General features: G+C 70.0%; 54 protein-coding genes (1 of these 54 running past the window's edge). 35 read left to right on the top strand and 19 right to left on the bottom strand.

The genetic code is table 11. The features are described 5' to 3' along the window. Positions 1 to 107 precede the first annotated feature (107 nt). Genes B7K26_RS04805 through gatB form a run of 4 tightly spaced genes read left to right on the top strand, consistent with a single transcriptional unit; the run spans position 108 to position 4,046 of the window. Complete coding sequence (locus tag B7K26_RS04805) at positions 108 to 668, top strand: GNAT family N-acetyltransferase (RefSeq protein WP_084077607.1); 561 nt, start codon at positions 108 to 110, stop codon at positions 666 to 668. 56 nt (positions 669 to 724) lie between these two features. Continuing rightward, positions 725 to 1,024: an Asp-tRNA(Asn)/Glu-tRNA(Gln) amidotransferase subunit GatC gene (gene gatC, locus B7K26_RS04810; RefSeq protein WP_084077609.1), complete on the top strand. Its 300-nt coding sequence runs from the start codon at positions 725 to 727 to the stop codon at positions 1,022 to 1,024. After that, the gene (gene gatA, locus B7K26_RS04815) at positions 1,021 to 2,529 is read left to right on the top strand and encodes an Asp-tRNA(Asn)/Glu-tRNA(Gln) amidotransferase subunit GatA (protein ID WP_084077611.1); all 1,509 of its coding nucleotides are present in this window, start codon (positions 1,021 to 1,023) and stop codon (positions 2,527 to 2,529) included. Before gatC ends, gatA begins: the two co-directional genes overlap by 4 nt. Continuing rightward, positions 2,529 to 4,046 carry an Asp-tRNA(Asn)/Glu-tRNA(Gln) amidotransferase subunit GatB gene (gene gatB / locus B7K26_RS04820; protein ID WP_084077613.1) on the top strand — a complete coding sequence of 506 codons (1,518 nt, stop codon included), beginning with the start codon at positions 2,529 to 2,531 and terminating at the stop codon, positions 4,044 to 4,046. The genes gatA and gatB overlap by 1 nt, the downstream gene beginning before the upstream one ends. Before the next feature lie 126 nt (positions 4,047 to 4,172). On the opposite strand, the gene B7K26_RS04825 is transcribed toward gatB, so the two are convergent. From B7K26_RS04825 to B7K26_RS04850, 6 genes are all read right to left on the bottom strand, one after another. Next, positions 4,173 to 5,525 carry a M20/M25/M40 family metallo-hydrolase gene (locus B7K26_RS04825; protein WP_084077615.1) on the bottom strand — a complete coding sequence of 451 codons (1,353 nt, stop codon included), beginning with the start codon at positions 5,523 to 5,525 and terminating at the stop codon, positions 4,173 to 4,175. 48 nt (positions 5,526 to 5,573) lie between these two features. Beyond that, positions 5,574 to 6,974 (bottom strand): anaerobic C4-dicarboxylate transporter family protein, encoded by a 1,401-nt coding sequence (locus B7K26_RS04830; protein WP_084077617.1) that lies wholly within the window; start codon positions 6,972 to 6,974, stop codon positions 5,574 to 5,576. A gap of 76 nt (positions 6,975 to 7,050) precedes the next feature. Next, positions 7,051 to 9,357 (bottom strand): glycoside hydrolase family 3 N-terminal domain-containing protein, encoded by a 2,307-nt coding sequence (locus tag B7K26_RS04835; protein WP_084078541.1) that lies wholly within the window; start codon positions 9,355 to 9,357, stop codon positions 7,051 to 7,053. A 5-nt stretch (positions 9,358 to 9,362) separates the two neighbouring features. Then, complete coding sequence (locus tag B7K26_RS04840) at positions 9,363 to 10,265, bottom strand: carbohydrate ABC transporter permease (protein WP_084077619.1); 903 nt, start codon at positions 10,263 to 10,265, stop codon at positions 9,363 to 9,365. Further along, the gene (locus B7K26_RS04845; protein WP_143340497.1) at positions 10,262 to 11,320 is read right to left on the bottom strand and encodes a carbohydrate ABC transporter permease; all 1,059 of its coding nucleotides are present in this window, start codon (positions 11,318 to 11,320) and stop codon (positions 10,262 to 10,264) included. Before B7K26_RS04845 ends, B7K26_RS04840 begins: the two co-directional genes overlap by 4 nt. Positions 11,321 to 11,358: 38 nt before the next feature. Beyond that, positions 11,359 to 12,720 (bottom strand): ABC transporter substrate-binding protein, encoded by a 1,362-nt coding sequence (locus B7K26_RS04850; RefSeq protein WP_084077621.1) that lies wholly within the window; start codon positions 12,718 to 12,720, stop codon positions 11,359 to 11,361. Positions 12,721 to 12,846: 126 nt separating this feature from the next. Here B7K26_RS04850 and B7K26_RS04855 point away from each other — a divergent pair, with 126 nt between their 5' ends. Both B7K26_RS04855 and B7K26_RS04860 read left to right on the top strand, forming a co-directional pair. Next, a complete protein-coding gene (locus tag B7K26_RS04855) occupies positions 12,847 to 13,836 on the top strand; it encodes a LacI family DNA-binding transcriptional regulator (protein ID WP_084077622.1) in 990 nt (329 codons plus the stop codon). A 166-nt stretch (positions 13,837 to 14,002) separates the two neighbouring features. Beyond that, entirely contained in the window at positions 14,003 to 14,932 is a 930-nt protein-coding gene (locus tag B7K26_RS04860) for a 2-hydroxyacid dehydrogenase (RefSeq protein WP_084077623.1), read from the top strand. Here the strand turns inward: B7K26_RS04860 and B7K26_RS04865 are convergent. The 5 genes from B7K26_RS04865 to B7K26_RS04885 all read right to left on the bottom strand — a co-directional run bounded on the left by B7K26_RS04865 (position 14,916) and on the right by B7K26_RS04885 (position 19,185). Continuing rightward, positions 14,916 to 15,326, bottom strand: a complete 411-nt coding sequence (locus tag B7K26_RS04865; RefSeq protein ID WP_084077625.1) for a DUF1801 domain-containing protein — start codon at positions 15,324 to 15,326, stop codon at positions 14,916 to 14,918. The genes B7K26_RS04860 and B7K26_RS04865 overlap by 17 nt on opposite strands. A gap of 32 nt (positions 15,327 to 15,358) precedes the next feature. Continuing rightward, positions 15,359 to 16,693: a deoxyribodipyrimidine photo-lyase gene (locus tag B7K26_RS04870; protein WP_084077626.1), complete on the bottom strand. Its 1,335-nt coding sequence runs from the start codon at positions 16,691 to 16,693 to the stop codon at positions 15,359 to 15,361. A gap of 224 nt (positions 16,694 to 16,917) precedes the next feature. Continuing rightward, positions 16,918 to 17,478, bottom strand: coding sequence for an NADPH-dependent FMN reductase (locus B7K26_RS04875; protein ID WP_084077628.1), 561 nt, complete (start codon positions 17,476 to 17,478; stop codon positions 16,918 to 16,920). Positions 17,479 to 17,632: 154 nt separating this feature from the next. Next, the gene (locus B7K26_RS04880; protein ID WP_159449610.1) at positions 17,633 to 18,313 is read right to left on the bottom strand and encodes an NADPH-dependent FMN reductase; all 681 of its coding nucleotides are present in this window, start codon (positions 18,311 to 18,313) and stop codon (positions 17,633 to 17,635) included. Between the two features lie 89 nt (positions 18,314 to 18,402). Then, entirely contained in the window at positions 18,403 to 19,185 is a 783-nt protein-coding gene (locus B7K26_RS04885) for a MerR family transcriptional regulator (protein ID WP_084077632.1), read from the bottom strand. 95 nt (positions 19,186 to 19,280) lie between these two features. Here B7K26_RS04885 and ilvD point away from each other — a divergent pair, with 95 nt between their 5' ends. From ilvD to B7K26_RS04960, 15 genes are all read left to right on the top strand, one after another. Then, positions 19,281 to 20,978: a dihydroxy-acid dehydratase gene (gene ilvD / locus B7K26_RS04890; RefSeq protein WP_084077634.1), complete on the top strand. Its 1,698-nt coding sequence runs from the start codon at positions 19,281 to 19,283 to the stop codon at positions 20,976 to 20,978. Positions 20,979 to 21,417: 439 nt separating this feature from the next. Beyond that, entirely contained in the window at positions 21,418 to 23,268 is a 1,851-nt protein-coding gene (locus tag B7K26_RS04895) for an acetolactate synthase large subunit (RefSeq protein WP_084077635.1), read from the top strand. A 2-nt stretch (positions 23,269 to 23,270) separates the two neighbouring features. After that, a complete protein-coding gene (gene ilvN, locus B7K26_RS04900; RefSeq protein ID WP_084077636.1) occupies positions 23,271 to 23,789 on the top strand; it encodes an acetolactate synthase small subunit in 519 nt (172 codons plus the stop codon). 77 nt (positions 23,790 to 23,866) lie between these two features. After that, positions 23,867 to 24,895 carry a ketol-acid reductoisomerase gene (gene ilvC / locus B7K26_RS04905; protein ID WP_084077638.1) on the top strand — a complete coding sequence of 343 codons (1,029 nt, stop codon included), beginning with the start codon at positions 23,867 to 23,869 and terminating at the stop codon, positions 24,893 to 24,895. Further along, a complete protein-coding gene (locus B7K26_RS04910) occupies positions 24,892 to 25,935 on the top strand; it encodes a 3-isopropylmalate dehydrogenase (RefSeq protein ID WP_084077640.1) in 1,044 nt (347 codons plus the stop codon). The genes ilvC and B7K26_RS04910 overlap by 4 nt, the downstream gene beginning before the upstream one ends. A gap of 152 nt (positions 25,936 to 26,087) precedes the next feature. Then, positions 26,088 to 27,194: a branched-chain amino acid aminotransferase gene (locus B7K26_RS04915; RefSeq protein WP_084077642.1), complete on the top strand. Its 1,107-nt coding sequence runs from the start codon at positions 26,088 to 26,090 to the stop codon at positions 27,192 to 27,194. 64 nt (positions 27,195 to 27,258) lie between these two features. Then, a complete protein-coding gene (locus tag B7K26_RS04920; RefSeq protein WP_159449611.1) occupies positions 27,259 to 27,621 on the top strand; it encodes a DUF2568 domain-containing protein in 363 nt (120 codons plus the stop codon). A gap of 85 nt (positions 27,622 to 27,706) precedes the next feature. After that, entirely contained in the window at positions 27,707 to 29,503 is a 1,797-nt protein-coding gene (locus B7K26_RS04925) for a long-chain fatty acid--CoA ligase (protein ID WP_084077645.1), read from the top strand. Positions 29,504 to 29,525: 22 nt separating this feature from the next. Beyond that, the gene (locus B7K26_RS04930; RefSeq protein ID WP_084077647.1) at positions 29,526 to 30,344 is read left to right on the top strand and encodes an SDR family NAD(P)-dependent oxidoreductase; all 819 of its coding nucleotides are present in this window, start codon (positions 29,526 to 29,528) and stop codon (positions 30,342 to 30,344) included. A 363-nt stretch (positions 30,345 to 30,707) separates the two neighbouring features. Then, positions 30,708 to 31,541, top strand: a complete 834-nt coding sequence (locus tag B7K26_RS04935) for an amino acid ABC transporter substrate-binding protein (protein ID WP_084077649.1) — start codon at positions 30,708 to 30,710, stop codon at positions 31,539 to 31,541. Further along, positions 31,541 to 32,212 carry an amino acid ABC transporter permease gene (locus tag B7K26_RS04940; protein ID WP_200810987.1) on the top strand — a complete coding sequence of 224 codons (672 nt, stop codon included), beginning with the start codon at positions 31,541 to 31,543 and terminating at the stop codon, positions 32,210 to 32,212. Before B7K26_RS04935 ends, B7K26_RS04940 begins: the two co-directional genes overlap by 1 nt. Then, positions 32,193 to 32,978, top strand: a complete 786-nt coding sequence (locus B7K26_RS04945) for an amino acid ABC transporter ATP-binding protein (protein ID WP_084077651.1) — start codon at positions 32,193 to 32,195, stop codon at positions 32,976 to 32,978. The genes B7K26_RS04940 and B7K26_RS04945 overlap by 20 nt, the downstream gene beginning before the upstream one ends. A gap of 124 nt (positions 32,979 to 33,102) precedes the next feature. Next, entirely contained in the window at positions 33,103 to 33,546 is a 444-nt protein-coding gene (locus tag B7K26_RS04950; protein WP_234998707.1) for a YbhB/YbcL family Raf kinase inhibitor-like protein, read from the top strand. Positions 33,547 to 33,555: 9 nt separating this feature from the next. After that, on the top strand, positions 33,556 to 34,497 hold the full coding sequence (locus B7K26_RS04955; RefSeq protein ID WP_084077654.1) for an alpha/beta fold hydrolase: 942 nt from the start codon (positions 33,556 to 33,558) through the stop codon (positions 34,495 to 34,497). Positions 34,498 to 34,561: 64 nt separating this feature from the next. Beyond that, entirely contained in the window at positions 34,562 to 35,464 is a 903-nt protein-coding gene (locus B7K26_RS04960; protein WP_159449612.1) for a CPBP family intramembrane glutamic endopeptidase, read from the top strand. Here B7K26_RS04960 and B7K26_RS04965 read toward each other — a convergent pair. Beyond that, a complete protein-coding gene (locus B7K26_RS04965; protein WP_159449613.1) occupies positions 35,449 to 36,012 on the bottom strand; it encodes a dihydrofolate reductase family protein in 564 nt (187 codons plus the stop codon). The two genes, B7K26_RS04960 and B7K26_RS04965, sit on opposite strands and share 16 nt — an antisense overlap. Positions 36,013 to 36,089: 77 nt before the next feature. Between B7K26_RS04965 and B7K26_RS04970 the strand changes: the two genes are divergently transcribed. The 8 genes from B7K26_RS04970 to B7K26_RS05005 all read left to right on the top strand — a co-directional run bounded on the left by B7K26_RS04970 (position 36,090) and on the right by B7K26_RS05005 (position 46,089). Further along, on the top strand, positions 36,090 to 36,302 hold the full coding sequence (locus B7K26_RS04970; protein ID WP_084077659.1) for a hypothetical protein: 213 nt from the start codon (positions 36,090 to 36,092) through the stop codon (positions 36,300 to 36,302). A gap of 48 nt (positions 36,303 to 36,350) precedes the next feature. Continuing rightward, the gene (locus tag B7K26_RS04975; RefSeq protein WP_143340500.1) at positions 36,351 to 37,349 is read left to right on the top strand and encodes an HNH endonuclease signature motif containing protein; all 999 of its coding nucleotides are present in this window, start codon (positions 36,351 to 36,353) and stop codon (positions 37,347 to 37,349) included. Between the two features lie 51 nt (positions 37,350 to 37,400). Then, positions 37,401 to 38,048 (top strand): NADPH-dependent F420 reductase, encoded by a 648-nt coding sequence (locus tag B7K26_RS04980; protein ID WP_084077662.1) that lies wholly within the window; start codon positions 37,401 to 37,403, stop codon positions 38,046 to 38,048. A gap of 299 nt (positions 38,049 to 38,347) precedes the next feature. After that, positions 38,348 to 40,024: a potassium-transporting ATPase subunit KdpA gene (kdpA, locus tag B7K26_RS04985; RefSeq protein ID WP_084077664.1), complete on the top strand. Its 1,677-nt coding sequence runs from the start codon at positions 38,348 to 38,350 to the stop codon at positions 40,022 to 40,024. Then, positions 40,021 to 42,177 carry a potassium-transporting ATPase subunit KdpB gene (kdpB, locus tag B7K26_RS04990; protein WP_084077665.1) on the top strand — a complete coding sequence of 719 codons (2,157 nt, stop codon included), beginning with the start codon at positions 40,021 to 40,023 and terminating at the stop codon, positions 42,175 to 42,177. Before kdpA ends, kdpB begins: the two co-directional genes overlap by 4 nt. Positions 42,178 to 42,200: 23 nt before the next feature. Further along, positions 42,201 to 42,848, top strand: a complete 648-nt coding sequence (kdpC, locus tag B7K26_RS04995; protein WP_084077667.1) for a potassium-transporting ATPase subunit KdpC — start codon at positions 42,201 to 42,203, stop codon at positions 42,846 to 42,848. 2 nt (positions 42,849 to 42,850) lie between these two features. Continuing rightward, positions 42,851 to 45,394 (top strand): ATP-binding protein, encoded by a 2,544-nt coding sequence (locus B7K26_RS05000; protein ID WP_084077669.1) that lies wholly within the window; start codon positions 42,851 to 42,853, stop codon positions 45,392 to 45,394. Beyond that, the gene (locus B7K26_RS05005; RefSeq protein WP_084077671.1) at positions 45,391 to 46,089 is read left to right on the top strand and encodes a response regulator; all 699 of its coding nucleotides are present in this window, start codon (positions 45,391 to 45,393) and stop codon (positions 46,087 to 46,089) included. Before B7K26_RS05000 ends, B7K26_RS05005 begins: the two co-directional genes overlap by 4 nt. Position 46,090: 1 nt before the next feature. On the opposite strand, the gene B7K26_RS05010 is transcribed toward B7K26_RS05005, so the two are convergent. Next, a complete protein-coding gene (locus B7K26_RS05010) occupies positions 46,091 to 46,729 on the bottom strand; it encodes a TetR/AcrR family transcriptional regulator (RefSeq protein WP_084077673.1) in 639 nt (212 codons plus the stop codon). Between the two features lie 102 nt (positions 46,730 to 46,831). Between B7K26_RS05010 and B7K26_RS05015 the strand changes: the two genes are divergently transcribed. Genes B7K26_RS05015 through B7K26_RS05025 form a run of 3 tightly spaced genes read left to right on the top strand, consistent with a single transcriptional unit; the run spans position 46,832 to position 49,244 of the window. Beyond that, positions 46,832 to 47,797 carry an ATP-binding cassette domain-containing protein gene (locus tag B7K26_RS05015; RefSeq protein WP_084077675.1) on the top strand — a complete coding sequence of 322 codons (966 nt, stop codon included), beginning with the start codon at positions 46,832 to 46,834 and terminating at the stop codon, positions 47,795 to 47,797. Further along, positions 47,794 to 48,666, top strand: a complete 873-nt coding sequence (locus tag B7K26_RS05020; RefSeq protein WP_234998708.1) for an ABC transporter permease — start codon at positions 47,794 to 47,796, stop codon at positions 48,664 to 48,666. The genes B7K26_RS05015 and B7K26_RS05020 overlap by 4 nt, the downstream gene beginning before the upstream one ends. A 59-nt stretch (positions 48,667 to 48,725) precedes the next feature. Next, a complete protein-coding gene (locus B7K26_RS05025; RefSeq protein WP_084077676.1) occupies positions 48,726 to 49,244 on the top strand; it encodes a hypothetical protein in 519 nt (172 codons plus the stop codon). A gap of 12 nt (positions 49,245 to 49,256) precedes the next feature. On the opposite strand, the gene B7K26_RS05030 is transcribed toward B7K26_RS05025, so the two are convergent. Both B7K26_RS05030 and B7K26_RS05035 read right to left on the bottom strand, forming a co-directional pair. Beyond that, positions 49,257 to 49,829: a TetR/AcrR family transcriptional regulator gene (locus tag B7K26_RS05030; RefSeq protein WP_084077678.1), complete on the bottom strand. Its 573-nt coding sequence runs from the start codon at positions 49,827 to 49,829 to the stop codon at positions 49,257 to 49,259. A gap of 5 nt (positions 49,830 to 49,834) precedes the next feature. Next, complete coding sequence (locus B7K26_RS05035; protein WP_084077679.1) at positions 49,835 to 50,419, bottom strand: sugar O-acetyltransferase; 585 nt, start codon at positions 50,417 to 50,419, stop codon at positions 49,835 to 49,837. A gap of 111 nt (positions 50,420 to 50,530) precedes the next feature. Here B7K26_RS05035 and B7K26_RS05040 point away from each other — a divergent pair, with 111 nt between their 5' ends. Further along, a complete protein-coding gene (locus B7K26_RS05040) occupies positions 50,531 to 51,748 on the top strand; it encodes a sugar MFS transporter (RefSeq protein WP_084078549.1) in 1,218 nt (405 codons plus the stop codon). Here B7K26_RS05040 and B7K26_RS05045 read toward each other — a convergent pair. Beyond that, on the bottom strand, positions 51,745 to 52,128 hold the full coding sequence (locus tag B7K26_RS05045; protein WP_084077681.1) for a RidA family protein: 384 nt from the start codon (positions 52,126 to 52,128) through the stop codon (positions 51,745 to 51,747). The genes B7K26_RS05040 and B7K26_RS05045 overlap by 4 nt on opposite strands. Before the next feature lie 120 nt (positions 52,129 to 52,248). On the opposite strand from B7K26_RS05045, the gene B7K26_RS05050 reads away from it, so the two are divergent. Next, on the top strand, positions 52,249 to 53,355 hold the full coding sequence (locus tag B7K26_RS05050; protein WP_084077683.1) for a branched-chain amino acid aminotransferase: 1,107 nt from the start codon (positions 52,249 to 52,251) through the stop codon (positions 53,353 to 53,355). A gap of 20 nt (positions 53,356 to 53,375) precedes the next feature. Here B7K26_RS05050 and B7K26_RS05055 read toward each other — a convergent pair whose 3' ends face one another. Together B7K26_RS05055 and B7K26_RS05060 are read right to left on the bottom strand one after the other, a co-directional pair. Continuing rightward, positions 53,376 to 54,380: an endolytic transglycosylase MltG gene (locus tag B7K26_RS05055; protein ID WP_084077684.1), complete on the bottom strand. Its 1,005-nt coding sequence runs from the start codon at positions 54,378 to 54,380 to the stop codon at positions 53,376 to 53,378. Beyond that, on the bottom strand, positions 54,377 to 54,937 hold the full coding sequence (locus B7K26_RS05060) for a SigE family RNA polymerase sigma factor (RefSeq protein ID WP_143340505.1): 561 nt from the start codon (positions 54,935 to 54,937) through the stop codon (positions 54,377 to 54,379). Before B7K26_RS05060 ends, B7K26_RS05055 begins: the two co-directional genes overlap by 4 nt. Before the next feature lie 133 nt (positions 54,938 to 55,070). Here B7K26_RS05060 and B7K26_RS05065 point away from each other — a divergent pair, with 133 nt between their 5' ends. Next, positions 55,071 to 55,610, top strand: coding sequence for a M48 family metallopeptidase (locus B7K26_RS05065; protein ID WP_084077686.1), 540 nt, complete (start codon positions 55,071 to 55,073; stop codon positions 55,608 to 55,610). Between the two features lie 7 nt (positions 55,611 to 55,617). On the opposite strand, the gene B7K26_RS12930 is transcribed toward B7K26_RS05065, so the two are convergent. After that, positions 55,618 to 55,682: the 3' portion of a hypothetical protein gene (locus tag B7K26_RS12930; RefSeq protein WP_159449614.1), read on the bottom strand. The gene runs 868 nt beyond the window's last position; the window shows 65 of its 933 coding nt (coding positions 869-933); the start codon falls outside the window, past its right edge; it ends in the stop codon at positions 55,618 to 55,620.

Genomic DNA, 55,682 nt, shown 5'->3' on the forward strand with positions numbered 1-55,682 from the left:
CATTTAAGCGAAGGCCCCCACCACACGGTGGGGGCCTTCGCGCATTCCCCACCCGTCACACGCCGATGCCCGTGCGGCTCGTGGACGCCCGCACTAGGGTGGTTCGCATGGCTGAACGCATCCGCACAGTGGCGCCAGACGACACCAGCCGGCTCGCCGAGATCGGTCAATTGACGGCTCTGGCATATCTGGCTGATGGCTTGGTGGACCAGGCGCACCCGTACATTCCTCAACTTAGGGACGCCCGGACCCGCGCCCAGGAGGCTGAGCTGCTCGTCATGGCCGACGGGGAGAAGGGCGACGGCACGATCGTGGGCACCATCACGCTCGTGGGCCCCGGGTCGCCCCTTGTCGAGGTCGCCCAGGGGGACGAGTTTGAGTTGCGGATGCTCGCGGTGTCGCCGCTCGAGCGCGGCCGCGGCATCGGCGCGACGCTGACGCGGGCCGCCCTGGACATGGCGGTCGAGCGCGGCGCTGGCCGGGTGGTGCTGTCGACGATGGACTCGATGCACACGGCTCACCGCCTGTACGAGCGCATGGGGTTTCAGCGCCGGGAGGACCTTGACTGGGTGGTGGTCGACAACCGTGACGGCACCACGACGCGGGTCACTGCGGGCGACGCGCCCCCCGGGTCCGTGCGGCTGCTCGGCTACGACTGGACTCCCTAGGCGCGGCGAGAAGACGGACACCTTGCCGCGCTTCATGCGCCACTAGACTCGTGCCCATGTCTTCCCTCGAACGCTCCGACGTGGAGCGCCTCGCGGCGCTCGCACGCATCGATATGTCCGACGGGGATCTGGACCGCTTGTCCGGCCAGCTGGCCGTGATCGTTGACGCGGTCGCCAAGGTGGCCGAGGTCGCCGGCGAGGACGTCCCCGCGACGAGCCACCCGATCCCCCTGTCCAACGTGCACCGTCCCGATGCGGTACGGCCGTCGCTGGCCCAGGACGCCGCTCTCGCAGCCGCGCCCGAGGCCGAGGAGGGCCGCTTCCGCGTGCCCCAGATCCTGGGGGAGGACGCATGACCGACTGGACCCGTGCATCGGCCGCCGACATGGCCGCCGCGATGCAGCGCGGCGAGGTGAGTTCCGTCGAGCTCACCCAGGCGCACCTCGATCGGATTGCGGGAGTGGACGGCGACGTTCACGCCTTCCTTCACATCGACGCCGAGGGAGCCCTGGCGACGGCCCGCGCCGTCGACGAGGCCCGCGCGAACGGGGAAGACCTTCCCGCGCTCGCCGGTGTGCCCATCGCGGTGAAGGACGTCCTCGTCACCGAGGGCCTGCCCACGACGGCCGGCTCGCGCATCCTCGAAGGCTGGATCCCGCCCTACGACGGCACCGTCACGCGCAAGCTGCGCGAGGCTCGCATGCCGATCCTCGGCAAGACCAATATGGACGAGTTCGCCATGGGGTCCTCCACGGAGCACTCCGGCTATGGCGCCACCCACAACCCGTGGGACCTCGACCGCATCCCCGGTGGTTCCGGCGGTGGCTCGGCCGCGGCGCTGGCCGCCTTCGAGGCGCCCCTCGCCATCGGCTCCGACACGGGCGGCTCGATCCGTCAGCCCGCGTCGGTCACCGCGACAGTGGGTGTGAAGCCCACGTACGGCGGCGTCTCGCGCTACGGCGCTATCGCTCTCGCCTCGTCGCTCGACCAGCTCGGCCCGTGCGCCCGCACCGTCCTCGACACCGCCCTGCTTCACGAGGTCATGGGCGGCCACGACGACATGGACGCCACAAGCCTCGACGAGCCCGTCCCCGCGGTGGTCGACGCCGCGCGTGACGGCGCGCGCCGCGACCTCAGCGGGGTGCGCGTCGGCGTCATCAAGGAGCTCTCGGGCGCCGAGGGCGGCTTCCAGGACGGCGTGAAGCAGCGCTTCGACGAGGCGCTCGAGCACCTGCGTGCCATGGGCGCCGAGATCGTCGAGGTGTCCTGCCCGTCCTTCGAGTACGCGCTCGCCGCCTACTACGTGATCCTCCCCTCGGAGGCCTCGAGCAACCTCGCCAAGTTCGACTCCGTGCGTTTCGGCATGCGTGTCGAGAAGGGCAACGTGGAACGCACGATGGCCGCCACCCGCGCCGAGGGCTTCGGCGACGAGGTCAAGCGACGCATCATCCTTGGCACCTACGCCCTGAGCGCCGGCTACTACGACGCGTACTACGGCTCGGCACAGAAGGTGCGCACGCTCGTGCAGCGCGACTTCGACGCGGCCTTCGCCGAGGTCGACGTGTTGGTGAGCCCCACCACGCCCACCACGCCGTTCAAGCTGGGCGAGCGCGTCGACGACCCGATGGCGATGTACCTCAACGACATCGCGACCATCCCCGCCAACCTCGCCGGCATTCCCGGCATGTCGCTGCCCGCGGGCACGGCGCCGGAGGACGGACTGCCCGTGGGCTTCCAGATCCTGGCCCCCGCGCGCGAGGACGCCCGCCTGTACCGGGTGGGTGCGGCGCTCGAGGCTGCGCTGGTGGACGAGTGGGGCGGCGCGCTCACCGCGCAGGCCCCCGAGCTGGAGGTGAAGTGATGGCTGGCCTGACGTACGAGAAGGCTCTCGAGCAGTTCGATCCGGTCTTCGGTATTGAGGTCCACGTCGAGCTCAACACTGCGACCAAGATGTTCTGTGGCTGCGCCAACCAGTTCGGCGCCGAGCCCAACACGCAGGTGTGCCCGGTGTGCCTGGGGCTCCCCGGTTCGATGCCGGTGGTGAACGAGAAGGCCGTCGAGTCGGCGATCCGTCTGGGGCTGTCGCTGGGTTGCTCCATTCGCGACTCGAGCCGCTTCGCGCGCAAGAACTACTTCTACCCGGACGTGTCGAAGAACTACCAGATCTCGCAGTACGACGAGCCGACCTGCTTCGAGGGCTCCCTCGACGTGGTGCTCGACGACGGTGAGGTCGTCACGGTGGGGATCGAGCGCGCGCACATGGAGGAGGACGCCGGCAAGAACACCCACGTGGGTGGCACCGGCGGCATCCAGGGTGCCTCGCACTCGCTGGTCGACTACAACCGTGGCGGCGTGCCGCTCGTGGAGATTGTCACCCACCCCATCCAGGGCACGGGTGAGCGCGTGGCCGAGGTCGCGCGTGCGTACGTGGCGACCATTCGCGACATCGTGAAGGCGCTCGACATCTCGGACGGTCGCATGGAGCAGGGCTCCGTGCGTGCCGACGTGAACCTGTCCCTGCGGCCCAAGGCCGCCGCTGGCGAGGACCAGGCCGCGGTGCCGTTCGGCAAGCGCTCCGAGACGAAGAACGTCAACTCGCTCCGCGCCATCGAGCGTGCGATCCACCACGAGGTGGTGCGCCAGGCCGAGCTGCTGCTCGCGGGCGAGCCCGTGGTGCAGGAGACCCGCCACTGGCACGAGGACACGGGGTCGACCACTCCCGGCCGCTCGAAGGAGCAGGCCGAGGACTACCGGTACTTCCCGGAGCCCGACCTCCTGCCCGTCGAGCCCAGCCGCGACTGGGTGGAGGAGCTGCGGGGCACCATCCCCGAGCACCCCGCCAAGATGCGCGCGCGCCTCAAGGACGCGTGGGGCTTCTCGGACACCGACATGCGCGACGCGATCAACGCCGACGCCCTCGACCTCATCGCCGCGAGCGTTGAGGCCGGTGCCAAGCCGCAGGCGGCGCGTAAGTGGTGGATGGGTGAGCTCGCTCGCACGGCGAACGACCGTGGCGTCACGCTGCGCGACCTCGCTGTCACCCCGGCGCACATCGCCGAGCTCCAGTCGCTCATCGACGAGGGCAAGATCAACGACAAGCTCGCGCGTCAGGCCCTTGAGGGTGTGCTCGCGGGCGAGGGATCGCCGTCCGAGGTGGTGTCGAGCCGTGGGCTCGAGGTCGTCTCCGACGACTCCGCGCTCGAGGCCGCCGTCGACGAGGCGCTTGCCTCCCAGCCCGACGTCCTTGCCAAGATCCAGGATGGCAAGGTGCAGGCCGCCGGCGCGATCGTCGGCGCGGTCATGAAGGCCACCCGTGGCCAGGCCGATGCCGGACGCGTGCGGGAGATCATCCTCCAGCGCGCGGGCGTCGAGGGCTAGGAGCAGTACCGCTCAACACACGGCAGTGACGCACGAGGCCGGTGTGACCGGTGGGACATCCCACCAGTCACACCGGCCTCACGCTTTTCACCCGTGTGTTGAGCGGCACACGGCCGGGCGCTCCCGCTAGCTGCTGGCGCGTGCCGCGAGCTTCTCGAGCAGCAGCGCCTGGGCGACGATCATCCGCTCGATCTCGGCGGGGTCCACGCTCTCGTCGGATGCGTGAATGCGCGACAGCGCCGTGTCCTCCGGACCCCACAGCGCGAACTCGGCCTGCGGCGCGACCGAGTGAAGGGTCTGCAGCAGCGGGATCGACCCGCCCGAGCCGGACTCGCCGGCGGCCGTGCCGAAGGCCTCCGTCATCGCCTCGCGGGCCGCGGCGTACCCGGGGCCGTCCGTCGCTGCCAGGAACGGGGGAGCGGCCTTGATGCGTTGCACCTCCACCTGGGCGCCCCACGGCGCGTGCGTCTCGAGGTGGGTCACGAGCGCGTCGAGCTCCGCCTCGGGGTTCGAGCCGGGCACGATGCGCATGGAGATCTTGGCGCTCGCGGCGGGCAGGATGACGTTCGAGGAGTCGGCGATCGAGGTGGTGTCGATGCCGATCGCGTTGATGGACGGCTTTGCCCAGAGGCGATCGCCGATGCTTCCCGTGCCCAGGAGGGACACTCCCGGCAGGAGCTCGGCGCCCGCGAGGAAGTCCTCCTCGGTCATGTCCTCGCCCTCCCACGGGCCGCCGGTCACGCCCTCGATGGCGACATCGCCGGCCTCATCCACGAGGGAGGAAAGCAGGCGTGCGAGCGCCATCATCGCATCGGGCGTGGGGCCGCCGTAGACACCCGAGTGGAGCGGGTGGTCGATCGTGCGCACCGTCACGGTGCAGGAGACGTCGCCGCGCAGCGCGGTGGTGAGGACGGGCTCGCCCACGCGCAGGTTGCCCATGTCGGCGATGACGAACATGTCGCACTGGAACAGCTCGGGGTGCGCCTCGACGAACTCCTCGAGGTTGCTTTCCGTCTCCTCCATGCCCTCGACGATGATGCGCACGGTGCACGGCGGCTTGCCGTCGAAGGCGCGCAGGGTGGCGATGAGGCTGACGAGCCCCGACTTGTCGTCGGCGGCACCGCGCCCGTAGATCCGGCCGTCCTCCTTGGTGGTGGGCGTCCACGGATCCGTGGTCCAGCCCTGCGACGCGTGGGCGGGCTGCACGTCGTAATGGGCGTACAGGACGACGGTCGGCGATCCCTCGGGGCCCTTGAGCTCGCCGTAGATGGGCGGGTAGCCGTGGGGAACTTCGGCGAGGTGCGCGTCGACGATTCCCGCGTCGCGGATCAGCTCGAGCGTGCGCTCGGCCATGCGGTGGACCGGCTCCTCGGGGTACCCGGGGAAGGCGATCGACGGGATCGCGACGAGCTCCTCGAGGTCGGCGACGACGCGGGGCATGAGGGAGCGGACCTTGGCTTCAATCTGGTCGATGGTCATGACAGCCAGTCTGGCACCGGACGGCGGTGCGGGGCGTCCCCTCCAGGCTCAGAACAGCGCGCCGATGACCGCGCCCGCCGCGATGGTGGTCACGGACAGGATCAGCATGGGCACAAAGAAGCTGTGGTCGATCAGCCTGGTGCCGAGCTTGGTGGTCCCCGTGAGGTCGAAATTCGCCGCCGCGATCTGAGGGCCGTTGGCGGGGAGCGTGTAGATGCCGCCCAGGGCCCCCGCCCACATGCCAGTCACGACGCCCGCGGGAAGCCCCGCCGCGAGGCCGATCGGCACGATGGTCCTCGTCGCCGTGGACTGGCTCGTCGTCATGGCCGCGACGAGGAAGACAGCGACCGCGAACAGGAAGCGCCAGTCGGTGACCCAGGCGCCGACCGTCGACACGATGTAGTCCTCGTGAGCGGCGATGAAGGTCGCGGTGAGCCACGCGATTCCGAACAGCGCGATCGCGGAGATCATGCCGGCCTTGAACACCGACTGGCTGGGCACGTCTCCCACCTTCGGCCGGCCGACGGCGATGATCACGGCGCCGACGACAAACATCACGAGGATGATCGTTGTGGTCATGTCCACCTGCGTGGTGGTGCCGTCGACGGTGTACGACGGCCGCAGGCCGGGGAACAGGCCCAACGCCACGATGGCGAACACGCCGGCAAGGAACGTGAGGGCCGAGTTGCGGCCGCGGGTCGTGTACGTGAGGGCGGCCGATGCTGGCGCGGGCGCCGCTGTGGCGGCGCCGTCCGTGAGGGAAGCGTCCGTACGGGAGGCGGCCGAGGCATCGGCCGTGGGGGAGGCGAGGCGGCCGTCGGCGAGGCGAGCCTGCACGTCGGGGTCGTCGACCAGTTCGCGCCCCATGCGGTTGACGACGATGGAGGTGACGACAATGCCGATGACGCAGGCGGGGAACGTGATGAGCAGGATCTGGCCGAGACCGAGGTTGTACGGCGCGACGTCGGTGAGGGTGAGCATGGCCGCCATCGCCGCGGAGACGGGGGACGCGGCGAGCGCGATGCCGGACTGCACGACGGTGACGGTGAGGGGCCGCGACGGGCGGATCCCGTTGCGGTACGAGACGTCGTAGATGACGGGAAGCAGGGGATAGACGATGTTGCCCGTTCCCGCGCCGGCGCAGAACAGGAACGCGGTGAGCGGCGCGATGAGGGTGATCTGGCGCGGCCTGCGCTCGATGACCCGCGCGGCCATGGCGACCATCCAGTCGATGCCTCCCGCCGCCTGCATGAGGGCCGCCGCGGTGACCACGCCGAGGACGATCGCGATCGCCGCGGCGGGCGGGTCGCCCGGGGCCTCGCCGAAGACGAAGATCAATACGAAGGTGCCGACCCCGCCCCAGACGCCCACGCCCACGCCGCTCGCCCGGGTTCCCAGCACGATGGCGCCCAACACGACAAGGGCCTCGAGCACGAAGTTGAGCGTCACCGTCCCACCCCCTCGGGGCCGCCGTCGGCCCCCTACGAGCGACGATAGTCGCCCGGGAGGGCCGACGGCGGGTGGGCTACCCCGCGGAGGGGGGAGTGGCCTCCTCGATCGAGACGGCGGTTCGCCGAGGGTCTGCGGTCGTCACGCGGTGGACTCCACCGACCAGGGTCGTCTCGGTCGTGGCGAGGCGCGTTGCCGAGGTGCCGGTCCACAGGTCGAACTCGCCGGGTTCGACGATGCGGTCCAGGTCGCGACCGGAGAACGCGAGGCGAGCGGCGGGAATGGAGAGCGTCACCCTTCGCGACTGGCCCGGCGCGAGGCGAACGCGAGCGAAGCCGACGAGCTGCGCCACGGGTCGCGTCACGGAGGCGATGCGGTCGTGCGCGTACACCTGCACCACCTCGTCGCCCTCGCGCTCGCCGGTGTTCGTGACGGTCACGGCGGCGGTGATGACTCCGTCGGTCTGCGTTTCCGCCTCGACATCGAGGTCGTGGTGGGCGAACGTCGTGTACGACAGCCCGTGTCCGAACTCGAGCGGACCGGCGGGGTCGAGATTGGAGACCTCGGAGGCCCCGCCCAGGTGGGGGTGCAGGTAGCCGTAGGGCTGGGATCCGGTCGACCGGGGCACCGAGACAGGGAGCCGGCCGGAGGGGTTGACCCGCCCGGACAGGACACCGGCGACGGCGCCCGCGCCCTCCTCGCCCGGGAAGAAGGCCTGGACCACCGCGCCACACCGCTCAAGCGCCCAGCCGATGGCGTACGGCCGGCCGGTCAGGAGCACGAGGACGACGGGCGTACCCGTGGCAAGGACGGCGTCGACGAGATCGCGTTGGACGCCGGGTAGCTCGAGGTCGTCGCGATCGCAGCCCTCGCCGGACGTGCCGCGGCCGAAGAGGCCCGCATGGTCACCGACGACCACGACGGCGACGTCGGCGCTCGCGGCAGTGGCGGCCGCCGCGTCGATTCCCGAGCGATCGTCGTCGTCGACGGCGCAGCCGCGCGCGTAGGTGATCCGGCCGATGCCCTCCTCCGTCAGCGCCTCGCGCACTGTCGGAGCGGCGAACCCGCGCTCGACTCCGGGGCGCTGCGCGAGCACATGATTGACGAACGAGTAACACCCGAACAGTGCCTCGGCGCGATCGGCGTTGGGGCCGACGACGGCGATGGAACGACCGTCGCCGTGACCGCCACCCGACGCGAGCGGCAGGATGCCGTCGTTGTGAAGGAGCACCACCGACTCCTCCGCGAGACGCCGGGCGGCGGCACGATGGGCGGGGGAGTCGAGGTCGACTCCCGTGGGAGCGGGACCGGAGAAGTCCTGGTCGAGCAGGCCGAGCCTGGCCTTCTGCGCCAGGACCCGCTCGGCGGCGCGGTCCACGAGGGCGACGTCGACGTCGCCGGCCTCGATGGCCGACCGCAGCGGCGCAAGGTAGGCGTCGCCTGTGGGGAGCTCGACGTCGATGCCGGCGGCGAGAGCCTGGTGGGCAGCATCGGCGTGATCGGCCGCCACGTGGTGAAGGAGGTGAAGGAACGCGACGCCGAAGTAGTCAGCGACCACGGTGCCGTCGAACCCCCACGTGTCGCGCAGCAAGCCCGTGAGCAGGGTGGGGTCGGTGGCGACGGGGAGCCCGTCGATCTCGGTGTAGGCGTGCATGACGGAGCGGGCCCCGCCGTCCAAGACCGCCATCTCAAACGGGGGCAGCATGACGTCCGCGAGGGTGCGCGGTCCCATCGCGACCGGCCCGAAATTGCGCCCGCCCTGCGATGCCGAATACCCCACGAAGTGCTTCAGGGTGGCGTCGACTCCGGCGGACTGGAGGCCCCGCACGTACGCGGTCCCCACCTCACCGACGAGGTAAGGATCCTCGCCGATGCACTCCTCGGTGCGGCCCCACCGCGGGTCGCGCACCACGTCGAGCACGGGGGCGAGTCCCTGGTGGATGCCCAGCTCCCGCATCGTCTCGCCGACGAGTGCCGCGGCCTCCTCGACCAACGCCGGGTCCCATGCCGCGCCCCACGCGAGAGGGGTGGGCAAGGTCGCGGCCTTCCACGCATTGAGGCCGGTGAGGCATTCCTCGTGAACGATGGCGGGGATGCCCAAGCGCGTCTCGTTGACGAGGAAACGCTGGCGCTCCCAGAGCCACTGCGCGCGAGCGTCCGCCTCGACGGGGTTCGTGCCATAGGCGCGCGTGATGTGGCCAAGGCCGTGCCGCATCGCATCGGCCAAGGGGCCGGTGTGCTGCAGTTCGCCCTGGAGGGGAGCGACGGCGTCGCCCTCCTCGCCCTCCCAGAATCCGACGATCTGCGCGAGCTTCTCGTCGAGCGTCATCCGGGCGACGAGGCTACGGGCCCTCGCGACGGCATCGGCCGTCTGCTCGGTCATCGCGGTCATCCCTTCACCGCCCCCGTGAGGCCGTCGACGATCCTGCGCTCCATCAGCAGGAAGAACACGAGGGCCGGGATCATCGCGAGGGACGTGTACGCCATGATCAGCGTGGTCGCCGAGGCGTACTGACCCTGGAACGTGGTGATGCCGAGCGGCAGCGTCATGCCACGCGGGTCTCCCGTGAGGAGCAGCAGCGGCAGCAGGTAAGCGTTCCACGATGCGATGAACGCGAGCACGCCCACCGTCACCATCCCGGGCCGCGCCAGCGGCAGCAGCATCCTCCAAAAGAAGCCGATGCGGGACACCCCATCCATGAACGCCGCCTCCTCGAGCTCCATCGGCAGGGCACGCAGGAAGGGGCGCAGGATGATGATCGTCATCGGCAGGCCGAAGGCGATCTGCGGGACGATCAGCGCCGGCAGCCCACTCAGCCCGAGGTCCTTCAGCAGGAGGTACAGCGGCAGCACCGCGACGGACAGCGGGAACATGAGGCCGGTCGTGAAGATCATGAAGATCCCCTCCCGGCCCTTGAAGCGATAACGCGCCAAGGGGTAGGCGGCCATCGTGCCGAAAAGCACGACGCCGGCCGTGGTCAGCACCGCGACGAGCAGCGAGTTGGCCGCCTGACGCCAGAACACGTCGTTGGCGAGGATGTCACCGTAGTTGGACCACATGACGGGGCTGGGGAGCCCCGTGGGGTTGGTCGAGAGGTCCTGTTGGGTGCGCAGGCCCCCGACCACGAGGTAGATGATGGGGCCGAGCGTGACGGCGACGCCGACGAGCGCGACGCAGATCGACAGCCAGTTGGCGCGGCCCGCGCCCTCGCCGCGCGCGTAGCGGCGGTGCGGGGGAGCGACGCTCTTGTGCGGGGCCGATGCGGTGGTGGCAGTGGCGGTGGCGGTCATGCGCGCTTCACCTTCCTGGGGGCGTCGGAGTTGTCGCGGCGCAGGACGAACAGGACGTAGAACACGGCGACGACGAACGACAGCATGAACATGATCACGGCGATCGCGGAGCCGAAGCCCCAGTCATTGCGGAAGAAGCCGATCTGCATCATGTAGGTGGCGATGGTCGAGTACTGGCCCGTGGTGCCGCCCTGGTTGAGGACCCACACCATGTCGAACAGCTGGATCGACCCGATCAGCGACAGGAACACCCAGATGCGGATGGTGGGGCCGATGAGGGGAATGTTGATGCGCCACTGGGTTTGCCACCAGCTGGCACCGTCGATCGCCGCGGCGTCTTGGAGCTCCTGGGGAACTCCGGACAGGCCCGCGAGGAACAGGATGACGGCGAGGCCGATGTACTTCCAGGTGATGATGAAGAACACGACCCAGAAGCCCCAGGTCTGATCCTCGAGCCAGCCACCGGCCGGCGGGTGGAGCCCCACGGCGTTCATGAGCTCGGTGGCCACGCCGTTGGGGTCGAAGATGATCAGCCACATGGTTCCCGCGATGACCTCGCTGAGCACGTACGGTGCGAAGAGGATGACGCGCACCGCGGAGCGGCCGGGGAAGCGGCGATTGAGGACGAGCGCGATCAGCAGCCCGAGGGGGAGCTGGATCACGATCGACAGCACCAGGATGCCGATGGTGTGGCTGAATGCCGCCTGGAACGGCTCGGCGTAGGCGGTGGTGAACGCGCTCTTCGTCGCCTCGTCGGTGCCGCCGAAGAGGGCCCGCGCGTAGTTCTCGAGGCCGATAAAGTCGGCGTCCTCGAACTGCTCGACGCCGTTCCACTGGTACAGCGAGTACCGGGCGGCGGAGATCACGGGGTAGACGACGAAGGTCAGGAAGAGTGCCAGCGCGGGGCCGAGGAAGAGCGCGAGCTCTCCCCACAGGCGAAGCCGAGCGCGGCGGGGGTGGTCGCTGACGGGCTGTCCGAGGGCGCCACCCGCCGCCGGCGCAGCTGCGCCGGCGGCGGGGACGGTCCCCGTGCCCGAGGTCTCCAGTGCGGTCACGGAGATCTCGCTTTCTGGGGGTCGGTGCTCCGGAGGGTTTACTGCGTGGCGGCCGCGGCCGTCATCAGGTCGACGGTGTTCTGCGCGTCGCCGGTGCCGGCGAACTGCGCGGCGATGCCGTCGTTGAGCGCGCCGCCCACGTTCGTGCCGAGCAGGGTGTCGAGCCACAGCTGCACGTAGCCCGCATTGCTCGAGGTCTGCGCGATCTCCTGCAGCACGGGGTCGGTGATGGCGTCCGTGGCCGCGGGGGCGACCGGAAGGCCGCCGACGGCCTCGACGTAGCCTCGCTGGACGTCGTCCGAGACCAGGTAGGACAGGAAGTCCGCGCACTCGGCGGGGGCGTCCTTGTAGCAGGAGAAGCCGTCGCCGCCGCCCATGGAGGCGGTGGGGTCACCCTCGCCGGAGGAGGTGGCGGGCATGGGGAACCAGTCAAGGTCGTCGTGCAAGGCCTGAATCGCCTCGTCGGAGCCGTCCGTGAAGCCCTCGTACACGAAGTAGTTCCACTGCCCCATGAGTTCCATCGCGGCCTCGCCGTTCGCGACCATGCCGGCCGACGAGGTGGCGCCGGTCTGCGCGACGGTGGACATGAACTGGTCCTGGAACGGCTCGGTGCCAAGGAAGTCCTCGAGCTGCGTGCCCGCATCGAGCCAGCACGGGTTCGAGAAGTCGAGGGCGGCGGTATCGGTGCTCATGGTGTCCTGCGAGCACGAGCGCAGCGCGAAGTTGTACCACCAATGCGCGGCGGGCCACTTGTCTGCGGCGCCCACGGCGATGGGGGTAATGCCTGCGTCCTTGAGTTTCTGGACGGCGTCGCTGAGCTCATCCATCGTGGTGGGCTCCTCAGTAATGCCCGCCTGCTCGAAGAGGCTCTTGCGGTACCAGACGCCCTCGACGGCGAACTGGAAGGGAACGCCGTACGTGACGCCGTCCGCCTGCCACGGGGCCACCGCGCCACCGAGACGCTCGATGTCGTCTGCCAGCGGCTCCGACAGGTCCATCAGGTAGCCGGCTTCGGCCTGAGCCGCGAGTTCGCCGCCGCCCCACTGCTGGAAGATGTCGGGGGCATCGCCGGACTGCAGCGCGGTGGGAATGCGGGTGCGCTGAAGGTCTTCGTTCTGGATCTGTTCGATCTCGATGGTGACGTTGGGGTGCTCCGCGGTGTAATCGGCCGCGACCTTGTCCCAGTAGTCGCCCAGCGAGTTTTCACCCGTGTCGCCGGCGACGCCGTTGTGCCACCACGTGAGCGTGACCGGCGCGTCGGAGTCGCCGCTTGCCGCGGACGAGGTGGTGTCGGGGTTCTCGGACCCCTCGGGCTCGGAATCCGAGCTACAGGCGGTGAGCAGCAGTGCTGCCGATGACGCGAACGCCACCATGGCGCCCGCTCGACGGAAGTGCGTCATGTTCGTGTCCTCTCAAGTCCTCGTTGACCAGCCGAACACCGGAGAGTCTGACAGCGGGTATGGGTGGTGTCAAACGTTATCGATAACGTTTTCGCAACGAGGATGCGAGGCGCTACGATGCGGGACATGGGACCGCGAGTGAAGCTGTCGGATGTGGCCGAGCGTGCCGGTGTGTCCGTTGCCACGGTGTCCAAGGTGGTCAATGGGCGCTACGGGGTGTCAAAGGACACGATCGCCACGGTGCAGCAGGTGATCGACGAGCTGGGCTACGCGGGGAACCTCTCGGCGTCGTCGCTACGGGCGCAGCAGACGCACGTGCTCGGAGTGCTTGTCGCGGACTTCGAGCCGTTCTCGGCGGAGCTCCTCAAGGGCGCAGCCAAAGCCGCGCACGGCTCGGGCTACGAATTGCTGTCGCACTCGGGCGGGGACACCCACGGGTGGGAACGACGCTCGCTGGCCCGCCTGGGCGGCACGCTGATCGACGGCGCGGTCATCGTCACCCCCACCGTGCTCGACGCCGAGACGGTGGTGCCCATCGTCGCGATCGACCCTCACTATGGGCCGAACCGGTTGCCGACGATCGACGTCGACAACTTCGAGGGGGCCGAACGCGCCGCCCAACATCTCATCGAGCTCGGCCATCGCCGGATTGCCTTCCTGGGAGGGCGCAACGAGCTCGACTCGTCTCACCTGCGTGAGGCAGGGTTCCGCCACGCGCATGCGGAGGCGGGCATCCCGGTCGACCCTGAGCTGGTGGTCGAGACCCGGTACGCGCCCGAAAATGCCGCGGAGGCGACGATGGCGTTGCTGAGACTCGCCGAACCGCCGACGGCGATCATGGGAGCCAACGACCTCACGGCCCTCGCCGCCATGGAGGTGGCGCAGCAGATGGGGCTGTCGGTCCCCGGCGATCTTTCCGTGATGGGCTTCGACGATATTCCCGAGGCCGGCCTCGCCTCCCCGGCGCTCACGACGGTCCGCCAGCCGCTCCAGGAGATGGGTGCAGCGGCGATGCGAATGCTGCTCGATCGAATCGAGGGGCGTGAGCACTCGGAGCACGTGCGGCTCGAGACGTCGCTGGTGTTGCGCGACACGTGCGGGCCACCGCGCGCGTGACACGTGGCGGTTCACCCTGGTTTTGCTCCACGATACGAACCGGTTCGAGCCGCGACACGCCGGGAGCCCCCGCCCGTTGAGCGCGCCGGGCCGGCGTGTCGGGGCGTCGAGTGGTTCAAAGTGTGGGTGATGAGAGCGGTGACGCGCCCGTGACACACTGGCGCGCATGATCACCGTCTCCGTTCCCTCCCAGGAGGTAGCCGATGCCGTGGGCGACCTCGGCGACGACGCCCGGCTCATCGTGTGGAACCCGGCGGCGGGCGAGCCTCCCGCCGAGGCCGACCAGATCCGCCTCGCGTGCCTGGCACATGGCACCGGCGGCCGCAAGGTCTACGGCCGCCTCGCGCAGTTGCCGGCGCTCGAGGCGATCCAGATCCCGTCGGCAGGGTTCGAGCACGCCCTGCCGTTCGTGCCCGACGGGGTTGCGCTGTGCAACGCGCGCGGTGTCCACGACACCCGGACCGCCGAGATGGCACTCACGCTGACCCTCGCCAGCCAGCGGGGCCTCCCCCAGTTCCTGGACGCGCAGCGCCGCGGCCGGTGGGAACCGTGGGCGACCGCGCCCTCGCTCGCCGACAGGCGCGTCCTCATCGTGGGCTACGGCTCCATCGGTGCGGCGATCGGCGCAAGGATGCGGGCGTGCGAGGCGCACGTCGAGGGCGTGGCGCGTTCCGCGCGGATCGCCCCCGACGGCACCACGGTGCACGCGATCGACGACATCCTCACGCTGCTGCCGTCCGCCGAGATCGTGGTCCTCGTGACGCCCCATGACGACAGCACCGACCGCCTCGCGAATGCCGGCTTCCTGGCGGCCATGCCCGACGGCGCGCTCCTGGTCAACGTCGGGCGCGGCGCGGTGGTGGACACGGACGCGCTGCTCGCCGAACTGGGCTCTGGCCGCCTGCGCGCCGCCCTCGACGTCACCGATCCCGAGCCACTACCCGACGACCACCCGCTGTTCTCGGCACCCGGCTGCATCGTGGTCCCGCACGTCGCGGGCCTCAACCAGCTCACCGACCGCCGCTACGTCGACCTCGTCCACCGCCAGGTGGCGTCGCTGCGAGCAGGTCAGGGGCCGGTCAACCGCGTGGCGTAACCCCGGCATCGGCCATCGTCAGGGACACGGCGCTGCCGGCGCCGTTGCGCCACGCGATCCACGCGCGCACGATGTCCTCGATGGTGTCTCGCCTGTCCTCCGCCTCGGCGATGGAGATGATGCGCATGACGCGGCCGTCGCGCGGCGCGGGCTCGAGTCCGGGAAACGTGACGGGAAGCAGGCCCGCCTTGTGGAACACCAGCACGGCGGCCATCGACCCCTGCGGATAGAACGACGCGATGTCGCCGCGGTAGGAGAAGGTGGGGGTCTCCCACTTGATCTTCTCCTCGACACGGTCGTCCGCGGCGAGCAGGATCCAGCGCAGGTGCTGGACGACGTCCTTCATGGGGCTCGTGTAATGCCCCATCCAGAGGTCGACATCGGCGTCGCGCATGCTCCGAACGTACTCCCCGCCGCGCGCCGTCGCTAGGAGGAGCGTTCCGCCTTGGCCGCCTGGTAGAGGTCGAGGGTGATGCGGCGCTCGGTGGCGTGGTCGACGATGGGCGCGGGATACGCGGGGGTGTCCACCTCGGGCACCCACCGCTCGACGTACCGCCGTGCGGGGTCGAACTTGTCCGCCTGCGTCATCGGGTTGAAGATCCTGAAGAACGGCGAGGCGTCCCGGCCGGTCCCCGCGACCCACTGCCAGTTGAGCTGATTCTGCGCGTGGTCGTAGTCGACGAGGGCGCGCCGGAAGTGGTCGGCGCCGCGCTGCCACGGCACCCGCAGGTCCTTGACGAGCAGGCTCGCGACCACCATGCGGACGCGATTGTGCATCCACCCCGTCTGGGCGAGTTGGCGCATACCCGCGTCCACCAGCGGAAAACCCGTCAGGCCATCGCGCCAGGCCGTGAATGCCTCGTCGGCGTCGCGGCCGTCGAGCCAGTCCCGTTCGCGCAGCACCGGGGTGAGGGACTCGCGGCGCGCGCCGGGGTGATGAAACAGCACGTCGGCGTGGAACTCCCGCCAGGCGAGCTCCGACTCGAAGACCCGCGCGCTCGGGTGGCGCTCGCGGGCGGTGGCGGCGAGCACCGTGCGCGGGTGGATCTGGCCGAAGGCGAGCGCCGTCGAGAGGTGGCTCGTGCCGTCGAGGTCCGGCCTGTCGCGGTCGTCGCGATAGCGCCGAAGGTCGTCGGCGATGAACGCGTCGAGGTCGGCCAGCAACCGGTCCTCACGGAACTCGTGGGGCTCGACCAGGGGATCGGAGGCGTCGCCGTGGGCGGCGCGCTGGTCGAGGTCGATGTCGTCCTGGTGGGGAGCGAGCGGTCGCAGGGAGGCGGGGTCGCCGGCGTCGGCGGGGGAGCGCCAGCCGTGCTGTCGCCACGCGTCCCGGAAGGGAGTGAACACCTTGTACGGATCGCCGTCCGCCTTGCGCACGCGGCCCGGCGCGACGGCGTAGGGGGAGCCGATGAGGCGCAACTCACGGCCGTCGGCCTCGAGGGCGGCGGCGGCCGCGTCCTGCTCGGTGATCCCTGCGGGCGTGAACTCTCGCGCCGCCCACACCACTGCGGCCCCGGCCTCCCGGGCCGCCTGGGCAACCACGGCATCAGCCGCACCCCTGCGCACGGCGAGCGCGCCGCCCGCCTGGTCGCGCAACTGCCACAGGACGCGGGCGAGGTGGGCGCTGCGACGGCCCGACCACCGCGTGATGCCGTCGGTCCACGCGAACACCGCCGCCGCGCCGCCGTCCTCCTGGGCGCCCGTGAGGGCGGGATTGTCCGCGAGCCGGAGGTCGCGGCGTGCCCACCACAGGCCGGTCATCGGATGCGTCCGTGGGGCGTCGTGCCTGGAAAGCTCATGTGGGCACCAACCGCAACGGCCGCCCGGGTGTTCCCGGACGGCCGTTGCTGGTGTGCACTGGCGCGGTGGTGTGCACCGCGCGTGCGAGGAGCGGCAGGCCTCCGGGAGGGGGGTAAGAGGGAGGCCGCGCTCACATCTGTTGCCATCCTCTCACGCGCGCGGGCGCGCGAGGGGCGGCGGTGGGGTCAGGCGGAGACGCGCGCGAACTGCTTCACGTGCGCGACTGCCGCGTTGACGAAGTTGCTCAGCACGGCGCGAGCGGCGTCGTCCTGGAGCGAGCCGTCGGCGCCGAAGGCGTCCGCACGGTAGTGGAAGAAGGTCTCGGGCTGGCCCATGGTGGGGGCGTCGTAGTGGCCGAGGATCGCGCGCAGGTGCTGCTGAGCAGCGGCGGTGCCCGACGGGCCGATCGAGGCGCCCATGATCGCGACGGGCTTGCCGGCGAAGGCACCCTCGCCCCAGGGACGGGCGGCCCAGTCGAGGGCGTTCTTCAGGACGCCGGGGATGGAGCGCGAGTACTCGGGGGTGACGATAATGACGCCGTCGACGTCCGCGATGGACTGTTTCCAGTCGCGGGCGACCTGCGGGTAGTCGGCGTCGAGCGCGTAGTCGTAGAAGGGGAGGTCCTTGTACTCGAGGAACGTGAACTCGACGTCCTCGTCAGCGACGAGGTGGGGCAGGACGGTGGCGACCTGGCGGTTGATGGAGGCCTCGGCGATGGAGCCGACGATGATGCCGATGCGGGTCATGGCAGTGTCCTTTCAAGGTGAGGGAAGGGGAGGCGTCGGCTTCTTCAGCGACGACCTCTCCAACAATAGATGACCCGTCAACTATTCCACAATCATGCAATTGCGATCCGTGGCGCTGGTGCGTGCGGATCGCGCTCCGCCGAGAGCCGCGGCGTTACGCGGCGGGGATGCCGACGGCGGGGCTCTGGGGACCGGGGGCCGCCGCGAGGACCTCGGTGACGGGGTCGATCGTCCGCGTGGCCGATGCCACGGCGGGAACCCCGGTCACCGGGGTCGCGATCCTGGCGCGACGCTCGTGCGCGGCAAGGCCTGCCGCCGCTGACACGAGCTGGGCGGCCTCGGCCACGAGGTCGGGGTCGGTGGGCTTGCCCTCGGCGTCGAACGAGGTGTGCGGGTCGGCGAAGAGGACGACCTCGGGCTGCGAGCGCAGCGCCGCGCCGTGGTCCCCGAGGACCCCGCGCAGGTGCTGGATCGACGCGAAGCGCGGCAGGGAGCCCAGGCTGACGCCGGCGATGATGGTGGGCTTGCCGGCCAGTGCGTTGGGGCCGGCGGTGCCGCCCGCCCAGTCGATGGCGTTCTTGAGCGCGCCGGGGATGGACCGCTCGATGGTGGGGGTGACGACGATGATCCCGTCCACCTCGGCGACCTGGCGCTTCCATGCCAGCGCGTCGGCCGGCGCGGGGACGTCCTCGTAGGGCGCGTGCTGGGGAAGGGCGTGCGGGTCGAGCTCCACGATGGTGGTGCCCGCCGGGGCGGCGTCCTGAAGCAAGTGGGCGAGGTGGCGCTGGGTGCGGGCCAGGGGCAGTGAGCCGATGAGCAGGCCGAGCGTCGTCACGGGGAGTCCCTTCCACGGGGCTGGCCGCCCCGGTCGGGCGGCGACTGACCGCTCTAACGCCTCGCCTGTCAGGCGATATTCCCGAGTCTTTAAGGAAGGTGCTTGCCCGCCCAGATGTCAGCGGCGTCCCTCAGGAGAACGGCGGCGCCCGGCGCAACCTCGTCGTAGTTGCGGCGGAACCGCTCGTCGTCCACGTACATCTGGGTGATGCCGCGGTAGGTCTCGGCGGTGGGGGTCCAGAACAGCGACAGCCACTCGTGATGCTGGGCGACGATGTTCTGGACCTCGGCCGAGTCGGGCGTGAGCCCCACGCGAATGGCCGCGCCGAGCGCCTCCACGACCTCGCGGTGGGTGTCGAGGTGGCGCTGCTGGCCGTCCTTGCCCAGGGCGGTCCACTGGGCGTTGGAGCGGTCCACGGCGTCGTCGCCCCAGCGCTCGCGGGCCTCGGGCTCGTACTGGCGGTGGTCAAAGCCGTCGAGGATCTCTTCGTGGGTCATGGTGGTGCCTTTCTCGAGGGAGTCGATGGTGCGGGCCACGGTGGCGGCCAGGCGCGCGTAGCGGTCGCGTTCCGCCGTCAGGCCCGCGAGGTGGTCGCGCAGGTGCGCCAGGGTGGTGGTGGGGTCGTCGGCATCGACGATGCGGGCGATGGTGTCGAGGCCCGCTCCCAGTTCACGCAGCACCAGGATGTGCTGCAGGCGCAGCAGCTCTGCTTGTCCGTAGTGCCTGCGGCCGTCGGGGGAGGTGCGCGCCGGCGTGAGCAGCCCGATGGCGTCGTAATGGCGCAGGGTGCGGCTCGTAATGCCGGTGAGGCGGGCGACGGCGGCAATGTCCAGGGTGTCGACAGCCGATGCGGTGGCGGGGTCCGTGGTCATGGAGCCCAGCGTAGAAGTTGACGCAACGTCAAGCGCAACCCGCAATATGAGGCGACCGCAGCATCGGCCGTCCGGACGGTTCTAGACTCGCCATCATGACGACGACGCCGGACATCAAGCCCCGTTCACGACAGGTCACCGATGGCATCGAGGCCACGGCCTCGCGCGGCATGCTGCGCGCCGTGGGCCTCGGCGACGAGGACTTCGCCAAGCCCCAGATTGGCATCGCGAGTTCCTGGAACGAGATCACCCCCTGCAACCTGTCGCTGCAGCGCCTCGCCCAGGCCTCCAAGAACGGCGTCCACGCCGGCGGCGGTTACCCGCTCGAGTTCGGCACCATCTCCGTGTCCGACGGCATCTCGATGGGCCACGAGGGCATGCACTTCTCCCTCGTGTCCCGCGACGTCATCGCCGACTCGGTCGAGACCGTCATGATGGCCGAGCGCCTCGACGGGTCCGTCCTGCTCGCCGGCTGTGACAAGTCGCTGCCCGGCATGCTGATGGCCGCCGCGCGCCTCGACCTTGCCTCGGTGTTCCTCTACGCCGGCTCGATCATGCCCGGCCACGTCAAGCTGTCCGACGGCACCGAGAAGGACGTCACCGTCATCGACGCCTTCGAGGCCGTGGGCGCGTGCCAGCGCGGGCTGATGTCCGAGGAGGACAGGCTCGCGATCGAGAAGGCGATTTGCCCCGGCGAGGGTGCCTGCGGCGGCATGTACACCGCCAACACGATGGCCTCCGTGGGTGAGGCGCTCGGCATGTCGCTTCCCGGCTCGGCGGCGCCGCCCTCGGCCGACCGCCGCCGCGACTACTACGCCCACAAGTCGGGCGAGGCGGTCGTCAACATGCTGCGCAAGGGCATCACCGCGCGCCAGATCATGACCAAGGAGGCGTTCGAGAACGCGATCGCCGTGGTGATGGCCTTCGGCGGCTCGACCAACGCGGTCCTGCACCTGCTCGCCATCGCGAACGAGGCCGAGGTGGACCTCACGCTCGACGACTTCTCGCGCGTCGCGGACCGCACGCCGCACCTGGGTGACCTCAAGCCCTTCGGCCGCTTCGTCATGAACGACGTGGACCGCGTGGGCGGCGTGCCTGCCGTCATGAAGTCGCTGCTCGACGAGGGCCTCATGCACGGCGACACCCTGACCGTGACCGGCAAGACGCTGGGGGAGAACCTCGAGGAGCTGAACCCCAAGAAGATCGACGGTCGCGTCATCCGCAACCTCAACAACCCGATCCACAAGACCGGCGGCATCACCATCCTCAAGGGCTCGCTCGCCCCCGAGGGCGCGGTCGTCAAGTCCGCTGGCTTCGACAACGACGTGTTCGAGGGCACCGCTCGCGTGTTCAACCGCGAGCGTGCCGCGCTCGACGCGTTGGCCGATGGCACCATCACCGCCGGGGACGTGGTCGTCATCCGCTACGAGGGCCCCAAGGGCGGCCCCGGCATGCGCGAGATGCTCGCCATTACTGGCGCCATCAAGGGGGCCGGCCTGGGCAAGGACGTGCTGCTCGTGACCGATGGTCGCTTCTCCGGCGGCACCACCGGCCTGTGCGTGGGTCACATGGCGCCCGAGGCTGTCGATGGCGGTCCTGTCGCATTCGTCAAGGACGGCGACAAGATCCGCCTCGACGTGAAGAACAAGACGCTCGACCTGCTGGTGGACGAGGAGGAGCTCGCGGCGCGCGCCGAAGGCTGGGAGCCGCTTCCCCCCGTCTACACGCGCGGCGTGCTCGCCAAGTACGCGAAGCTCGTGCAGTCCGCGTCGACGGGCGCCGTGCTGCGCTAACGCCTGACGTTCACGAGGGCCCCGGGGTGATCCCCGGGGCCCTCGTGCGTCTCGGCGCGCTGGGCCTGCCTCGTGCCGCGCGCCCCAGTGGTCACCCATGGCGCGCTCGTCGGTGCGTGTGTGTCCTAGTGGGCGGTGACGGTCTCGGTGCTGCCTCACCGCAGCGCACCGCCGTCTCACCAGGGCACGCCATCGTCTCACTATTCAAGATGGTGAACCACAATGTGAGATTCGTTGTCCAGATGGTGACATCGCCCGAAAAGCGGGCGTACGCTTCAAGACATGCAGACGATTCTCGTACTTAGCTGGCGCGCGGACACCTAGTCCACGTCAGGCACCGTCCGCGCGCAGACCCCGACAGCCACCACGGCCGAGGGGTTTTTCCATGCGAGGCGGATGCGAGAGCCGCCTCACGATCAACGAAGAAACGGGAGAGAAGATGGCACAGGTCAGGGCCCCCAAGCCTTCGGCGCTGGCGACGCCCCAGGCGGGACGCACCGCGCCCGCCGGCGGCACCGCGCCCGCCACTACCGGCCAGGAGATGACCGGCGCTCAGGCGATCATCAAGAGCCTTGAGATGGCCGGAGCGACCGACGTCTTCGGACTTCCCGGCGGCGCCATCCTTCCTACGTACGACCCGCTGATGGACTCGACGACGCTGCGCCACATCCTGGTGCGTCACGAGCAGGGCGCCGGCCACGCCGCCCAGGGCTACGCCCACGCGACCGGCAAACCTGGCGTCTGCATTGCGACCTCGGGCCCCGGCGCCACCAATCTGGTGACGCCCATCGCCGACGCGAACATGGACTCGATCCCCATGGTGGCGATCACTGGCCAGGTCGCGGCGTCGCTCATCGGCACCGACGGGTTCCAGGAGGCCGACATCGTCGGCATCACGCAGCCCATCACCAAGCACAACGTGCTGGTGACGGACCCGCAGGAGATCCCGCAGGCCATCGCGGAGGCGTTCTACATCGCCACCCACGGCCGCCCCGGCCCGGTGCTGGTGGACATCGCCAAGTCGGCGCAGCAGGCGACCATGAACTTCCAGTGGCCCGAGCGCATCGAGCTGCCCGGCTTCAACTCCGGAGCCCGTCCCCACGCGAAGACCGTGCAGGAGGCCGCGCGCCTGCTCGCCACCGCTCGTCGCCCCGTGCTCTACGTGGGCGGCGGCGTGATCCGTTCCGGCGCATCGGCCGGCCTGCGCAAGCTGACCGACCTGTCCGGCGCCGCCGTCGTGACCACGCTGATGGCCCGCGGCGCGCTTCCCGACTCGCACCCGCAGCACCTGGGCATGCCCGGCATGCACGGCACCGTCGCGGCCGTCGCGGCGCTGCAGAAGGCCGACCTCGTGGTGGCCCTGGGCGCCCGCTTCGACGACCGCGTGACCGGCAAGTTGTCGAGCTTCGCCCCGCACGCGACCATCGTGCACGCGGACATCGACCCCGCCGAGATCGGCAAGAACCGTGCCGTCGACGTGCCGATCGTGGGCGACCTCAAGGAGGTCTTCGAGGCCCTGGTGCCCGCCCTCGCGGCCGAGCACCAGCAGCACGGCAAGCCCGACCTCGAGGCCTGGTGGGCTCAGTTGGACGACTGGCGCTCCACGTACGGCCTGGGGTTCACCCGCACCGACGACGGACTGTCCAGCCCCCAGCACGTCATCCAGCGCCTGGGCGAGATCTCCGGCCCCGACTCGATCTTCACGTCGGGCGTGGGCCAGCACCAGATGTGGGCCAGCCAGTTCATCAAGTACGAGCGCCCCAACTCGTGGATCAACTCCGGGGGACTGGGCACCATGGGCTTCTCGGTCCCCGCGGCCATGGGCGCCAAGGTGGGCGAGCCCGACCGCACCGTGTGGGCGATCGACGGCGACGGCTGCTTCCAGATGACCAATCAGGAGCTGGTCACCTGCGCCATCAACGAGATCCCCATCAAGGTGGCGATCATCAACAACTCGTCGCTGGGCATGGTGCGCCAGTGGCAGACCCTGTTCTACAACGAGCGGTACTCCAACACGGACCTGCACACCGGCCACGGCACCCAGCGCATCCCCGACTTCGTGAAGCTCGGCGAGGCGATGGGCTGCGTGGGCCTGCGCTGCGAGTCCGATGCGGACGTGGACGCGACGATTAAGCGCGCCATGGAGATCGACGACCAGCCCGTGGTCGTGGACTTCACGGTGTCGCGTGACGCCATGGTGTGGCCGATGGTCGCCGCAGGCACCAGCAATGACGAGATCCAGTACGCCCGCGGCATCGCCCCCGAGTGGGACCGCGGCGAGGAGGAGTAAAGATGACCACTCACACCCTCTCGGTGCTCGTCGAGAACAAGCCTGGCGTGCTCGCGCGCGTCTCCGGCCTGTTCAGCCGCCGCGCCTTCAACATTCACTCGCTCGCCGTGGGCCAGACGGAGTACCCCGAGATCTCCAGGATCACGGTGGTCGTCGACGTCGACGAGCTCCCGCTCGAGCAGGTCACCAAGCAGCTCAACAAGCTGGTGCACGTGCTCAAGATCGTGGAGCTCGAGCGCGACAAGTCCGTCCAGCGAGACCTCATCCTGGTGAAGGTCAGGGCCGATGCCCGCCAGCGTGCCGACGTGCTGCAGATCGTCGACCTCTTCCGCGCCCACGTGGTCGACGTCAGCCCCGACTCGCTCGTCATCGAGGCCGTCGGAGCCCCCGACAAGCTTCAGGCGCTGCTTGCGGCGCTCAAGCCCCACGACATCCGCGAGATCGTCCAGTCGGGCACCGTGGCCATCGGCCGTGGTCCCCGCTCGATCACCGAGCGCGCCTTCGAGCGCGTGTCCGCATAACTCATTTCAGGCGGCCGATGCCTCGGCCGGCTTTCGTACCCCACGCAAGAATTCCCTACTGAAGGAGTAAGTCCAGCATGGCTGAGATGTTCTACGACGACGATGCCAACCTTGAGCTCATCCAGGGCAAGAAGGTCGCGATTGTCGGCTACGGCTCGCAGGGTCACGCCCACGCGCAGAACCTGCGCGACTCGGGTGTCGAGGTGCGCGTCGCGCTGCGCGAGGGCTCCAAGTCCGTCGAGAAGGCCGAGAACGACGGCTTCACCGTCAACTCCGTCGCCGACGCCGCGCAGTGGGCGGACCTCATCATGATCCTCGCGCCGGACCAGCACCAGCGCACCATCTACAACGACGAGATCAAGCCCCACCTGACCGAGGGCAAGACCCTCGCGTTCGCGCACGGTTTCAACATCCGCTTCGGCTACATCGACGCCCCCGAGGGCGTGGACGTCATCCTCATCGCCCCCAAGGCCCCCGGCCACACCGTGCGCCGCGAGTACGTCGCGGGCCGCGGCATCCCGGACATCATCGCCGTCGAGCGTGACGCCTCCGGCCAGGCCTGGGACGTCGCCAAGTCGTACGCGAAGGGCATCGGCGGCACCCGCGCCGGCGTCATCAAGACCACCTTCACCGAGGAGACCGAGACCGACCTGTTCGGCGAGCAGGCCGTCCTGTGCGGTGGCACGTCGCAGCTGGTCCAGTACGGCTTCGAGACCCTCACCGAGGCCGGCTACCAGCCCGAGATCGCCTACTTCGAGGTGCTCCACGAGCTCAAGCTCATCGTCGACCTCATGTGGGAGGGCGGCATCACCAAGCAGCGCTGGTCGGTGTCCGACACCGCCGAGTACGGCGACTACGTCTCGGGCCCGCGCGTTATCACCCCGGAGGTGAAGGAGAACATGAAGGCCGTGCTCGCCGACATCCAGTCCGGTGCGTTTGCCAAGCGCTTCATCGACGACCAGGACAACGGCGGCGCCGAGTTCAAGGAGCTGCGCGCCAAGGGCGAGGGTCACCCCATCGAGGAGACCGGCCGCGAGCTGCGCAAGCTGTTCGCCTGGAAGGACGACGTGGACGCGGACTACGTGGACGGTCAGACCGCCCGATGACCGCGACCTACAAGCTGGCGCTCGTTCCGGGCGACGGCATCGGCCCCGAGGTTGTCGCGGAAGGCCTCAAGTGCCTCGCCGCCGCGACCGAGGGCACCGATATCGCCTTCGAGACGACCGACTTCAACCTGGGTGCGCAGCGCTGGCACGCCACCGGTGAGACCCTCACCGACGGCGACCTCGAGGCGATCCGCGAGCACGACGTGATCCTGCTGGGCGCCATCGGCGACCCCAGTGTGCCGTCGGGTGTGCTCGAGCGCGGCGTGCTGCTGCCGCTGCGCTTTGCGCTCGACCAGTACGTCAACCTGCGTCCCAGCCGCCTGTACCCGGGCGAGGTATCGCCGCTGCGCGACGTCACCGAGGTCGACTTCGTGGTGGTCCGCGAGGGCACCGAGGGTCCCTATGTGGGCAACGGCGGCGCGCTGCGGGTGAACACCCCGCACGAGATCGCCACCGAGGTCTCGGTGAACACGCGTCACGGCGTGGAGCGCGTGGTCCGCTACGCGTTCGAGGTCGCCTCGAAGCGTGACCGCAAGCAGCTGACCCTGGTGCACAAGCACAACGTGCTGGTGCACGCCGGTCACCTGTGGCGCCGCACGGTCGAGGAGGTGGCGCCGGAGTTCCCCGACGTCACCTGGGACTACCTGCACATCGACGCCGCGACGATCGTCATGACCACCAACCCCGGTCGCTTCGACGTCATCGTGACGGACAACCTGTTCGGTGACATCCTCACCGACCAAGCCGCCGCGATCTCCGGGGGCATCGGCCTTGCCGCCTCGGGCAACGTCAACCCTGACAAGACCGCGCCGTCGATGTTCGAGCCCGTTCACGGCTCGGCCCCTGACATCGCGGGGCAGGGGATTGCCGACCCGTCGGCCACGGTCCTGTCGGTCGCGCTCATGCTCGACTTCCTGGGCTACCCCGAGCTCGCCGCGAAGGTAGAGGCCGCGGTAGCGGCTGACGCCGCCGCGAAGGGCGACGCCAAGCGCAACACGGCCGAGGTCGGAGACGCCCTCGCCGCCCGCATTCGCGGATAGAATTTCGGGCCGATGCTGTGGCCGACTCCCGTAGCCGGCCACAGCATCGGCCATCCGCACCACCCCTGATCCACGCTGGCGGGACATGAGTGTCACTTCCGCGCAGAAAGTGACACTCATGTCCCGCCAGGAGACACCAGAAAGGCTCTGACGTGACCGACACCGCCGCACCGTCCACCGCGGGAGCCTTCGAGGTACGCCCCAACGCGCACGCGCTCACTCCCGAGGCGCGCGCTGGCGCGCTGAAGGACCTGGCGTTCGGCGTCCAGTTCACCGACCACATGGCCCGCATGCAGTTCCGCGACGGCCAGTGGCACGACCGCCGCGTCGAGGCCTACGGACCGCTGCAGATGGACCCCGCGGCGGCGGTGCTCCACTACGCGCAGGAGATCTTCGAGGGCCTCAAGGCCTACCGCTGGGCCGACGGCTCCATCCACCTGTTCCGCCCCGAGGCGAACGCGGAGCGCTTCCGCAAGTCCGCCTACCGGCTGGCGCTTCCCGACCTCGCCGTCGAGGACTTCATCGGCGCCATCGAGGCGCTCATCGAGACGGACCACGAGTGGGTTCCCGGCGTCGAGGAGTCCAGCCTCTACCTGCGCCCCTTCATGTTTGCCTCCGAGGCGTTCCTGGGCGTGCGGCCCGCCGCGACCGTCGACTTCCTGGTGATCGCCTCGCCCGTGGGCGCGTACTTCTCGGGCGGCGTGAAGCCCGTGTCGATCTGGGTCGCGCAGGGCTTCCACCGCGCGGGCCCCGGCGGCACCGGCGACGCCAAGTGCGGCGGCAACTACGCCGCGAGCCTCCTCCCGCAGCAGCAGGCGTACGCCAACGGCTGCCAGCAGGTGCTGTTCCTCGACGCGAAGGACGACCGCTACCTCGAGGAGCTCGGCGGCATGAACGTCTATGTGGTGCGCCGCGACGGCACCGTCGAGACGCCGCGCCTGACCGGCACCATCCTTGAGGGCATCACGCGCTACTCCGTGAACCAGCTGCTCGAGGACGACGGCCGCAAGGTCATCGAGAAGGACATCACGCTCGATGAGGTGCGCACCGGCATCGAGTCCGGCGACATCACGGAGATCTTCGCGTGCGGCACCGCCGCCGTGGTCACCCCCGTGGGCCGTCTCGCGTCGCCCGACTTCGACGTCACCGTGGGTGACGGGGAGGCCGGCACCGTCACGATGGACATTCGCCGCCGCCTCACCGACATCCAGTACGGCCGCGCCGAGGACGTTTACGGCTGGATGCGCCGGGTCAAGTAGTCCGCGCGCCCCTTGGCGGCGGCCGATGTGGTGGTCGCCTTCGCGCGCATGGCACGCTGTGTCCATGAAGATGGCTGGCGGCGCCCTGGTGTTCCTCGCCGAGCTGGGGATGCTCGTGGGCCTTGCCTGGTGGGGCCTGCTCGCGTTCGACGGGGCGGCATCGTGGGCGGTGGGCGTCGGCCTTCCCGTGGTCGTCATGGTCGTGTGGAGCGTGTTCCTCGCGCCCAAGGCAGTGCTGCCTCCGCCGCGGCCGGTCCAGATCTCCGTCCGACTCCTCCTGTTGCTCACGGGAGCGGCGGCCTACTGGGCCGTGGGCGTTCCCGCGCTGGCGGGTCTCCAGGCGCTGCTTGCCGTCGGAGGGACCGTCATGGCGGCACGGGGGAGCGGCCCGGACTGGGATGAATTGGAGGCCCGGCGCGGCCGGTAGGCGCGAGCCTCAGAATCGGCGCAGAATCATCCTCTGGTAGGACCTACGTCGGCGTAACTTACGTATGCGTAGGTTAGGCTGAAGCATGGCTCAGAACGAGATGATCGCCCCCGGTCTCGCGACCGTCGACGACCGCTTCCACCTCGCCGCGATGCTCCGCGCACGCGCGACCGCGAACCCCGTCGGGGCCTTCGCCGAGGTGAAGGATTCCGAGGGTGCCTGGCGCCCCGTGTCCCTGGGCGAGTTTCACGATCAGGTCCGCGCCGTCGCCAAGGGCCTCGTCGCCTCGGGCGTGTCCGTCGGGGACCGCGTGGGCATCATGGGCGACACCAGCCTCGAGTGGTCGGTGCTGGACTTCGCGATCCTGACCGCGGGTGGTGTCACCGTCCCGATCTACCCCTCGTCGTCGGCCTCGCAGTGCGAGTGGATCCTCGACGACGCCGGCGTCACGGTGGTAGGCGTCGAGACCGACGCCAATCGCGATATGCTCGCCGACCTCGAGGACGCCCCCACGCTGATCGCGCTGAGTGCCGCGGGTCTCGACGAGATCGCCGCCTCGGGCGCCGCCGTCACCGACGCCGACCTCGACTCCCGCACGGAGGACGTGCGCCTGGACGACCTCGCGTCGATCATCTACACCTCGGGCACCACGGGACGCCCCAAGGGCGCCATGCTCACGCACCGCAACCTCGTGGAGCACTCGGCGAACATCCAGCTCGACCCTGACTTCGGCGGCTTCGTTGCTGGTGAGACGCGCGTCCTGCTGTTCCTGCCGCTCGCGCACGTGTTCGCGCGCCTCGCGATGGTGCTCGCGCTGTACTCGGGCTCCGTCATCGGCTTCACGCCCAACCACCGCACCCTCGTGGACGACCTTGCGCAGTTCAAGCCCACCTGGATGCCCCTGGTGCCGCGCGTCTTCGAGACCATCTACAACCGCGCCGACACCTCGATGCACGGCATCAAGAAGGTGCTGTTCCGCTGGTCGGCAAAGGTGGCGCGCGAGATGTCCCGTGCCCAGGAGACTGGCGGCCCCTCCGCGGGCCTCAAGGCGCGCTACGCCATCGCCGACCGCCTGGTGCTGTCGAAGATCCGCGCGCTGCTGGGCGGCAACCTCGAGTACGTCCTCGCCGGCGGCGCCAAGCTCACGGCAAACATCGGCCACTACTTCCGCGGCCTCGGCCTCACCGTCATGCAGGGCTACGGACTCACCGAGACCACCGCCGCAGTGATCGGCACGCCCGAGACTGGCCAGGTCATGGGCACGGTGGGGCGTCCCATCGCCGGCTGTGCCATCAAGGTGGATGACGACGGCGAGATCCTCGCCAAGGGCATCGGCCTGTTCTCCGGGTACTGGAATGCGGCCGATGCGACGGCGCAGGTTATGCACGACGGCTGGTTCGCCACGGGTGACCTGGGTGAGGTGGTGGACGGCAACATCGTCATCACGGGCCGCAAGAAGGAACTCCTAGTGCTGTCCTCTGGCAAGAACATCCAGCCCGCGGTGCTCGAGGACTTCCTGCGCTCCCACCCGGCCATCCAGGACTCCGTGGTGGTGGGCGACGGACGCCACTTCGTATCCGCCATGGTGACGCTCGACCCCGTGCTGCTTCCCGCGTGGCTCGCCGCTCACGACCTGCCGGAGATGGACCTCGAGACCGCATCGGTCAACGAGAAGGTGCGCGAGCTCATCGGCCGCGCCATCGCCTCCGCGAACGAGCAGGTCTCCAAGGCCGAGGCGATCAAGGAGTTCCGTATCCTCCCGCGCGAGTTCACCGAGGCTCGCGAGGAGGTCACGGCGTCGCTCAAGATTCGCCGAGCCGTCGTGATGGAGCACTTCTCCGATGTCGTCGAGTCGATTTACGCGAAGAAGAAGCGCGCCTGAGCCCTCGGACGTTCACACCACTATGAAGACGATCGTCATCACCGGAGCCAGCGACGGCATCGGCGCCGCCGCCGCGCGAGAACTGACCCGCCGCAAGCACCGCGTCGTGATCGTGGGGCGCGATGCGGACAAGACCGCGCGCGTGGCCCAGGAGACCGGTGCGGAGTACCACGTCGCCGACTTCGCCGACCTGGCCCAGGTGCGCTCCCTTGCCGCCACCCTGGTGGAGCGCCACCCGCGTATCGACGTGCTCGCGAATAACGCCGGCGGCGTCATGGGGGAGCGGTCGGTCACGGTCGACGGCTTCGAGAAGACCTTCCAGATCAACCACCTCGCGCCGTTCCTGCTGACGCGCGAGCTCCTGCCCGCACTGGAGGCCGCGCAGGCGACAGTCATCCAGACGTCGAGCATGGCGGCGCGGCTTTATGCCGACCTCGACCTTGGCGACCTCCAGAGCGAGGACGGCTACTCGGCCATGCGGGCCTACGGCAATGCCAAGCTCGCCAACATCCTCTTCACCGAAGAGCTCCAGCGCCGCCACGGGGACACGCTTGCCGCGGTCTCCTTCCACCCCGGTCTCGTCGGCACCAACTTCGCCTCCGAGGCCCGCGGCGCGACCCACTTCTTCTACCACGGGCCCCTCAAGCGAATCCTGATGCGGACCCCCGCCCAGGGCGCCGATCAGCTCATCTGGCTCGCCGGCGGGACCCCCGGTGCGACCTTCGAGCCGGGCAGGTATTACGTCGACCGCAAGGTCGCCACGAAGGTCAACCCGATGGTCGGAGACGCGACCGTCGCGGCCGAACTCTGGGAACGTTCCGAGGACCTTCTCGACCACTAGGGGCCTGCCTACCAGGCAGGATGCGACGGGTGGAATTTTCCACCCGGGATCCGTGGTTGAATCGCCACATGAACGCCCCCACCCACAGCACGCTGTCCATGCCCGCGCTCCGCGCGATGTGCATGCCGTGTTGTCGCGGCGTCATGATGCGCTCCTGCTGACCGGACACACGGCTACCCGCCACCCCGTCACCTGAGCCCGGCCGCCCGGCTCTGAGCCGCATCGGCCACCCCGTCGCCCCGCGCGACCCTGGCTTGTCGCCATCCCCCCCCTGACATCACGTCACCGCACGCATCGGCGTGCGTCCGGCGCGGCCGTCGCCATCCGCGCCGGCCCACCGTCACCACCAATGAAGGAAGATTCATGAACCTCCGTCTCGCCCTGCCCGTCACCCTCGTCGCCTCCTCGCTGGTGCTCGCCGCGTGCTCCACCGACGCCGACGAGGCGACCAGCGACTCGTCCGCCGCCGCGGCCACCGACACCTCGCTGACCGACGTCCAGGACGCCGGCGTGATCGTCGTCGGCACCGAGGGCACCTACCGCCCCTTCACCTTCCACGCCGACGGCTCTGGCGACCTCACCGGCTACGACGTCGAGGTGGCTCGCGCCGTCGCCGACCAGCTGGGCGTCGAGGTTCAGTTCGAGGAGACCCAGTGGGACGCGCTGCTCACCGGACTCGAGGCGGGCCGCTTCGACGCGGTCTTCAACCAGGTGGGCATCACCCCCGAGCGCGAGGGCACCTACACGTTCTCGACGCCCTACACCTACTCGAACGGCGTGCTCGTGACGACGGCCGACAACACCGACATCGCCTCCTTCGACGACCTTGAGGGCCGCACGCTCGCCCAGTCGCTCACCTCCGCGTTCGGCCAGCAGGCCAAGGACGCCGGCGCGAACATCGAGGCCGTCGAGGGCTGGGCGCAGTCCGTCGAGCTGCTCCAGCAGGGTCGCGTCGAGGCCACCATCAACGACAAGCTCACGTGGCTCGACTACGTCACCACCCACGGCGAGAACGGCCTGAAGGTCGCCGCGGAGACGGACGACTTCTCGCGCAGCGCCGTGGCCCTCGCCGGTGGCGACCAGGCCCTCGCGGACGCGATCTCTGACGCCCTCGCGACGCTGTCCGAGAACGGTACGCTCGCCGAGATCTCCGGCGAGTTCTTCGGTGACGACGTCTCGGTGGAGCCCGCCGCCTGATGAGTATCGACTGGCCCCTGTTCTGGGACTCGGCGGGACCGCTCGCGGCCGCCGCGGTCGCCGTCACCATCCCGCTCGCGATCCTCTCGTTCGCGATCGGCATGGTGCTGGCGATCGCGGCAGCGCTGGCCCGCCTGTCCCGCAACCGCCTGCTCGCCGGCGTGGCGCGCCTGTACATCTCCGTGATCCGTGGCACCCCGCTGTTGGTGCAGCTGTTCGTGGTGTTCTACGGGCTGCCGTCGCTGGGGATCACCATCGATCCGTGGCCCTCGGCCGTCATCGCGCTGTCGCTCAACGTGGGCGGCTACGCGGCTGAGGTGGTGCGTGCGGCTGTCCTGTCGGTGGACAAGGGCCAGTGGGAGGCCGCCTACATGGTGGGGATGCCGCGCCGCACGGCGCTGCGCAGGGTGATCCTGCCGCAGGCCGCGCGGGTCGCGGTGCCCCCGCTGTCCAACACCTTCATCTCGCTGGTGAAGGACACGTCGCTCACCTCGCTGATCCTGGTGGGCGAAATGTTCCGCAAGGCGCAGGAGATCGCGGCCTTCACCCAGGAGTTCATGCTGTTGTACGTCGAGGCGGGCCTGATCTACTGGGTCATCTGCCTCGCGCTGTCCACGGGCCAGAGCGCCCTCGAGAGGAGGCTCGACCGCCATGTCGCCGTCGCCCGCTAAGTCCCTGCTGTCGGTGTCCGCCGTCTCCAAGGCATTCGGCGATCACCAGGTGCTGCGCGCCGTCGACCTCGAGGTCGCGCGCGGCGAGGTGGTCGCGATCATCGGCGCCTCCGGCTCCGGCAAGACCACGCTGCTGCGCAGCCTCAACGGCCTCGAGACGCCCGATGCCGGGGTCATCACCGCGGGTGACGTCGCCGTGGACTTCGGTGCCCTCGCGGCGGCGAAGCCGTCGGCCGCTGACCGCCAGCGCGCCGCGCTGCGCGACAAGTCAGCGATGGTGTTCCAGCACTACCACCTCTTCCCGCATCGGACCGTCCTGCAGAACGTCACCGAGGGGCCCATCGTCGTTCAGAAGCGGCCGCGCGAGGAGGCCGAGCGCGAGGCCTACTCGCTCCTGAAGCGCGTGGGCCTGGCCGACAAGGCCGACGCCTACCCGCACCAGTTGTCCGGCGGACAGCAGCAGCGCGTGGGAATCGTCCGTGCGCTCGCCCTGAAGCCCGCGCTGCTGCTCTTCGACGAGCCCACCTCGGCCCTGGACCCCGAACTCGTGGGGGACGTGCTGCTGCTCATGCGCGACCTCGCCGCGGAGGGGTGGACCATGGTGGTCGTGACGCATGAGCTGCAGTTCGCGCGCGAGGTTGCCACGCAGGTGGCATTCCTCGATGCGGGAAGTGTGCTGGAGGTCGGCCCGCCCGCGCAGGTGCTCGGCGAGCCTCGCGAGGAGCGCACGCGCCAGTTCGTGAGGCGGCTGACGCACCCGATGTAGCCCGTGCGTCCCTGTGGGCGCTCGCGGCGCGTTTTCGTGCCGCGACGCGCCCCAGTGGACCCTCGCGGTGGAATCCTCTCCGCACGCCAGACGTTGCCCACCCAAGGCAACCGAAGGAGTGACGATGCAGGTGAAGGATCTGTCCCTGGCCAGCCCCGACATCGCCGACGGAGAGCGGATCGACGACCGCTTCGCCGGCCAGGAGGGCTCCGTGACGCCGCGCATGGTGGTCTCCGGGATCCCCGAGGGCACGGTCGAGCTCGCACTGATCTGCCACGATCCCGACGCTCCGCTGCCCGCGGGATTCACCCACTGGACCCTGTACGGGATCCCGGCCGTCGAGGGCGAGATCGACGTGACGGCCGCCAGGCCGGGACCGAACGATGACGGGGGAGCGGGCTATGTGGGTCCCTTCCCTCCCGCAGGCCACGGCGATCATCGCTACTACTTCTGGGTCTACGCGCTGAGCGAGCCCGTCGACGGCGAGCCCACACGGTCGGGGTTCCTCCACCACAGCGCCGATGCGGTCATCGAGCAGGCGCGCCTAACCGGGACCTACTCGGCGTAGGCGCGCCCCATGGCCAGGGTGCGAGACCAGGGTCGCTACGACGCGGCTGAACGCGCGATGTGGGCCGCCCGCGGCATCGAGCCGCGCGAGCATCGGGTCCCCGTCGGGACTGGTGCGGTACGGGTGCTGGAGCATGGTGCGGGCCGCGACGTCGTGTTCGTTCACGGCACCCCGTCCGCGGGAGGGATGTTCGCGCCTCTCATCGAGCAGACGCGCGGCGTCCGCGCGCTCGTGGTGGACCGCCCGGGCTGCGGCGGCAGCGATCCCGTGGACTGGGGCCGCGGCGCGACGGCGCTGCGGGCCGCCGCCTCGGGCTTTCTCGCCGCTACCGTCTCGGCGCTCGCGGACGGGCCGGTGGACCTCGTCGGAAGCTCCGCCGGGGCGATGCCCGTGCTGTTGCTGGCGGCCACCCGGCCGGACCTCGTGCGGTCGGTGACCCTCGAAGGCGCCCCTGCCGTGCGCGGCATGCGGCTGCCCTGGCACATGCGTGCCGCGACCGTGGCCCCCGTGGCGAGCGTCGTCGGGCGCTTCCCCTTGGGAGAGCGCGAAATACGCAGGTTGCTGCGCATCATCGGCCATGGGCCGGCGCTGAAGCGTGGCGCCCTGGGCGACGAGGATTTCGCGTGGCGCGTCGCCCTGGCACGGGACACTCCGACGTACGCCAACGACCTCGCCCTCATGCGCGCGGTCGCATCCTGGCGCGGGCTGCGTCGAGGCTGGGCGGTCGGCGCCGATGACCTCGCCGCCGTGGGGATGCCACTGCTGTGGATCATCGGCGATCGCGACCCCTTCGCGTCGGAACAGCGCGTGCGTGACTGGGCTTCCGGTGTGCCGTCGAGCACGGTCTGCGTCCGCCCGGGCGAGGGCCACATGCCGTGGATCGATGCTCCCGACGAGCACGCACGCCTCCTCGAGCGCTGGTGGGCCACCGTGCCGGTGGTGGTCGCCTGACGTCGCACCCCGCGCTACGGTGGGCGCACCGGCGGCGACGATGCCTGCCGGAAGGGGGAATGCGATGACGCACGTCGACCAGGCGCGAGGTAACCGGCGCGGGTGGCGCGGTTTTTGGGAAGTCGGCGGGCTCTGGCGCGCGCTCGCCGCGGCAGGGATCTTTGTGGTCGTCACCTTCGGCATGGGATGGCTGCTGCCGGTTCTCACCGGTGTCGAGGCGGAGGCCGATGCCACACTCGGCGGGTTCTGGACCATGGCTGTCGGCGGAATTCTTCCTCCGGCGATCGCGGGAATCGTCACGCTCCTGCTCGTGCGCTCCCTGGGATGGACGCGGGAGATCTTCGGGCCGCAGCCCGTGCGGTTCCGTCGCCGCGGCCTGTGGATCGGCCTGGGCCTCATCGTGGCGTTGCTGGCCGTACGTCTGGTGATCGTCGACTATGGGTCGATCTCGCTGGGCACCATCGGCCTTCTCGCGGTCTTCGTGGCATGTGTGGGTTTCTCCGAGGAACTCGCCTTCCGAGGTGTCGTCACGCAACTGCTGCGCCGCGGAGGCGATCGAGAGCGCGATGTCGCGCTGGGCGCCTCAGCGATCTTTGCGCTCGTGCACGTTGGCAACTGGGTGGGGCTCGAAGGGCTCAGCCCGATCAACGGCATCGGCATCGTCTTTCAACTCGTTTTCGCGTTTGCCTGCGGCGTGCTCTTCCACGTGGTCCTCGTGCTGACGGGGCGGCTCGTGTGGCCGATGGTCCTGCACGCCGCCATCGACTTCGCCTCGCTGGCGGTCGTGGCGCAAGGGGTGGACCTCCTGCCGGGAGAGGGCGCGGTGGGAGCGGCTCTTACGGTCATCTTCACCCTCATGGCGGTCGTGATCGGCATCACGATGCTGTTTCTGATCGACGGGCGCGTGGGGCGTGAGGCGTACGGCCTGCCCGAGCCCGACCCGGAGCGCGCTCAGACGACGTCGTAAACCAGCGTCACCTGGCCGGTCTCGAGGGGAGTGGCCGACACGAGGTTGAGGCGTCGCCGCGTGAAGTCGAGATCCCACAGCGGAATCCCCTGGCCGATGGCCACCGGCGTCACGCGAAGCCTCACCTCGTCGACGCGGCCGGCCTCCATGAGCGTGCTCGCGAGTTGGAGGCTTCCCCACAGGATGATGTCGCGGCCGTAGCTCTCCTTGAGACGGTCCGCGGTGGCGATGGGGTCGCCGGGCTCGACCGTTGCGGGGGAGTGGTCGCCCCACGGCGCCTCGGGCAGAGTCGAGGAGACGATGTGTTTGGGGAGGTGGTTGATGGGCTCCGCCAAGGGATCGGCCGATGCGGTGGGCCAGTAGGCGATGAACATCCGGTACGTCGTGGCGCCGAGCAGGATCGCGTCGGTGTGTTCCAGCTCGCCGAGTGCCTGCTCCACCATCGGGCCCGGCTCGGACACCGAGCCATCCACCCAATCGAGTTCGCCGCCCGGCCCTGCCGCGAACCCGTCGGCGGTGACGTGCTGTTCGACGATGAGACGTCCCATGCTTCGCAGGGTACGTCCGGCGCGTCGGTGGCGCTCTGTGAGAGGCTGGCGCCGGACCTGCATCGCGGGAGGTGTGCGTGGAATTCGAACCGGTAGACATCAGGATCACGCTTGCCGTCGTCGCGGGCGGCCTCGGGCTGGTGGCGGCCTGGATGGGCGAGTGGCTGCTTGTCGCGGTCGCGGCGCTTGCCGCAGGCAATGCCGTCAGGCAGGTGGTGCGCGAACGGCGCGAGAAATCGAAGCGCCACGGCCCCGATGTGGAGGATGCAGGGGCCGACGCGCCGCATTAAGGTCCATGCTTCGCGCCATGTCGAGTTCAGTGTGGCAAGCTGCTCGATGTGTCAGACATCGCGGGGTCGACCTGGCTATTGATGGCCGCTGGTGACAATCGCGGCCACGGAGGAAACGCGGGATACGACGACCAAGTCGACGCGTATTACTCGTGGGACAGCAATGTTCCTAATGCGAAGAAGATCTCGCCGGGTGACGTGGTCGTGCTCTGGGACAAGGAGCGGGTGCTCGGTGTCTCTGTGGTCGAACAGATCGACGTCTCGCGAGGCACGAAGGTCCTCAACCGTTGCCCGGCGTGTGGCACTACTCGGATCGCTGTGCGCAAGTCAGCCACTCCGCGCTACCGCTGCATGAAGGACGGTTGTCACGCCGAGTTCAACGACCCCTCGATCGACGTGGTCGCGGTCGACCAATATGTCGCGCGTTACGACGCCGCGTGGACCAGCCTCGACGGCGTGGTCGACACGGCACTCGTCAAGGCGCTCGCGGTGCATCGGGGCGATTTCAATGCGATGCGTCCGCTCGATGGGGCCAAGTTGCGCTTGGCCTTGGGTGATCGCCACGCGCAAAGGGCACTCGCACGCATCGACGCGCGCGAGACGAGCATGGTGCCGTTGGCGCACGCTGGGACGGCGGTCGACTTCACCCAGGGTTTCGTTCACTCTGTGGTGCGGGTGCGACGTGGCCAAACAAAGTTCCGGGAGCACATCCTCGCGTTGCAGGGCGAAACCTGCGCCTTTACGGGCCCTGCGCCGCGTCGCGCGCTCGAAGCCGGTCACCTCTACTCTTATGCGCGCCTCGGCGAGCACCACGCGCACGGCGGGATGATGCTGCGACGCGACATTCACCGACTGTTTGATGACGGCCTCATCGCGGTGGACCCTGGGCGGCTCGTGGCCGACGTGTCGCCCGAGTTAGAGCGCTATCCCCAGTACGCCCGGCTTCATGACGCACCGCTCTCGATCGATGTCCGTGACGACCAGGTCGACTGGCTTGCGCGACATTGGAACGAGCATCGCGTCACTCCCGCCATGTCCGACTCGTGAGGCGTGCGGCTCCCAGGAATACCAGCGCGCTCTCGCCACGTTGCTCCCACCATGACAACTCTTGGGATCATCGGCGCAGGCAACATCGGTTCGAACGTCGCGAAGGCGGCCCTCGCTGCAGGGCATGACGTGGTGATCGCCAACTCGCGCGGTCCGGAGACGCTGACGGACCTCGTCGGCGAACTCGGGGATCACGCTCGTGCCGCCACGATCGAGGACGCGGCCACCGCTGGCGACCTGGTCCTCGTCGCGATTCCCCTCGCGGCGATCGACACGCTCCCCACCGCGCCCCTCGCCGGAAAGGTCGTCCTCGACGCCAACAACTACTACCCGGGACGCGACGGGCGTATCGCAGCGCTCGACGAGAACCTCGAGACCACCAGCGGCCTCCTCCAGCGACACCTTCCTCAGTCCCACGTGGTGAAGGCGTTCAACCACATCAACGCGAGGGATATCCCGGCCGACGCGACGCCCGCGGGCACCGCGGACCGCCGCGCGCTCGGAATCTTCGGAGAAGACCCCGACGCGAAGCGGGTCGCGGCAGCGTTCCTCGACAGCGTCGGCTACGACGCGGTGGACCTGGGCGGGCTCGCCGAGAGCTGGCGGCTCGAGCGCGACACGCCTGGGTACGGCAAGCCGATGACGGCGGCACAGGTCCGCGAGATCGCCGCCGCGACCGAACGGGTCGTCCAGCAGTAGCGAAACGCCAACCACGGGCCCCTGACGCACCCGGCGTCAGGGGCCCGTCAGCGTTTCCGCACACCCCGTCAAGGAACCGTTAACGCCCCCGGTTGGCGCCGTATCCCGCGAGTAGACCGGGAGCCGTGAACGATCTGATCTACATCGCCCTCACGGTCGCCGCCTTCGGCGTCCTCGCCCTCCTTGTCCGCCGCGGTGCCAAGTGAGCGCCGCGGACCTGGGCTTCATCGCCGCCCTCGCCGCGGCGGCCATCTATGTGGTCGCGCTGATGCTGCGCGACGCCTCGGGGCGGTGACGCGATGACCGCGACTACCTCCGACGCCCTCGCCGCCGTGGGCCAGGCCGGCATCCTCATCGCGTTGCTCGCCCTCGCACATGCGCCGCTCGGCGGCTACATGGCCCGCGTCTACTCGTCTCCCCGCCACTGGCGCCTCGAGGCCGCCTGGTATCGCGTGCTCCGCGTCGACGCCACCACCGATCAGCGCTGGCGCACGTACGCGACGCAGGTCCTCGGGTTCTCGCTCGTGTCCGTGCTCGCGCTGTACGGGCTTGGGCGACTGCAGGCGTACGTGCCGTGGAACCTCGGATTCAGCGGGCTCGACCCCGCGGGCGCGTGGAACACCGCCATCAGCTTCACGACCAACACCAACTGGCAGTGGTACTCGGGCGAGGCCGCCACGGGTCACCTGCTACAGATGATCGGCTTCACGGTCCAGAACTTCGTCTCGGCGGCCGTGGGGCTCGCCGTGGCCGTCGCCCTCATCCGCGGCTTCGCCCGCTCCGGCACGGACGGACGCATCGGCAACTTCTGGGCCGACCTCACCCGCGGAGTGGTCCGCATCCTCCTGCCGCTCTCGGTGGTGGCCGCCATCGTGCTGGTCGCCCAGGGCGTCATCCAGAACCTCGACCCGCACTCGACCATCGCGACCCTGCAAGGCGGCAGCCAAACCGCCCTGGGCGGTCCTGTCGCCTCTCAGGAGGCCATCAAGGAGCTCGGGACCAACGGCGGCGGCTTCTTCAACGCGAACTCGGCGCACCCCTACGAGAACCCCACGCATTTGACCAACCTGTTCGAGATCTTCCTCCTGCTCCTGATTCCCTCGGCGCTGCCGCGGACGGTCGGCATCATGGTGGGCGACCGCCGCCAGGGCTGGGCCATCCTCGGCGCCATGGCGACCATCTGGGTGGGCGCGCTCGTGCTCACCACCTGGGCGGAGATGGCGGGGCCCGGCACCGCGCCGCAACTCGCTGGCGCCGCGATGGAGGGCAAGGAGACCCGCTTCGGCACCGCCGCCAGCGCCCTCTTCGCCGTCTCGACGACGGCAACCTCGACGGGCGCGGTCAACTCCATGCACGACTCGTACACGGCACCAGGAGGCGCCGTCCTCATGGTCGACATGCTGCTGGGCGAAGTTGCGCCTGGCGGCGTGGGCGCGGGCCTGTACGGCATGCTCATCATCGCGATCCTCGCCGTCTTTGTCGCGGGCCTCATGGTGGGCCGGACCCCCGAATACCTGGGCAAGAAGATCGGCCAGCGTGAGATGACGCTCGTCGCGATGTACGTCCTCACCACGCCGGCCATCGTCCTCACGGGCGCCGCGCTCGCGGTCTCCGTCGACCCCGGCGTGGCGGGTATTCAGGAGGACGGCCCGCACGGGCTGTCCGAGGTGTTGTACGCCTTCGCGTCCGCGGGCAACAACAACGGCTCGGCCTTCGCGGGCCTCGCCACGGGCACCGGCTTCTACAACACCGCGCTCGGCGTGGCCATGCTTCTCGGGCGCTTCGTGCCCATCCTCATCGTCCTCGCGCTCGCCGGACGAGTGTCCTCGCAGCGCACGGTGCCGACCTCGGCCGGCACCCTTCCCACGCATCGGCCGCTGTTTGCGGGCCTCGTCGCCGCGGTAGCGGTGGTCGTCGTGGGCCTCACCTTCCTGCCCGTCCTGTCCCTCGGTCCCCTCGCGGAGGCGCTGTCATGACCACCACCCTTACTCCGGCCGATGCCCCGGCTCCCGCCGCTCCCGCCGCGCCCTCGCGTGGGCTGAGCTGGACCCAGGTCCGCACCGCCCTCCCGGGCGCCGCCCGCGGGCTCGATCCGCGCAAGCTGTGGCGCCAGCCCGTCCTGCTCATCGTCGAGGCGGGCGCGGCCCTCACGACAGTCCTCGCGATCGCCCAGCCGAGCGTCTTCGGTTGGCTCGTCGCGCTGTGGCTGTGGGCCACCGCCTTCTTCGCGGCGCTCGCCGAGGCGATCGCGGAGGCCCGCGGCAAGGCTCAGGCCGCCTCGCTGCGCGCCACCCAGCAGCACACCGTCGCGCACCTTCTGGCGGCAGACGCCGACCTCGACGCCCCCGCGTCGTGGACGGCCGTCGAGGTCCCCTCGTCCGAGCTAACGGTGGGCGCCCTCGTGGTGGTCGAGGCAGGCCAGGTGATCCCGGGGGACGGGGACGTGGTCGCGGGCATCGCGTCCGTCGACGAATCCGCGATCACGGGCGAGTCGGCGCCGGTTATCCGCGAGTCCGGCGGCGATCGCTGCGCCGTCACCGGCGGCACCGTGGTGCTGTCCGACCGCATCGTAGTGCGCGTCACCGCGCGGCCGGGCGACGGGTTCGTGGACCGCATGATCGCTCTCGTCGAGGGATCGGAGCGCCGTCGCACCCCGAACGAGATCGCGCTGGGCCTGCTGCTCAGTTCCCTGACGGTGGTCTTCTTGCTCGCCGTCGCCACGCTGCAGGCCTTCGCGGTCTTCAGCGGCGCGCGCCAGGACATCGTGGTGCTCGTGGCGCTCCTCGTGTGCCTCATCCCCACGACCATCGGCGCGCTGCTGTCCGCCATCGGCATCGCCGGCATGGACCGACTCGTCCAGCGCAACGTGTTGGCGACGTCCGGCCGCGCCGTCGAGGCAGCCGGCGACGTCGACGTGCTGTTGCTCGACAAGACGGGCACGATCACGTTCGGCAACCGGCGTGCCAGCGACCTCATCCCCGCGCCCGGCGTGGCGTTGACGGACCTCGCGAACGCCGCGCGCCTCGCGTCTCTCGCCGACGACACCCCCGAGGGCAGGTCCATCGTGGAGCTCGTGGACGCGAGGCCCGATGCCGACGCCTCGCCCCTTCCCGCGAGCGCCACCCTCGTGGAGTTCTCCGCCCACACCCGCATGTCAGGCATCGACCTCCCCGCGGGGGGCCATGCCGAGCGCGCCATCGTCCTGCGCAAGGGAGCGGCGAGCGCCGTCCAGGCGTGGATCGACGCGACCCGCGGCGACGCGGGCGGCGACCCGGCCGCCGGAGCGGCCACAGCATCGGCCGGCGACAAGGCAGTGGCCGATGCGGTGGCGGCGGTCTCGCGAGAAGGCGGCACGCCTCTCGTCATCGCCCGCCAGGTGGGCGACGGGGTCGCCACGGCGCTCGGCGTCATCCACCTCAAGGACGTGGTCAAGCCCGGCATGCGCGAGCGGTTCGATCGTCTGCGCGCCATGGGGATCCGCACCGTCATGGTCACGGGCGACAACGCCATCACCGCGCGCGCCATCGCCGCGGAGGCGGGAGTGGACGACGTGCTCGCCGAGGCCACGCCCGAAGACAAGCTCGCGCTCATCAGGCGTGAGCAGGAGGGCGGCCGCCTGGTCGCGATGGCCGGCGACGGCACCAATGACGCCCCGGCGCTCGCTCAGGCGGACGTGGGTGTCGCGATGGCCTCCGGCACCTCCGCCGCCAAGGAGGCGGGAAACATGGTGGACCTCGACTCGGACCCCACCAAGCTCATCGAGATCGTGGAGATCGGCAAGCAGCTCCTCATCACGAGGGGCGCGCTCACCACGTTCTCCGTCTCCAACGACGTCGCGAAGTACTTCGCGATCCTTCCGGCGATGTTTGCGCCGCTCATCCCTGGGCTCGACGCGCTCAACATCATGGGGCTTACCAGCCCGCAGACCGCCATCGCGTCGGCCGTCATCTTCAACGCGCTCATCATCGTGGCGCTGGTCCCGCTGGCGCTCAGGGGAGTGAAGTACCGGCCCTCGAGCGCCTCGGCGCTGCTGGCTCGCAACCTGTGGATCTACGGCGTGGGAGGACTCATCGCCCCGTTCCTCGGCATCAAGGCCATCGACATGATCCTCACCGTCCTGGGCCTGTAGCGGCCGCCCCCAAGGAGACCTCCATGCACTCGATCCGACTCACCACCTCCTCCTCTCTGCGGGCGCTCGCGCGCTCCTCCCTGACGGGCCTCAAGATGCTCGCCGCCTTCACGGTGGTGTGCGGCGTCGCCTACCCGCTGCTCATCACCGGAGTCGCGAAGGCTGCCTTCCCCTGGCAGGCGGCGGGCTCGCTCGTCACCGCGACGGGGGAGCGCACGACCGACCGCGGCGAGGCGGCCGGCTCCGCACTCATCGGCCAATCCTTCGAGGGTGACGCGTGGTTCCTTCCCCGCCCCTCGGCCGCGGGCGACGGGTACGACACGCTCGCCTCGGGCGGCTCCAACCTGGGGCCGGAGAGCCCCGACGTCGTGGCCTCGATCGCCGAAGGGCGCGCCGAGGTGGCCGCGCGCGAGGGCGTCGACGTCTCCCAGGTGCCGGCCGATGCCGTGACGGCCTCCGGATCGGGCCTCGACGGGGCGATCAGCCCGGCCTACGCCGCGCTGCAGGTGCCGCGGGTGGCGCGCGAGCGCGGGCTCGACGAGGCGACGGTCGCCGCGCTCGTGGCGGACGCGACCCACGAGCGCACCCTTGGCGTGCTCGGCGACCCCTACGTGGACGTACTCGCGCTCAACACGTCCCTCGAGCAGGCGGCACCCGCGGACACAATGTGATCATGACCGTTGCCGATGCCGCAGACGCCCCCGCGGAATCCTCCTCCGCGCGGGGGCGCCTCACGGTGTACTTGGGGGCCGCGCCGGGCGTGGGAAAGACGTTCGCGATGCTCGACGAGGCGGAGCGACGCAAGCTGCGCGGCACCGACGTGGTGATCGGCCTCGTCGAGACGCACGGCCGCGCCGCGACCGAGGAGAAGATCGGCGACCTCGAGGTCCTCCCGCGCCGGCTCCTCGAGCACCGCGGCGTCACCCTCGCCGATCTTGACGTGGACGCGGTGATCGCGCGCGCCCCCGACGTGGCGCTGGTGGACGAGCTCGCGCACACCAACGCCCCCGGATCTGCCCGGCCCAAGCGGTGGCAGGACGTCATGGTGCTGCTCGACGCGGGGATCGACGTGGTGACGACCGTCAACGTCCAGCACCTCGCCTCGCTTGTCGACGACGTCGAGGCGATCACGGGCGTGCGCCAGCGCGAGACGGTCCCCGACCAGGTGGTGCGCGACGCCGACCAGATCCAGTTGGTCGACCTGTCGCCGCAGCAACTACGGCGGCGCCTCGCGCACGGCAACATCTATCGCGCCGACCAGGTCGACGCCTCGCTCGGCAAGTACTTCCGCGAGGGAAACCTCACGGCGCTGAGGGAATTGGCGCTGCTGTGGCTGGCCGACAGGGTGGACGACGCCCTCACGCGCTACCGCGCCGACCACGAGATCGACGCCACCTGGCCCGCGCGCGAGCGCATCGTGGTCGCCGTCACCGGCGGCGCCGAGAGCGAGGGCCTCATCCGCCGCGCCTCGCGCATCGCCCAGCGCTCCGCCGGCTCCGAGCTGGTGGCGGTGCACGTGCTGCCCACGGACGGGCTGCCCGCTGCACCTCCCGCTGCCATCGCGAACCAGCGGCTCCTCATCGAGTCGCTCGACGGCACGTTTCATACTGTCGCCGGCGAGGACGTGGCCGCCGCCGTCGTCGACTTCGCGCGCGGCGTCAACGCAACCATGATCGTGGTGGGGGTATCGCGCCATTCGCGGTGGCGGCAGGCGCTCTCGGGTTCCTCGGCCGACGCTATCGCGCGGCTATCGGGCTCCATCGACGTCCACCTCGTCACGCATGAGCACGCGGGCGTGGGTGTGCACGCGCCGTCGCGGACGTCATCCATGTCGCGCGGCCGGCGCGTGGCCGGCTGGGTGGCGGCCATCGCGGCGCCACTCGTCGTGGCGTGGGCGGCCGATGCGGGGGCCGCGGGGACGGACGACCTCTCGGCGGCGCTGATGCTGCAGCTCGCGGTCGTGGTCGGTGTCGCCCTGATCGGCGGGCTCTGGTCCGCCCTTGTGGCCGCCGTGCTCTCCTTCGTGGCGCTCAACCTGCTGCACACCGAGCCCACGGGCCGTCTGGTGATCGATCAGCCGAGCGACGTGCTCGCGCTCGTCGTGTTCGTGGTCGTCGCGGCCGCGGTGGCGTCGGTCGTCGACCTTGCCTCGCGCCGCACCGCCCAGGCCTACCGGGCCCGCGCCGAGGCCTCGACCCTGGCGGCGTTGTCGCGCTCCGTGCTGTCCGGCGAGGACACCGCCGATGCCATCGTGAGCCGTCTGCGCGAGGTGTTCGTGCTCGACCAGGTCCGGCTGGAGCACCGCTCCGGCCCGCGGGCGCCGTGGTCCGTGCTCGCCGCCGACGGCGCCGAGGGCCACCACCGTGACCCAGCGATCGTCGAGATCGACGAGCGTCACCGGATGGTGCTGTGCGGACGCACCCTCGCGGGAAGCGACCGCGAAGTGGCCGAGGCATTCGGCAGCCAGATGCGCATCGTCCTCGAGCACCGACGCCTGCGCCAGGAGGCGGAGGCTGCGCGCAGGCTCGAGGCGTCCGAGCGGACGCGCAATGCCCTGCTCGCGGCGGTCTCCCACGACCTGCGTACGCCGCTCGCCGCGATCAGGGCGGCCGTCGACGGACTCGCGTCCGGCATCCGCCTCGACGAGGACGACCGCGTCGCCCTGACGTCGACTATCCAGGACGGCACCGGTCGCCTGGAGCGGCTGATCGACAACCTGCTCGACCTGTCGCGCCTGCAGGCCGGGGTGATTCACGCCCGGCTGCGCCCCAGTTCGCTCGAGGAGGTGGTGCCGGCGGCGGTCGAGCCGTGGCATGCGTCCGTCCGCATGTCGCTCCCCGAGGACCTCCCTCTGGTGGAGACGGACCCCGGCCTCCTCGAGCGCGTCGTGGAGAACCTGGTCTCGAACGCTGTGCGGCACACTCCCGCCGGCACCCCGGTGCTGGTGTCCGCGGCGGCGGACGGCGCCGAGGTGGTGATCCGCGTGGCCGACTCCGGCCCCGGCGTCCCCGGGTCCCGCAAGGCCGCGATGTTCGAGGCCTTCCAGCGGTTCGACGGCGGCGCGGACGGGGGAGTGGGCCTCGGGCTCGCGGTCGCCGACGGGCTCGCCACGACGGTTGGCGCGCAGGTGACCCCGGAGGACACGCCGGGAGGCGGCCTCACGATGGTCGTGACGGTGCCGCGCATGCGCGAGGATCAGGGCATGGGGCAGGCATGAGCGATGTACAAGGCAACCGCGTCCTCGTCGTCGATGACGACGAGGGCCTCGCCCGTGCGCTCGCGATTAACCTGCGTGCCCACGGCTGGGAGGTGACCACCGCCGAGACGGGCGCACGAGCGCTCGACGCCGCGGCATCGGCCCGCCCCGACGTGGTGGTGCTGGACCTCGGGCTTCCCGACATGTCCGGGCTCGACGTGCTGGCGGGGATCCGCGGGTGGAGCCGCGTGCCCATCGTGGTGCTGTCGGCGCGCCAGATGAACGAGGACAAAATCGACGCCCTCGACGCCGGGGCCGACGACTACGTCACGAAGCCCTTCGCGATGAACGAGCTCCTGGCGCGGCTACGTGCCGCGGTGAGGCGCGCGCAGCCCGTGGACACCGATGACGATGCCGCCGTCGTCGAGGCGGGAGACCTGCGGATCGACCTGGCGCGGCGCACCGTCGCGCGCGACGGCACGGACGTGAGGCTCACACCCACCGAATGGGCGCTGCTGGAGGTGCTGGTGCGCCACCGCGGGCGCATGGTGGGGCGCGCCCAGTTGCTGCACGAGGTGTGGGGTCCCGGCTACGACGCCGAGACCAACTACCTGCGGGTCTACACCGCGCAGCTGCGGCGCAAGCTCGAGGCCGACCCCGGGGCTCCCCGCCACCTCCACACGCATCCGGGGGCGGGCTACCGCTTCGAGGTGTGAGTCAGCGCGAGCGCACTCCCGCCACGATCCTGTCGACCACGTGCGTGCCAAGGGTCGTCAAGGTTGGGCCGTCCTGTCCCTGCAACGGCCCGCGTGTGGCGATGTCGGCGAAGCCGTGCACTGCCGACCAGCAGGGCCACTCGGCGTTGACCCGTCCCGCTGCGGTGAGGACACCAGCCTCGACGCACCCGTCGAGCGCGTCGATCAGCAGCTGGAACGGCGGCGGCACCTCGTGCTCCACCGTCACGGACGGTGTCGCGGCTCCGGCGGGGTCGAACGTGAGCAGCGCGAGCGCGAACCACCCGGGCTCCGCCAACGCGAAGTCGATGTAGCCCAGCCCCACGCCCCGCAGCCGGGCGACGGCTCGCTCCCGGGCGTCGGGGGCATCGGCCACGAGTGAGGCGATGCGTTCGCGCATCCCCGCAGCGAGCAGATCTTGAGACGCGAGGGCGACGGCGACCAGCAGCGCGCGGTGGTCCTCGAAGTGACGGTAGGCCGATGCCGGGGAGACCCCGGCGGCGCGCGTCACCTCGCGTACCCGCACGGCGTCCGGCCCACCGGTGCGGGCGAGCGCGAGCCCGGCGTCGATGAGCGCGGCGCGGAGGTCCCCGTGGTGATAGTTGCCCGAGATCTGCGGCACCTCTTGCACCTCCCTGGGGACGCGGTTAGCCTGTCGGAGTCGGCAATGTGAACGGTGTTCACATGCTAGCGACCAGGGCGATGCCTGACCAGGGGAGGGTTCATGGCGGAGTTGGCGATCGAGACGCACGGTCTCGTCAAGACATATGGCGAGACGCGCGCGGTGGACGGGATCGATCTCGCGATCGCCCGCGGCGGAGTCCACGGATTCCTGGGCCCCAACGGCGCGGGCAAGACGACCGCGATCCGGATGCTTGCGACCCTGATCAGGCCCGATGCTGGCTCGGCGACGGTGCTCGGCTACGACATCGGCCGGCAGGCGGACGAGGTGCGGTCGCGGGTGGCGCTCACGGGTCAGTTCGCCTCCGTGGACGAGGACCTCACCGGGATGGAGAACCTGCGGCTGATCGCCAAGCTCTACGGCTACTCCGCTAAGGCGGCGACCCGGCGGGCGGAGGACCTTCTGGAGGCCTTCGGGCTCGCGGCCGCCGCGAGTCGCCAGGTCAAGAAGTACTCGGGAGGCATGCGCCGCCGCATCGACATCGCCGCGTCGATCGTCGTGACGCCCGAGCTTCTGTTCCTCGACGAGCCGACCACGGGCCTCGACCCCCGCAGTCGCAACGAGGTGTGGGACATCATCCGCGCGATGGTCGACTACGGCACCACCGTGATGCTCACCACCCAGTACCTGGACGAGGCGGACCAGCTCGCCGACCGCATCTCCGTGATCGATGCCGGCAAGATCATCGCCGAGGGCACCGCCACCGAGCTCAAGGCCTCGGTGGGCTCCGGCATGCTCCACGTGCGCGTGATGGACCGCGCCGACCGCGACGCCGCCAGGGAGATCCTCCTGCGCGAACTCGTCGTGGACGTCGACATCCCCCAGGATCCCCAGGGCCTCACCGCCCAGATCGAGGACCGCGGCCGCGTCACCCGGGCGCTCACCGCGCTCGACGACGCGGGCATCGGCCTCGCGCAGTTCTCGCTCGGCCAGCCCACGCTGGACGAGGTGTTCCTCTCGCTGACGGGCAAGCCCGCCGAGGCGACCGACGAGGAGGAGGCGGCATGACCACCGACGAGACCACGGCATCGGCCACGATGGCGGCGACCCCGGAGGCGCCCGCCGCGCCCCAGGCGAGCGCCATCGCGTCGGCGCTCGCATCCACCGAGCGTCCGCAGCGGCCCAGCGCCCTGTCGACGTCCGTCACCTTCGGGTGGCGCGCGCTTCTGAAGATTAAGCACGTCCCCGAGCAGCTGTTCGATGTCACCGTGTTCCCCGTCGTGATGACGCTGCTGTTCACCTACCTGTTCGGCGGCGCGATCGCCGGGTCCGTGAGCGAATACATCGCGTACATCGCTCCCGGCGTGCTGGTGCAGTCGGTGCTGTTCATCACGATGTACACCGGCACCACGCTGCGCACCGATATCGACAAGGGCGTCTTCGACCGCTTCCGTTCGCTTCCCATCTGGCGGCCCTCGCCGCTGGTCGGCATGCTGCTGGGCGACGCCGTGCGGTTCATGGTGGCGTCCATCGTGACCGCGGCCGTCTGCCTCGCGATCGGGTGGCGGCCCGAGGGCGGATTCGTGGGAGTGGTGCTCGGTGTGATCCTCCTCCTGGTCTTCGCCTTCTCGCTGGGCTGGGTGTGGACGTTCCTGTCGCTGATTCTGCGCACCCCCGGCGCGATCATGGGCGTCGCGAGCTTTGTGCTCATGCCGCTGTTGTTCGGCTCCAACATCTTCGTGGACCCCGCGACCATGCCCGGCTGGCTCCAGGCGTGGGTGGACGTCAACCCGGTATCCGACCTGGTTACGGGCGTCAGAGCGCTGATGAACGGCGAGGAGATTGGTTCCGAGCTCGCGATCACGCTGGGTTGGGCGGCGGGTCTCGTCGCGGTATTCGGCTCGCTGACTATGTGGAAATATCGCGACCCGCGGTAGCGCCAATAACACGTCCGCGGTGGTCATCGGTACCGCTCGGAATGCGGCAAGATCTTCCGGTGACTTCTGCGCTCGACCTCGAATATCGCACCTACTTCCGCACCCTCGATGCCGCGATGGCCGAGTATGAGCTCCCGCTGAATGCGGTGGATCGCGTCCGCGAGATTGTGCGCGGGCTGCGCTACGAGCACGTCTACATCCCCGACTCGCGTGAGTACATCGCGCTCGAGCCGCTCGGCGCCGACAAGCCGGTCGCCTTCATCACCGCGCTCTACGTCGCGATTCACCCGGAGGGTGGCGAGAGCCAGTTCTTCGAGCTTCCCGCATTCGCCCAGGCGGCCGATGCCGTGGCCGCCTCCGCGGCCACGGTCACCGAGGCGGCTGGCACCCCCGTCGAGACTGATGCCGCCGCGGCCAAGGCTGCCGTGGCATCGGCCGTCCGGCCGGTGGAGCCGGTGGCGCCCGCGCCCCGCATCACCTTCCAGGGCGTGGGCAAGCGCGCCGAGATCGCCGAGATGCCGTGCCCTACGTGCTTCATCGACCTTCCCGCGACGGGGATCTGCGACCTCTGCGGCTAGGACGCTCGCGCGTCAGGTGCGCGTGATGCGTGTCACCGCGAGTTCAACCTCGCGGGGGTCGCGCGGCTCAGCGTCGAGCGCACGGTGGATGGTGACGCCCTCGATGAGCGCGTCAAGCATCCGCGTCGTCTCGGGGTCGAAGTGCAGCTCGAGAGCGGCGCGGCTGCGCGCCATCCACGCCGAGGTGATGGTGCGGAAGCGAGGCTCCCGCGCCGCCAGCGTGTAGAGCTCGTGCGAGAGGACCAGGTCGCGGTCGTCGCCGAACACGTCCTCGAGAATGATCGCGACCACCGCCGCCCGCGCCGACTGGACGTCGACCGCTGCCGTCATGCGCGCCTCGAACCGCGCGCTGATCGACGTCGCGAAGCGCGTGAACGCCTCGTGGAGGAGCGCGTCCATGCCGTCGAAGTAGTACGTCATGGCGCCGAGCGGGACGTCCGCCTCGGCGGCCACCTTGCGGTGTGACGTTCCCGCGACTCCCTCGCGAGCGATCACGGTGAGGCAGGCGTCGATGATCCTCCCACGGCGCTCGGGGTCATTGCGGCGGCCGCGGCGCGTGCCGGCTGGCCGGTCATCGGAGGTCATGGGCGTCACTCCACCTCGCGGATCACGCGCGCGGGGTTGCCGACCGCGACGACGCCCGGAGGGATGTCCTTGGTGACGACCGAGCCCGCACCCACGACCGAGTCCTTGCCGATGGTGACCCCGGGGCAGACGATCACTCCGCCGCCCAGCCAGACGTTGTCCTCAATGACGATGGGCTTGGCCGCCTCGAGCTTGTCGCGTCGCGGCCCCGGCTCGACCGGGTGGGTGGGGGTGAGGAGCTGGACGTTGGGGCCGATCTGGCAGTCCTCGCCGATGGTGATCGCTGCGACGTCCAATGCAGTGAGGTGATAGTTGATGAACGTGCGGGCGCCGATGTGAAGGTTGGTGCCGTAGTCGACGAAGAGCGGGGGATTGACGTGCGCGCCGTCGCCCAGTGACCCCACGAGCTCGGCCAGGATGTCCCGCGCCGCGGGATCCCCGGCGACGTCGGCGCGGTGGTACCCGTCGGCGAGGCTCACGCCGCGATGGTGGAGCCGCGCGATCTCCGGGTCGTCCGCGATGTACAGGTCGCCCGCGAGCATGCGCTCGTGCTGGGTGCGGTCGTCTCCGGCGAAGTAGTCCTGGCTCATGCGCGCCAACGTACACCGGGTGTGTACGAACGTCCACATCTTGTGTACGCTCGCCGTATCGCGACGACGCGCGTCGCGCTGGTCCTGCGCCCAGAAAGGCTCCCGCCCGCCGTGTACTCGCTCCTCCTGGCGATCATCTACGTCGCCTTCGTCAGCCTCGGGCTGCCCGACTCGCTGATCGGCGCCGGCTGGCCCGTGATGCACTCCGACCTGGGCGTGCCCGTGTCGTTCGCGGGGTTCGTGACGATGATCATCGCCGCGGGCACCATCGTGTCCAGCCTCGCCTCCGAGCGGGTGACCAGGCGCTTTGGTGCCGGTCTCGTCACAGCGGTGAGCGTGGGAATGACTGCCGCGGCGCTGGTGGGATTCTCGGTCAGCGACCAGTTCTGGATGCTGTGCCTGTGGGCCATCCCGTACGGCATGGGTGCCGGTGCGGTCGATGCCGCCCTCAACAACTACGTGGCGCTGCACTACGCAGCGCGGCACATGAACTGGCTGCACAGCTTCTGGGGCGTGGGAGCCTCGATCAGCCCCTTCATCATGAGCTACGCCTTGACGTCGGGGCTCGGGTGGTCAGGCGCGTACCTGATCGTCGGCGTCATCCAGGCGGTGCTGACCGCTGCGTTGCTGTTCAGTCTGCCGCTGTGGGGTCGGGTTCATGCGGTGGCGCCCGCGGGTGAGGCCGCGGCAGGCGACGGGACGGCCGATGCATCGGGCGGCTCCGATGCGCCGGCGGGAGGCGGTCACGTGCCGCTCGCCACGGCGCTGCGCATCCCCGGCGTCCTCCTGATCCTCGCGGCCTTCTTCGCGTATTGCGGGCTGGAGAGCACCGCCATCCTGTGGGCGTCCACGTTCCTCGTGGACGGGCGCGGCGTGGACGTGGCGACCGCGGCGGCGTTCGCCTCGCTGTTCCTGCTGGGCATCACAGGAGGCCGCTTCCTCGCAGGATTCGTGGCCGACCGCATCGGCGACAAGGCACTGATCCGGGGCGGCTTCATCCTGGTGGGAGTGGGTGCGGTGATGCTCGCGCTGCCGCTGGAGACCGATGCGGTGGCGCTCTCGGGCCTGGTGGTCGCCGGCTTCGGATCGGCACCCATCTATCCCGCCATCATCCACTCGACGCCCGTGAACTTCGGGCGGCGCAACTCGCAGGCGATCATCGGCATCCAGATGGCCGCCGCCTACACCGGCTCCACGCTCGCGCCGCCCGCCTTTGGGCTGCTCTCGGGCGCCGTGGGCGTCGAGATCCTGCCGTACTTCATCGCGGTGTTGGTCGCGCTCGGTCTCGTGATGTCCGAGCGCCTCAATCGGATGGAGCCCGCGGCCTAGGCGAGGACGGCGATCGCGTCGATCTCGACCAGCGCCTCTGGGCGGCCGAGCATCGGCACCATGACCACGACGATGGGGACGGCGTGCGTGCCCCACACCTCGAGGGTGGCGCCGTAACCCTGCTGGACGTCCTGATCGGCCTGCAGGTAGATGGTCATGCGGCACACGTCCTCCTGCGTGGCACCTGCCTCGGCGAGCACCGTCAGGAGGTTGCGCAACGCCTGCTGCGTCTGGACCACGAGGTCGCCCTCGATGGCGCCGTGGGCATCGGTCCCGTTCTGTCCGCCCACATAGACCGTGCGGCTGCCGGACGCGACGACGCCCTGCGAAAACGCCTGGGACCGCTGCATCGACGCCGGGTTCAGATGCGTGACAGTCATGGCCGTGCCTCCCGTCCCCGGCGAGCGTCGCCGGCGGTCCTTCGACGGTACGTCCGCGCGTCTGGGAGCGCGCGGCGAGGCGTTCGCGTTGTCCCTGTACGCCGTCGTTAAGGTGACGGAATGGACGAAAGGAGCACGGTGAACGCCGAGCAGTACGCCGTCACCCCGCACCCGAGCCCCGCATCGGCGGAGCAGCGCGCCTCTCTCATGGCCGCGCCCATCTTTGGTGAGGTGTTCACCGACCACGTGGCGCGCGCCACCTGGACGCCCGATGCCGGCTGGGGCGACCACCGCATCGAACCTTTCGCGGACCTTTCCCTGCACCCCGGTGCCACCGTCCTGCACTACGGCCAGCAGGTCTTCGAGGGCCTCAAGGCGTATCGGTGGGCCGACGGCTCTATCCGACTGTTCCGGCCCGAGGCGAATGCGGCACGCATGGCGGCATCGGCCACCCGACTGTCACTGCCAGCGCTGCCGGAGGAGGACTTCCTCGCCTCGATCTCCGCGCTCGTGGGCGTGGATCGCGAGTGGGTGCCGTCCGAGGGCGAGGCGAGCCTGTACCTGCGCCCGCTCATCATCGGCACCGAGGCGTCCCTCGCGGTGCGCCCGTCGCGCCGCGTCGAGTACATGCTGCTCGCGTGCCCCGTGGGCTCGTACTTCTCCGGCGGCGTCAAGCCCGTCTCGATCTGGGTCGCCCAGGGATTCCACCGCGCGGGGGCTGGCGGCACAGGCCAGGCCAAGACCGCCGGCAACTACGCCGCGTCCATGCAGCCGCAGCAGCAGGCGCAGGACCACGGCTGCGACCAGGTGCTCTTCCTCGACGCGCGCGAGGACCGCTACATCGAGGAACTGGGCGGCATGAACGTGTTCGCCGTCCGCCGCGACGGTTCCGTCTGGACCCCACGCGTCACCGGCACCATCCTCGAGGGCGTGACGCGCGCATCGGTCATCGAATTGCTGCGCTCCGAGGGACGCGAGGTCGTGGAGCGCGACATTTCCTTGGCCGAGCTGCGCGCCGGGATCGACGACGGCTCCGTGGTCGAGGCCTTCGCCTGCGGCACCGCCGCGGTGATCACCCCCATCGCGCGACTCGTCTCGCCCGACTTCGACGTCATCGTGGGCGACGGGGGAGCGGGCGCCATCACGTCGTGGCTGCGCGAGACGCTGACCGACATCCAGTACGGCCGGGCCGAGGACCGCTTCGGCTGGATGCGCCAGGTTTCCTAGGCCTGCCTTGGGGAGCGGGGTTACTCCTCCGGGAGGACGTCGCTCTCCTCGATCAGGCCCAGGTCGACCAGGTTGAGCTGGTGCTCGTGGAAGGTGCTCGCGAAGCGCACCTCACCGGAGTCGGGGTCCGTCGCGTAGAACAGCCAGTCCTCATCGGCGGGGGTGGCCGCGGCCTCGAAGGCCTCGGGGCCGGTCGACCAGATGGGCGTGGGCGGAAGCCCCTTGTGCATGTACGTGTTGTACGGCGAGTCGACCGCGTAGCCGTCATCGGAGACGGTCCTCTCGTCCGAACGCACGATGTAGTCGAGCGGCGCGGCGATCTCGAGCATCATGTCCGCGTCGAGCCGATTGCGGATCACCGCCGCGATGCCGCGCATGGCCTCGGTGTCGCCGGTGTTCGCCTCTGCGCCCACGATGGTCGCGATCGTCACGGTGTCTTTCCACTCTGAGCGCGGGACTCCGGCGTTCTCCAGGAGGGTGGCGGCGGAGTTCGCCATGGCGTCGGCCGCGGGGTCAAGCCCGTCCTCATCGCCGAACGCGTAGGTGACGTTGCCCACGATCCACCCCTCGGGCTCGCCCTCGGCCTCCGGGGGGAGTGCCGCGGTGAGCGCTTCGAGCGCCTCGGTCTCGGTGGAGCTTGTCGCCGCAGCGAGAGACGCCGCGATGGTCTCGATCCTTGCGCCGTCGGCGACTTCGATGGTGACCTGCGACGCCTCGTCCGGCGCTGCCGTCTCGCTTGGCGTCACTGACGGCTCGGAGCTCGGCGAGGGGGCCGCCGACTCCGACACGGACGGCGAGGGGGTCGCGGGAAGCACCGTGGCATCGGCCCCGCGCAACTGAAGGACGCCGAACGTGCCAGCGCCCACGACGCCGACTCCGGCGAGCGTCGTGACTCCCGCCCTCACTCCACGGTCCCGCCTCACGCGGCGCGTGACCGCGCCGTACCCGGCGGCGAGGTCGGTCGAGGCGAAGCGGGCCGCTCCGTCGCTGGCGATGGCGGCGAACTGGTCGCGTGCGGTGCTCATCGGGTGCCTCCTTGGTGGTGGACGGGGACCGTCTCGGGGTGGTCGGTGGGGAAGTCGGTGGTGGAGACCAGGGGTCGCAGGCGAGCGATGCCGTCGGACAGGTAGCGCTTGACGCTGCCCTCGGCGAGGCCGAGTTCCGCGGCGACGCCGGCGATGGGCAGGTCGTCGAGGTACCTCAGCACCACGCACGCGCGCTCGCGCGGGGGAAGGGTGAGGATCGCCGCGTGAAGGTCGAGGTGGGTGTCGGCGCCGGGGGCGGGGTCGGGGCTCGCGGCCGATGCTCCCGCGAAGTCCCCCTGGTCGCCGGGGTGGCGCTGGGGTCGCGCCTCGGCACGCCGGTGCGAGTCGATGAAGGCGGTGGAGATGGCGCGCTTGACGTAGCTGTGGGCCTCGTTGACGGTGCCCGAGCGGCGGTTCACGCGGAACGTGCGCACCAGCGCGTCCTGCAGCAGGTCCTCCGCGGCATGCGCGTCGCCCGTGAGGACGTACGCGTAGCCGAAGAGCGCGGCGGCCCGCTCGTGCATCAGCGCGTCGAGGGTGTCCTTCCAGCGGCTCATGGGTGCCTCCTTGGCGTCATGCTGGCACGAACGCAGCGCGTTCTCCCCAGGTTGGGTCGCGCGGCGGATTTTTCCCCAGACGGCCGATGCGGTGGCTTGCCTGCCGTCCGGCGCGACTTAGCCTGGTCGCACCATGACCGATGACACCCTGGCCTACGAGGTCACCTTCCGGCGCCGCCAGCGCAACATCATCCTGCGCGTCCAAGGCGACGGCTCGCTCACGGTGTCCGCCCCGCACGGCACGCCCCAGGCGCGGATCGACGAGTTCGTCGCGTCCAAGCAGCGGTGGATTTCCAGGCGGCGTGCGGCGGCGGCGGATCTGCCGCCGCGGGTCGAGCGCGACTCCGCGGAGTTCCGTGCCGGACAGTCGGCGATGCGCGGCGACCTGGCCACCTTGATGCCGCTATGGTGCGAGCGCATGGGCGTGGCCACGCAGCCGCGCGTCACGATCAAGGTGATGAGCACACGCTGGGGATCCTGCAACGCGCGGCTCCACAAGATCAACCTCAACGTCGAGCTCGCGCGCCGCGGCACGGACGCGCTCGAATACGTGCTCGTGCACGAGCTCGCGCACCTGTTCCACCAGAACCACGGCCCGGGCTTCTACGCCCTGATGGACGAGATGCTTCCCGATTGGAGGGCGCGCCGGAAGGCCTTGCGGGCGCTGCAGTAGGCGTCGCTTAGGGGTCCAGCGTGTAGGTCGCCTGGCTCTGATCCTCGAGCATGAGGTCACGGCCTTCGCCCG

The sequence above is a fragment of the Demequina sp. NBRC 110057 genome (assembly GCF_002090175.1).
Lineage (GTDB): Bacteria > Actinomycetota > Actinomycetes > Actinomycetales > Demequinaceae > Demequina.

Bases quoted from the DNA above. Each gene is read 5' to 3' on its own strand.
- B7K26_RS04805 (WP_084077607.1), top strand. From the start codon at position 108: ATGGCTGAACGCATCCGCACAGTGGCGCCAGACGACACCAGCCGGCTC.
- gatC (WP_084077609.1), top strand. From the start codon at position 725: ATGTCTTCCCTCGAACGCTCCGACGTGGAGCGCCTCGCGGCGCTCGCA.
- gatA (WP_084077611.1), top strand. From the start codon at position 1,021: ATGACCGACTGGACCCGTGCATCGGCCGCCGACATGGCCGCCGCGATG.
- gatB (WP_084077613.1), top strand. From the start codon at position 2,529: ATGGCTGGCCTGACGTACGAGAAGGCTCTCGAGCAGTTCGATCCGGTC.
- B7K26_RS04825 (WP_084077615.1), bottom strand. From the start codon at position 5,525: ATGACCATCGACCAGATTGAAGCCAAGGTCCGCTCCCTCATGCCCCGC.
- B7K26_RS04835 (WP_084078541.1), bottom strand. From the start codon at position 9,357: ATGACCGAGCAGACGGCCGATGCCGTCGCGAGGGCCCGTAGCCTCGTC.
- B7K26_RS04840 (WP_084077619.1), bottom strand. From the start codon at position 10,265: ATGACCGCCACCGCCACTGCCACCACCGCATCGGCCCCGCACAAGAGC.
- B7K26_RS04850 (WP_084077621.1), bottom strand. From the start codon at position 12,720: ATGACGCACTTCCGTCGAGCGGGCGCCATGGTGGCGTTCGCGTCATCG.
- B7K26_RS04855 (WP_084077622.1), top strand. From the start codon at position 12,847: ATGGGACCGCGAGTGAAGCTGTCGGATGTGGCCGAGCGTGCCGGTGTG.
- B7K26_RS04860 (WP_084077623.1), top strand. From the start codon at position 14,003: ATGATCACCGTCTCCGTTCCCTCCCAGGAGGTAGCCGATGCCGTGGGC.
- B7K26_RS04865 (WP_084077625.1), bottom strand. From the start codon at position 15,326: ATGCGCGACGCCGATGTCGACCTCTGGATGGGGCATTACACGAGCCCC.
- B7K26_RS04870 (WP_084077626.1), bottom strand. From the start codon at position 16,693: ATGACCGGCCTGTGGTGGGCACGCCGCGACCTCCGGCTCGCGGACAAT.
- B7K26_RS04875 (WP_084077628.1), bottom strand. From the start codon at position 17,478: ATGACCCGCATCGGCATCATCGTCGGCTCCATCGCCGAGGCCTCCATC.
- B7K26_RS04885 (WP_084077632.1), bottom strand. From the start codon at position 19,185: ATGACCACGGACCCCGCCACCGCATCGGCTGTCGACACCCTGGACATT.
- ilvD (WP_084077634.1), top strand. From the start codon at position 19,281: ATGACGACGACGCCGGACATCAAGCCCCGTTCACGACAGGTCACCGAT.
- B7K26_RS04895 (WP_084077635.1), top strand. From the start codon at position 21,418: ATGGCACAGGTCAGGGCCCCCAAGCCTTCGGCGCTGGCGACGCCCCAG.
- ilvN (WP_084077636.1), top strand. From the start codon at position 23,271: ATGACCACTCACACCCTCTCGGTGCTCGTCGAGAACAAGCCTGGCGTG.
- ilvC (WP_084077638.1), top strand. From the start codon at position 23,867: ATGGCTGAGATGTTCTACGACGACGATGCCAACCTTGAGCTCATCCAG.
- B7K26_RS04910 (WP_084077640.1), top strand. From the start codon at position 24,892: ATGACCGCGACCTACAAGCTGGCGCTCGTTCCGGGCGACGGCATCGGC.
- B7K26_RS04920 (WP_159449611.1), top strand. From the start codon at position 27,259: ATGAAGATGGCTGGCGGCGCCCTGGTGTTCCTCGCCGAGCTGGGGATG.
- B7K26_RS04925 (WP_084077645.1), top strand. From the start codon at position 27,707: ATGGCTCAGAACGAGATGATCGCCCCCGGTCTCGCGACCGTCGACGAC.
- B7K26_RS04930 (WP_084077647.1), top strand. From the start codon at position 29,526: ATGAAGACGATCGTCATCACCGGAGCCAGCGACGGCATCGGCGCCGCC.
- B7K26_RS04935 (WP_084077649.1), top strand. From the start codon at position 30,708: ATGAACCTCCGTCTCGCCCTGCCCGTCACCCTCGTCGCCTCCTCGCTG.
- B7K26_RS04940 (WP_200810987.1), top strand. From the start codon at position 31,541: ATGAGTATCGACTGGCCCCTGTTCTGGGACTCGGCGGGACCGCTCGCG.
- B7K26_RS04945 (WP_084077651.1), top strand. From the start codon at position 32,193: ATGTCGCCGTCGCCCGCTAAGTCCCTGCTGTCGGTGTCCGCCGTCTCC.
- B7K26_RS04950 (WP_234998707.1), top strand. From the start codon at position 33,103: ATGCAGGTGAAGGATCTGTCCCTGGCCAGCCCCGACATCGCCGACGGA.
- B7K26_RS04955 (WP_084077654.1), top strand. From the start codon at position 33,556: ATGGCCAGGGTGCGAGACCAGGGTCGCTACGACGCGGCTGAACGCGCG.
- B7K26_RS04960 (WP_159449612.1), top strand. From the start codon at position 34,562: ATGACGCACGTCGACCAGGCGCGAGGTAACCGGCGCGGGTGGCGCGGT.
- B7K26_RS04965 (WP_159449613.1), bottom strand. From the start codon at position 36,012: ATGGGACGTCTCATCGTCGAACAGCACGTCACCGCCGACGGGTTCGCG.
- B7K26_RS04980 (WP_084077662.1), top strand. From the start codon at position 37,401: ATGACAACTCTTGGGATCATCGGCGCAGGCAACATCGGTTCGAACGTC.
- kdpA (WP_084077664.1), top strand. From the start codon at position 38,348: ATGACCGCGACTACCTCCGACGCCCTCGCCGCCGTGGGCCAGGCCGGC.
- kdpB (WP_084077665.1), top strand. From the start codon at position 40,021: ATGACCACCACCCTTACTCCGGCCGATGCCCCGGCTCCCGCCGCTCCC.
- kdpC (WP_084077667.1), top strand. From the start codon at position 42,201: ATGCACTCGATCCGACTCACCACCTCCTCCTCTCTGCGGGCGCTCGCG.
- B7K26_RS05000 (WP_084077669.1), top strand. From the start codon at position 42,851: ATGACCGTTGCCGATGCCGCAGACGCCCCCGCGGAATCCTCCTCCGCG.
- B7K26_RS05005 (WP_084077671.1), top strand. From the start codon at position 45,391: ATGAGCGATGTACAAGGCAACCGCGTCCTCGTCGTCGATGACGACGAG.
- B7K26_RS05015 (WP_084077675.1), top strand. From the start codon at position 46,832: ATGGCGGAGTTGGCGATCGAGACGCACGGTCTCGTCAAGACATATGGC.
- B7K26_RS05020 (WP_234998708.1), top strand. From the start codon at position 47,794: ATGACCACCGACGAGACCACGGCATCGGCCACGATGGCGGCGACCCCG.
- B7K26_RS05030 (WP_084077678.1), bottom strand. From the start codon at position 49,829: ATGACCTCCGATGACCGGCCAGCCGGCACGCGCCGCGGCCGCCGCAAT.
- B7K26_RS05035 (WP_084077679.1), bottom strand. From the start codon at position 50,419: ATGAGCCAGGACTACTTCGCCGGAGACGACCGCACCCAGCACGAGCGC.
- B7K26_RS05045 (WP_084077681.1), bottom strand. From the start codon at position 52,128: ATGACTGTCACGCATCTGAACCCGGCGTCGATGCAGCGGTCCCAGGCG.
- B7K26_RS05050 (WP_084077683.1), top strand. From the start codon at position 52,249: ATGGACGAAAGGAGCACGGTGAACGCCGAGCAGTACGCCGTCACCCCG.
- B7K26_RS05055 (WP_084077684.1), bottom strand. From the start codon at position 54,380: ATGAGCACCGCACGCGACCAGTTCGCCGCCATCGCCAGCGACGGAGCG.
- B7K26_RS05060 (WP_143340505.1), bottom strand. From the start codon at position 54,937: ATGAGCCGCTGGAAGGACACCCTCGACGCGCTGATGCACGAGCGGGCC.
- B7K26_RS05065 (WP_084077686.1), top strand. From the start codon at position 55,071: ATGACCGATGACACCCTGGCCTACGAGGTCACCTTCCGGCGCCGCCAG.